Annotated in this window: 50 protein-coding genes (2 of these 50 only partly in view); 29 read left to right on the forward strand and 21 right to left on the reverse strand. The window is 64.2% G+C overall.

The window, feature by feature from the left end:
- Nucleotides 1-4: the final stretch of a DUF4089 domain-containing protein gene (locus S101446_RS15045; RefSeq protein WP_010507611.1), read on the forward strand. Its footprint begins 233 nt before the window's first position; only the last 4 of its 237 coding nucleotides appear in the window; its start codon lies beyond the left edge, outside the window; its stop codon occupies nucleotides 2-4.
- Entirely contained in the window at nucleotides 1-1374 is a 1374-nt protein-coding gene (locus S101446_RS15050) for an AtzE family amidohydrolase (protein WP_010507610.1), read from the forward strand. Before S101446_RS15045 ends, S101446_RS15050 begins: the two co-directional genes overlap by 4 nt.
- Nucleotides 1374-2966, forward strand: a complete 1593-nt coding sequence (locus S101446_RS15055) for a gamma-glutamyltransferase family protein (protein ID WP_087608699.1) — start codon at nucleotides 1374-1376, stop codon at nucleotides 2964-2966. Before S101446_RS15050 ends, S101446_RS15055 begins: the two co-directional genes overlap by 1 nt.
- Nucleotides 2960-4231, forward strand: coding sequence for an allantoate amidohydrolase (locus S101446_RS15060; protein ID WP_087608700.1), 1272 nt, complete (start codon nucleotides 2960-2962; stop codon nucleotides 4229-4231). The genes S101446_RS15055 and S101446_RS15060 overlap by 7 nt, the downstream gene beginning before the upstream one ends.
- Nucleotides 4228-5457 (forward strand): pyridoxal-phosphate-dependent aminotransferase family protein, encoded by a 1230-nt coding sequence (locus S101446_RS15065; protein WP_087608701.1) that lies wholly within the window; start codon nucleotides 4228-4230, stop codon nucleotides 5455-5457. Before S101446_RS15060 ends, S101446_RS15065 begins: the two co-directional genes overlap by 4 nt.
- An 18-nt stretch (nucleotides 5458-5475) precedes the next feature.
- Nucleotides 5476-6387, forward strand: a complete 912-nt coding sequence (puuE, locus tag S101446_RS15070) for an allantoinase PuuE (protein ID WP_087608702.1) — start codon at nucleotides 5476-5478, stop codon at nucleotides 6385-6387.
- Between the two features lie 8 nt (nucleotides 6388-6395).
- Complete coding sequence (uraD, locus tag S101446_RS15075) at nucleotides 6396-6911, forward strand: 2-oxo-4-hydroxy-4-carboxy-5-ureidoimidazoline decarboxylase (protein ID WP_087608703.1); 516 nt, start codon at nucleotides 6396-6398, stop codon at nucleotides 6909-6911.
- Complete coding sequence (gene uraH, locus S101446_RS15080; RefSeq protein WP_019090527.1) at nucleotides 6908-7264, forward strand: hydroxyisourate hydrolase; 357 nt, start codon at nucleotides 6908-6910, stop codon at nucleotides 7262-7264. Before uraD ends, uraH begins: the two co-directional genes overlap by 4 nt.
- 106 nt (nucleotides 7265-7370) lie before the next feature.
- Here the strand turns inward: uraH and S101446_RS15085 are convergent, their stop codons facing one another.
- From S101446_RS15085 to S101446_RS15105, 5 genes are all read right to left on the reverse strand, one after another.
- A complete protein-coding gene (locus S101446_RS15085; protein ID WP_010507600.1) occupies nucleotides 7371-8399 on the reverse strand; it encodes an isocitrate/isopropylmalate dehydrogenase family protein in 1029 nt (342 codons plus the stop codon).
- Nucleotides 8400-8571: 172 nt separating this feature from the next.
- Nucleotides 8572-10344, reverse strand: coding sequence for an aminopeptidase P family protein (locus tag S101446_RS15090; protein WP_208620524.1), 1773 nt, complete (start codon nucleotides 10342-10344; stop codon nucleotides 8572-8574).
- A 24-nt stretch (nucleotides 10345-10368) separates the two neighbouring features.
- The gene (locus S101446_RS15095) at nucleotides 10369-10887 is read right to left on the reverse strand and encodes a GNAT family N-acetyltransferase (RefSeq protein ID WP_087608705.1); all 519 of its coding nucleotides are present in this window, start codon (nucleotides 10885-10887) and stop codon (nucleotides 10369-10371) included.
- Nucleotides 10880-11782 carry a 50S ribosomal protein L11 methyltransferase gene (locus S101446_RS15100; protein ID WP_087608706.1) on the reverse strand — a complete coding sequence of 301 codons (903 nt, stop codon included), beginning with the start codon at nucleotides 11780-11782 and terminating at the stop codon, nucleotides 10880-10882. Before S101446_RS15100 ends, S101446_RS15095 begins: the two co-directional genes overlap by 8 nt.
- The gene (locus S101446_RS15105; protein ID WP_087608707.1) at nucleotides 11783-13996 is read right to left on the reverse strand and encodes an ATP-dependent helicase; all 2214 of its coding nucleotides are present in this window, start codon (nucleotides 13994-13996) and stop codon (nucleotides 11783-11785) included. It abuts the gene before it with no gap.
- Nucleotides 13997-14082: 86 nt separating this feature from the next.
- On the opposite strand from S101446_RS15105, the gene S101446_RS15110 reads away from it, so the two are divergent.
- A complete protein-coding gene (locus S101446_RS15110) occupies nucleotides 14083-14760 on the forward strand; it encodes a JAB domain-containing protein (RefSeq protein WP_238321900.1) in 678 nt (225 codons plus the stop codon).
- A 6-nt stretch (nucleotides 14761-14766) separates the two neighbouring features.
- On the opposite strand, the gene S101446_RS15115 is transcribed toward S101446_RS15110, so the two are convergent.
- Complete coding sequence (locus S101446_RS15115) at nucleotides 14767-15459, reverse strand: HAD hydrolase-like protein (protein ID WP_010507593.1); 693 nt, start codon at nucleotides 15457-15459, stop codon at nucleotides 14767-14769.
- 82 nt (nucleotides 15460-15541) lie between these two features.
- Between S101446_RS15115 and S101446_RS15120 the strand changes: the two genes are divergently transcribed.
- Nucleotides 15542-16213 (forward strand): JAB domain-containing protein, encoded by a 672-nt coding sequence (locus S101446_RS15120; RefSeq protein WP_087608708.1) that lies wholly within the window; start codon nucleotides 15542-15544, stop codon nucleotides 16211-16213.
- Here the strand turns inward: S101446_RS15120 and S101446_RS15125 are convergent, their stop codons facing one another.
- The 3 genes from S101446_RS15125 to S101446_RS15135 are packed head-to-tail and all read right to left on the reverse strand — an operon-like array spanning nucleotide 16214 to nucleotide 18093.
- A complete protein-coding gene (locus S101446_RS15125) occupies nucleotides 16214-17356 on the reverse strand; it encodes a 5-(carboxyamino)imidazole ribonucleotide synthase (RefSeq protein ID WP_087608709.1) in 1143 nt (380 codons plus the stop codon).
- Entirely contained in the window at nucleotides 17353-17868 is a 516-nt protein-coding gene (gene purE, locus S101446_RS15130; protein WP_019084793.1) for a 5-(carboxyamino)imidazole ribonucleotide mutase, read from the reverse strand. The genes S101446_RS15125 and purE overlap by 4 nt, the downstream gene beginning before the upstream one ends.
- 24 nt (nucleotides 17869-17892) lie before the next feature.
- The gene (locus tag S101446_RS15135; protein ID WP_010507587.1) at nucleotides 17893-18093 is read right to left on the reverse strand and encodes a YdcH family protein; all 201 of its coding nucleotides are present in this window, start codon (nucleotides 18091-18093) and stop codon (nucleotides 17893-17895) included.
- A 160-nt stretch (nucleotides 18094-18253) separates the two neighbouring features.
- On the opposite strand from S101446_RS15135, the gene S101446_RS15140 reads away from it, so the two are divergent.
- Nucleotides 18254-18424, forward strand: a complete 171-nt coding sequence (locus S101446_RS15140; protein ID WP_010507586.1) for a YdcH family protein — start codon at nucleotides 18254-18256, stop codon at nucleotides 18422-18424.
- 43 nt (nucleotides 18425-18467) lie between these two features.
- Here the strand turns inward: S101446_RS15140 and S101446_RS15145 are convergent, their stop codons facing one another.
- The 3 genes from S101446_RS15145 to rpmE form a co-directional block, all read right to left on the reverse strand.
- Entirely contained in the window at nucleotides 18468-19055 is a 588-nt protein-coding gene (locus tag S101446_RS15145) for a DUF1013 domain-containing protein (protein ID WP_026018432.1), read from the reverse strand.
- Nucleotides 19056-19304: 249 nt separating this feature from the next.
- Nucleotides 19305-19847, reverse strand: coding sequence for an Hsp20 family protein (locus S101446_RS15150; protein ID WP_087608710.1), 543 nt, complete (start codon nucleotides 19845-19847; stop codon nucleotides 19305-19307).
- A 186-nt stretch (nucleotides 19848-20033) separates the two neighbouring features.
- Nucleotides 20034-20264: a 50S ribosomal protein L31 gene (gene rpmE, locus S101446_RS15155; protein WP_010507580.1), complete on the reverse strand. Its 231-nt coding sequence runs from the start codon at nucleotides 20262-20264 to the stop codon at nucleotides 20034-20036.
- 249 nt (nucleotides 20265-20513) lie between these two features.
- Between rpmE and mscL the strand changes: the two genes are divergently transcribed.
- Together mscL and S101446_RS15165 are read left to right on the forward strand one after the other, a co-directional pair.
- Nucleotides 20514-21029 carry a large conductance mechanosensitive channel protein MscL gene (mscL, locus tag S101446_RS15160; protein ID WP_010507579.1) on the forward strand — a complete coding sequence of 172 codons (516 nt, stop codon included), beginning with the start codon at nucleotides 20514-20516 and terminating at the stop codon, nucleotides 21027-21029.
- Between the two features lie 145 nt (nucleotides 21030-21174).
- Entirely contained in the window at nucleotides 21175-21615 is a 441-nt protein-coding gene (locus tag S101446_RS15165; protein WP_231289826.1) for a hypothetical protein, read from the forward strand.
- 150 nt (nucleotides 21616-21765) lie between these two features.
- Here S101446_RS15165 and secF read toward each other — a convergent pair whose 3' ends face one another.
- Both secF and secD read right to left on the reverse strand, forming a co-directional pair.
- A complete protein-coding gene (secF, locus tag S101446_RS15170; protein ID WP_026018433.1) occupies nucleotides 21766-22716 on the reverse strand; it encodes a protein translocase subunit SecF in 951 nt (316 codons plus the stop codon).
- Nucleotides 22717-22729: 13 nt separating this feature from the next.
- On the reverse strand, nucleotides 22730-24280 hold the full coding sequence (gene secD, locus S101446_RS15175; protein ID WP_081499923.1) for a protein translocase subunit SecD: 1551 nt from the start codon (nucleotides 24278-24280) through the stop codon (nucleotides 22730-22732).
- Between the two features lie 274 nt (nucleotides 24281-24554).
- Here secD and S101446_RS15180 point away from each other — a divergent pair, with 274 nt between their 5' ends.
- On the forward strand, nucleotides 24555-25559 hold the full coding sequence (locus S101446_RS15180; protein ID WP_087608711.1) for a Gfo/Idh/MocA family protein: 1005 nt from the start codon (nucleotides 24555-24557) through the stop codon (nucleotides 25557-25559).
- On the opposite strand, the gene S101446_RS15185 is transcribed toward S101446_RS15180, so the two are convergent.
- The 3 genes from S101446_RS15185 to S101446_RS15195 all read right to left on the reverse strand — a co-directional run bounded on the left by S101446_RS15185 (nucleotide 25547) and on the right by S101446_RS15195 (nucleotide 29671).
- Entirely contained in the window at nucleotides 25547-27373 is a 1827-nt protein-coding gene (locus tag S101446_RS15185; protein WP_087608712.1) for an ABC-F family ATP-binding cassette domain-containing protein, read from the reverse strand. The genes S101446_RS15180 and S101446_RS15185 overlap by 13 nt on opposite strands.
- A gap of 49 nt (nucleotides 27374-27422) precedes the next feature.
- Nucleotides 27423-28802 (reverse strand): alpha,alpha-trehalose-phosphate synthase (UDP-forming), encoded by a 1380-nt coding sequence (locus tag S101446_RS15190; protein ID WP_048851781.1) that lies wholly within the window; start codon nucleotides 28800-28802, stop codon nucleotides 27423-27425.
- Nucleotides 28803-28930: 128 nt separating this feature from the next.
- Nucleotides 28931-29671, reverse strand: coding sequence for a response regulator (locus S101446_RS15195; RefSeq protein ID WP_087608713.1), 741 nt, complete (start codon nucleotides 29669-29671; stop codon nucleotides 28931-28933).
- 127 nt (nucleotides 29672-29798) lie between these two features.
- Here S101446_RS15195 and S101446_RS15200 point away from each other — a divergent pair, with 127 nt between their 5' ends.
- The 11 genes from S101446_RS15200 to thiL all read left to right on the forward strand — a co-directional run bounded on the left by S101446_RS15200 (nucleotide 29799) and on the right by thiL (nucleotide 41189).
- Nucleotides 29799-30287, forward strand: a complete 489-nt coding sequence (locus S101446_RS15200; protein WP_087608714.1) for a sigma-70 family RNA polymerase sigma factor — start codon at nucleotides 29799-29801, stop codon at nucleotides 30285-30287.
- A 106-nt stretch (nucleotides 30288-30393) separates the two neighbouring features.
- Nucleotides 30394-30957, forward strand: a complete 564-nt coding sequence (locus S101446_RS15205; protein ID WP_010507567.1) for a sigma-70 family RNA polymerase sigma factor — start codon at nucleotides 30394-30396, stop codon at nucleotides 30955-30957.
- Nucleotides 30958-31101: 144 nt separating this feature from the next.
- On the forward strand, nucleotides 31102-31284 hold the full coding sequence (locus tag S101446_RS18485) for a hypothetical protein (RefSeq protein WP_010514389.1): 183 nt from the start codon (nucleotides 31102-31104) through the stop codon (nucleotides 31282-31284).
- 3 nt (nucleotides 31285-31287) lie between these two features.
- On the forward strand, nucleotides 31288-33090 hold the full coding sequence (locus tag S101446_RS15215) for a sensor histidine kinase (RefSeq protein WP_026019759.1): 1803 nt from the start codon (nucleotides 31288-31290) through the stop codon (nucleotides 33088-33090).
- A gap of 98 nt (nucleotides 33091-33188) precedes the next feature.
- Nucleotides 33189-34901: a thiol reductant ABC exporter subunit CydD gene (cydD, locus tag S101446_RS15220; RefSeq protein ID WP_048851783.1), complete on the forward strand. Its 1713-nt coding sequence runs from the start codon at nucleotides 33189-33191 to the stop codon at nucleotides 34899-34901.
- Nucleotides 34898-36595 carry a thiol reductant ABC exporter subunit CydC gene (gene cydC, locus S101446_RS15225; protein ID WP_019084806.1) on the forward strand — a complete coding sequence of 566 codons (1698 nt, stop codon included), beginning with the start codon at nucleotides 34898-34900 and terminating at the stop codon, nucleotides 36593-36595. Before cydD ends, cydC begins: the two co-directional genes overlap by 4 nt.
- Before the next feature lie 134 nt (nucleotides 36596-36729).
- Nucleotides 36730-37104 carry an OmpA family protein gene (locus S101446_RS15230; protein ID WP_010511439.1) on the forward strand — a complete coding sequence of 125 codons (375 nt, stop codon included), beginning with the start codon at nucleotides 36730-36732 and terminating at the stop codon, nucleotides 37102-37104.
- A 23-nt stretch (nucleotides 37105-37127) separates the two neighbouring features.
- Nucleotides 37128-38963: a DNA helicase RecQ gene (recQ, locus tag S101446_RS15235; protein WP_048851785.1), complete on the forward strand. Its 1836-nt coding sequence runs from the start codon at nucleotides 37128-37130 to the stop codon at nucleotides 38961-38963.
- A gap of 60 nt (nucleotides 38964-39023) precedes the next feature.
- The gene (gene nrdR, locus S101446_RS15240) at nucleotides 39024-39530 is read left to right on the forward strand and encodes a transcriptional regulator NrdR (RefSeq protein ID WP_019084809.1); all 507 of its coding nucleotides are present in this window, start codon (nucleotides 39024-39026) and stop codon (nucleotides 39528-39530) included.
- Nucleotides 39531-39602: 72 nt separating this feature from the next.
- Nucleotides 39603-40181: a transcription antitermination factor NusB gene (gene nusB / locus S101446_RS15245; RefSeq protein ID WP_019091772.1), complete on the forward strand. Its 579-nt coding sequence runs from the start codon at nucleotides 39603-39605 to the stop codon at nucleotides 40179-40181.
- A 15-nt stretch (nucleotides 40182-40196) separates the two neighbouring features.
- Nucleotides 40197-41189, forward strand: coding sequence for a thiamine-phosphate kinase (gene thiL, locus S101446_RS15250; RefSeq protein WP_087608715.1), 993 nt, complete (start codon nucleotides 40197-40199; stop codon nucleotides 41187-41189).
- A 10-nt stretch (nucleotides 41190-41199) separates the two neighbouring features.
- Here the strand turns inward: thiL and S101446_RS15255 are convergent, their stop codons facing one another.
- The gene (locus S101446_RS15255) at nucleotides 41200-42360 is read right to left on the reverse strand and encodes a hypothetical protein (protein ID WP_053323163.1); all 1161 of its coding nucleotides are present in this window, start codon (nucleotides 42358-42360) and stop codon (nucleotides 41200-41202) included.
- A gap of 156 nt (nucleotides 42361-42516) precedes the next feature.
- Between S101446_RS15255 and S101446_RS15260 the strand changes: the two genes are divergently transcribed.
- Both S101446_RS15260 and glk read left to right on the forward strand, forming a co-directional pair.
- Complete coding sequence (locus tag S101446_RS15260; protein WP_010511433.1) at nucleotides 42517-43314, forward strand: SDR family NAD(P)-dependent oxidoreductase; 798 nt, start codon at nucleotides 42517-42519, stop codon at nucleotides 43312-43314.
- A gap of 256 nt (nucleotides 43315-43570) precedes the next feature.
- Nucleotides 43571-44539 (forward strand): glucokinase, encoded by a 969-nt coding sequence (gene glk, locus S101446_RS15265; RefSeq protein WP_019084814.1) that lies wholly within the window; start codon nucleotides 43571-43573, stop codon nucleotides 44537-44539.
- 76 nt (nucleotides 44540-44615) lie between these two features.
- On the opposite strand, the gene S101446_RS15270 is transcribed toward glk, so the two are convergent.
- Nucleotides 44616-45083, reverse strand: coding sequence for a hypothetical protein (locus S101446_RS15270; RefSeq protein ID WP_232272385.1), 468 nt, complete (start codon nucleotides 45081-45083; stop codon nucleotides 44616-44618).
- A gap of 349 nt (nucleotides 45084-45432) precedes the next feature.
- On the opposite strand from S101446_RS15270, the gene S101446_RS15280 reads away from it, so the two are divergent.
- Nucleotides 45433-47133 carry a thiamine pyrophosphate-binding protein gene (locus tag S101446_RS15280; RefSeq protein WP_087608717.1) on the forward strand — a complete coding sequence of 567 codons (1701 nt, stop codon included), beginning with the start codon at nucleotides 45433-45435 and terminating at the stop codon, nucleotides 47131-47133.
- 162 nt (nucleotides 47134-47295) lie between these two features.
- Here S101446_RS15280 and S101446_RS15285 read toward each other — a convergent pair whose 3' ends face one another.
- Nucleotides 47296-47793, reverse strand: coding sequence for a hypothetical protein (locus tag S101446_RS15285; RefSeq protein ID WP_026018439.1), 498 nt, complete (start codon nucleotides 47791-47793; stop codon nucleotides 47296-47298).
- A gap of 174 nt (nucleotides 47794-47967) precedes the next feature.
- Between S101446_RS15285 and S101446_RS15290 the strand changes: the two genes are divergently transcribed.
- The gene (locus S101446_RS15290; RefSeq protein ID WP_087608718.1) at nucleotides 47968-48795 is read left to right on the forward strand and encodes a hydroxyethylthiazole kinase; all 828 of its coding nucleotides are present in this window, start codon (nucleotides 47968-47970) and stop codon (nucleotides 48793-48795) included.
- Here the strand turns inward: S101446_RS15290 and hpxZ are convergent, their stop codons facing one another.
- Nucleotides 48796-48800, reverse strand: partial view of an oxalurate catabolism protein HpxZ gene (hpxZ, locus tag S101446_RS15295; protein WP_019084820.1) — the end only. It continues 385 nt past the right edge of the window; 5 of the gene's 390 nt are visible here — the last part of the coding sequence; its start codon lies beyond the right edge, outside the window — the gene reads right to left on this strand; its stop codon occupies nucleotides 48796-48798.

Below are 48800 nucleotides of genomic sequence, written 5' to 3' on the forward strand. Positions count from 1 at the left end.
ATGACCGTTCATGGGCACAAGGCGGGGGCAGCCCTTGCCATTGCGGCGGATGTGCGCGCGGGCCGTCGCAGCGCCGTATCGGTCGTGACGGACGTGATTGCGGATATCGAAGCCCGTGACACCCGCTTCAACAGTGTCACCCGCATCCTTGGTCCGGCCGCCGTGGCGCAGGCGGAGGAAGTGGACAAAACCATTGCCGCGGGCCGCGATCCCGGCCCGCTGGCGGGCGTGCCCTTCGGGGTGAAGGACCTGTTTGACGTCCGGGGCGAAGTCACCACGGCAGGGTCCATCGTGCTGCGCGACAACCTGCCCGCCACGCGTGACGCGGTTGTCGTCGAACGCCTGCGGGCCGCGGGCGCCGTGCCGGTCGCGACCCTGAACATGGATGAATTCGCCTACGGTTTTTCCACTGAAAACGCCCATACCGGCACGACCCGCAACCCGCATGATACCGCGCGTCTGGCCGGTGGGTCATCAGGCGGGTCGGCGGCGTCGGTGGCGGCTGGCCTGCTGCCATTCACGCTGGGGTCGGACACCAACGGGTCCATCCGCATCCCGTCCTCGCTGTGCGGGGTATGGGGGCTGAAGCCGACCTATGGGCAGATGCCGCTGGGCGGTGTCTATCCGTTCGTGGCCAGTCTGGATGTGGTTGGTCCCATGGCGGACACGGTGGAAGACCTGCGGGCCGTCTACACCATCATGGCCGGTGGCGCGCCGGTGGGCGAACCCGATGTGGGTGATGTGCGCGTGGCCCGCCTTGGTGGCTGGTTTGCAAATAATATCAGCACGGAACTGACGACAGGTATTGACGCCGTCATGGCGCATCTGGGCCGGGACCAGGTGATCGAACTGCCGGAAGTCGCGCGTGCGCGGGCATCCGCCTTCCTGATCAGTGCGGCGGAGGGGGGCAACCTGCACCTTGCGCGCCTGCGGCGGCGGTCCATGCAGTATGATCCCGCGACACGCGGGCGGCTTATGGCCGGGGCCATGCTGCCAGCCGCAACATTCGTGCAGGCGCAGCGTTTCCGTCGCTGGTTCCGTGAACATGTGCACGCCGCCCTTGCCCATGCGGATGTGCTGGTCGCCCCCACCACGGTGGGCGTTGCACCGCGTATCGACCAGCCTTCCATCGTGGTGGACGGCCGGACGGTTTCCGCCCGCGCCAATCTTGGCATCTTCACGCAGCCGATCAGCCTTGCGGGCCTGCCGGTGCTGGCGGCCCCGCTGTCGGTGGACGGCTTGCCGCTGGGCATCCAGCTTATTGGCGCGCCGGGCGGGGAGGCGAAGCTGTTTGCCGTGGCAGCCGAACTGCAGCGCGCGGGACTTGCCGCCTGTCGCCCGCTTGATGCGGGATACGCACGGAAGGACAGTTGATGCTGAACACGCCGCGTTCATGCCGGGGGATGGTCACATCCCCCCACCATCTGGCCAGTCAGGCCGGTCTTGACGTGCTCAAGGCCGGTGGCACCGCGCTGGAGGCCGCAGTCGCGACGGCAGCCGCGCTGGCCGTGGTCTATCCGCACATGACCGGTATCGGTGGTGATGCGTTCTGGCTGACCATGTGGCCTGATGGACGGGTGGAAACCATCGATGCCTGTGGGGCGGCGGCGCAGAAGGCCGATGCCGGTTTCTACCATGCGGCGGGGCTGGATACGATTCCGTGGCGCGGCCCGCTGGCGGCCAATACCGTGGCGGGTACCATCTCGGGATGGGATCTTGCGCTGTCATGGAGCCACGCAATGGCACCCGCCCTGCCGCTGGGCCGCGTATTGCGTGACGCGATGTTCTATGCCGAGCAGGGCGCGCCCGTTACCGACAGCGCAGCCGGAATCACGGCTGAAAAAGCCGATGAACTGAAAGATGTCCCCGGTTTCGCGGAACTGTTCATGCCCGGCGGCAGGCTGCCGCAGCCCGGCGATATCCTGCACAATCCGCGTCTTGCCAACACATTGCGGCAACTGGCGGATGAAGGCCTGTCGAGCTTTTATCGCGGCAATGTCGCGCGTGAACTGGCTGCCGACCTGCATGACCTTGGCAGCCCGCTGACCCTTGCGGACCTGCAGGCGCACAGGGCCACCCATCAGCCAGCCCTGCATGCCCGCATCAACGGGGCGGACCTGTATAACATGGCCCCCCCGACGCAGGGCGTAGCGTCCCTGCTGATCCTTGCGCTGTTCGACCGGCTGAAGGCGGCGAAGGCGGATGATTTCGATTACCTGCACGGGCTGGTCGAGGCGACAAAACAGGCCTTCCGTTATCGCGACACCCATGTGGGCGATCCCGCCTACATGACGGTTCAGGCGCAGGACATTCTTGATGACCGCAAGGCGCTGGATCGCATGGCTGCCAGCATCGATCCCAACCGGGCGGCCCCATGGCCGTGGCCGTCACAGGCGGGCGATACGGTCTGGCTGGGCGTGGTTGATTCCGACGGTCTGGCCGTCAGCATGATCCAGAGCCTGTATTTCGAATACGGATCGGGCATCGTGCTGCCGCGCACCGGCGTGGTCTGGCAGAACCGTGGCACCAGCTTCGGCCTTGACCCGCAGGGGTGGAATGGCCTGCGCCCCGGTCGCAAGCCGTTCCACACGCTCAACCCCGCCGGTGCCCGTTTCGATGACGGGCGCACCATGGTCTATGGCACCATGGGGGGCGAGGGGCAGCCACAGACACAGGCCGCCATCTTCACCCGTTACGCGCGCTACAGCATGGAACTGCAGGAAGCGGTGACCGCGCCGCGCTGGCTGCTGGGGCGGACATGGGGTGAAAGCAGTGTCAGCCTGAAATACGAAGACCGCTTTGATCCCGAAGTGATCGCCCGGATGCAGGCTGCGGGTCACCAGATGGAACGCGTCGCGCCGTTTTCTTCCAAGATGGGTCATGCAGGTGCGCTGGTGCGTCATGCTTCCGGCCTGCTGGAAGGGGCGACTGACCCCCGCAGCGACGGGTGCGTCGCGGCATGGTAACGCAGGCAGGCAGCATGGATCACCCATCTGGCGCGCGTGCGGTCGCGCGCTGCACCGAACTGGGACGCGCACCGTATTCGGAAATGGAAGGCGGGCTGTTCCGCCCCTATCTCGGCCCGTCCTACCGCGCCGCCTGTGACCGGCTGGCGCAATGGATGCATGATGCGGGCATGACCACGCGCATGGACGCGGCGGGCAACCTGATTGGCCGGTACGAAGGGCTTGCGCCTGACGCCCCGGTGGTGCTGCTGGGATCGCATATCGACAGCGTGCGTGATGGCGGGTTCTTTGACGGGATGCTGGGGGTAGTCCTTGGCATTGAAACCATGGCCCATTTCGCCCGATCGGGAAAACGCTTTCCCTTCGCACTGGAAGTCGTGGGGTTTGGTGATGAGGAAGGATCGCGCTTTCCGTCCGGCATGCTGACCTCCCATGCCGTGGCGGGCGTGCTGGAAACACCGGATCCCGCCATGCGTGACTGGGCCGAGACCGCGACGCTGGCCAGCGCGCTGGAAGGTTTCGGACTGGATGTGGGACGCATGCATACCGCGTCGCGCAAGGGCGATCCGATCGTGGCCTATGTCGAGGCGCATATCGAACAGGGGCCGGCGCTGGAAGCCGAAGGCCGCGCCCTTGGCGTGGTCAGCGCCATTGCGGCCCAGCACCGTTACCGCGTGACACTGCGTGGCATGGCGGGCCATGCGGGCACCGTGGCCATGAAGCTGCGGCGCGATGCGCTGGCGGGGGCTGCGGAAATCATCCTTGCCGCCGAACGCGTGGGCCGCGCGGGCACGGACGGACTGGTGGCGACCGTCGGGTCGCTGGATGTCATACCGGGTGCAGCCAATGTCGTGCCGGGCGATGTGGTGTTCACCATTGATGTCCGTGCGGGGACAAATGCCACGCGCGACCGTGCGGCGCGTGAAATCCTGGACATGGCCCGTGATGTCGCGGCCCGGCGCGGGCTGGAAATGGATGTGGCGCTGCAGCAGGATCTTGACGCCACGCCCTGTGATCCGGTGCTGACGGACCTTATGGAACAGGCGGTGCGCGACGTGACCCATGCCCCGGCCCCCGTGCTGGTCAGCGGGGCGGGACATGACGCCATGATCATGGCGCATCTGGCCCCGGTTTCCATGCTGTTCATCCGGTGCGCGGGCGGGATCAGCCACAATCCGGCGGAATCCGTAACAGATGCCGATACGGATGCCGCCCTGCGCGCGATGATTACCTTTATCGGACTTTTTGAAAGACACTTCGGATGACCCAGACCTTTTTCGGCCAGATCAATCCTCCCGCCCGGCTGCTGATGGGGCCGGGACCGGTCAATGCACACCCGCGCGTGCTGCGGGCCATGGCGGCCGACATGCTGGGGCAGTTCGACCCGGAAATGACCGAATACATGAACCAGACGATGGACCTGTACCGTCAGGTGTTCATGACCAACAACCGCTGGACCTTTCTGGTTGATGGCACGGCGCGCGCGGGGATCGAGGCATCGCTGGTCTCGCTGGTTGAACCGGGGATGAAGCTGCTGATCGTGCGCGCGGGCCGGTTCGGGCTGCTTTTGTCCGAAATCGCGCAGCGCATTGGCGCCGAAATCGTGACGCTGGACATTCCGTGGGGTGAGGTTGCCACGCTGGAGCAGATCGAGGACGCGATCGTCACCCACCGCCCGCATGTGCTGGCGTGCATCCATGGCGATACCTCCACGACCATTGCCCAGCCGCTGGACGGGGTGGGCGCGCTGTGCCGCAAGTATGACGTGCTGTCCTATGTTGACACCACCGCGACGCTGGGCGGGATGGAGGTCGCGACCGACCGCTGGGGCGTGGACGTGGTCAGTGGCGGGCTGCAGAAATGCATGGGCGGGCCGCCGGGTTCGGCCCCCATCACCATTTCCGACCGCGCGGCGGAACACATCTTCGCCCGCCGCCATGTCGAGGCCGGAATCCGTGGCAGCGACACGCGCGATGGCACGCGGGCGCGCATTCCGTCCAATTATTTCGATCTGGCCATGGTTATGGATTACTGGTCCGAAAAGCGCCTGAACCACCATACCGAGGCGACAACCATGCTGTATGGCGCACGCGAAGCCGCCCGCGTGGTGCTGGAGGAAGGATTGCAGGCCCGCTTCGCCCGCCATGCCCGTGCATCGCGCGCGGTCTGTGCCGGGCTGCGCGCCATCGGGCTGGAACTGTTTGGTGGCGACGAATACCGCATGACCAACGTGACCGGCGTGTACATTCCCAAGGGCGTGGATGGCGAAAAGGTGCGCGCCCGCATGCGCGAGGATTTCGAGATCGAGATCGGTTCCGCCTTCGGTCCGCTGCAGGGCAGGATCTGGCGCATCGGGGCGATGGGCTACAACGCCGAAAAGCACAAGGTGCTGCTGACCATCGGCGCGCTGGAAACCGTCCTGCGCCACGAAGGCCACGGCTTTGCCGCGGGCCGTGGCGTTGATGCCGCCCTTGCGGCCTATGACGCATAAGAACGGGGATACGGCGTAATGTCTGGAACAGGTGTCTATCCCCGTGATCTGGTCGGCTATGGCGGTAACCCGCCGGATGCGAAATGGCCGGGCGGAGCACGGATCGCGGTGCAGTTCGTCATCAATTACGAGGAGGGGGCCGAGAATTCGGTCCTGCATGGTGATCGCGGGTCGGAAGCCTTCCTGTCGGAAATGATCGGGGCGCAGTCGATTACCGGCGCGCGCGCGATCGCGATGGAAAGCCTGTATGAATACGGGTCGCGCGCCGGGTTCTGGCGGCTGCATCGCATTTTTACCCAGCGTAAGCAGCCGCTTACGGTATTTGGCGTGGCGGCCGCCATGGCACGCAACCCCGCAGCCGTCGCGGCGATGAAGGAAGCAGGCTGGGAAATCGCATCCCACGGGCTGCGCTGGATTGATTACCAGCACGTGCCCGAAGCGGTGGAGCGCGCGCATATCCAGGAATGCATCGCGCTGCATACGAAGCTGACCGGATCACGGCCGCTGGGGTGGTATCAGGGGCGCACCAGTCCCAATACCGCCCGGCTGATCGCGGAAGAAGGCGGCTTTGTCTATGACGCGGATTCCTATGCCGATGACCTGCCGTATTATGATCGCAGCCATGGTCGTGCGCAGTTGATCGTACCCTATACGCTGGATGTCAACGACATGCGTTTCGTGGCGATCAATGGCTTTACCGAAGGTGAGCAGTTCTTCACCTACCTGCGCGATACCTTTGACGAACTGTATGAGGAAGGGGCGGACAGGCCGCGCATGATGTCGGTGGGCCTGCACTGCCGTGTGGCGGGCCGTCCGGGGCGTGCGCGGGCCGTGGCGCGTTTCCTTGATTACATTGCCACGCGGGAAAAGGTCTGGGTCGTGACCCGGCTGGATATCGCCCGGCACTGGCTGGAAACGCACCCGGCATGAAAAACGTGATGGACCGCGTCAATGGCGCTTCCGCTGTCAGGTTTGTGGAACTGTTCGGGCCGATATACGAACATTCCCCATGGATTGCCCAGCGCGCCCGCGCCCATGGCCCCTTTGCGGACATGGACGCCATGCTGGCGGCCATGCGCCATGAACTGGACCGGGCGACGCAGGCGGAAAAGATGGCGCTGATCCGCGCCCATCCCGAACTGGCGCAGCGCATGGGCGTGGACCCGACGCTGACCTCTGCTTCCGCGTCCGAACAGGCGTCCGCCGGGCTGGACCGCCTGACGCCGGAGGAGTTCACGACCTTCCGCACCCTGAATGACGCCTATGCCGCCAAATTCGGCATCCCGTTCATCATCTGTGTGCGTCGGTCGGACAAGGAAGGTATCCTGAACGGGATGCGCACACGGCTGGACAACACGCCCGAAGCGGAACAGCAGGCCGCCCTGCGTGAAATCAACAAGATTGCCGCGTTGCGTCTGGCGGATGTGCTGACGCGGCTGGAGCAGGAACCATGAGCACCCTTTCCACCCACGTCCTCGACCTTGTTTCAGGCAAGCCCGCCGCTGGCATGGCGATCAGCCTGTGGGCGGGGCAGGACTGCCTGTTCCGCGGCGTGACCAATGCGGATGGCCGTTGCCCGGACTTGGGCCAGCAGACCGGGGACATGCAGGCCGGTGCCTACCGGCTGGAATTCAGTGTGGCGGACTATTTCCGCAACCGGGATGTCGCGTTGTCGGACCCGCCATTCCTTGATGTCGTGCCCATCGCTTTTGGCATGGCGCAGGTGGCAAAGGGGGAGAAGGGGGGACATTACCACGTGCCGCTTCTGGTCTCGCCCTACGGGTTTTCGACCTATCGCGGTAGCTGAGCGGGTCAGGGGAACTATTTGAAAACAAAAAGGGCCGTGGCGCATGTAACGCCACGGCCCTTTTCCGTATCCCGCGACAGGCTGGCTGCAGCAGGGAAAAACCGTATCAGACCAGCGCCTGCTTCAGGGCGGCGGTCAGTTCGGTCGTGGTGGCCTTGCCACCCAGGTCGCCCGTGCGCACGGCGCCCGAGGTGATGACCTTTTCGATGGCCTTGTCGATGCGGGTGGCCAGATCCTGACGGCCCACATGCGCCAGCATCATGTTGGCAGCCAGCAGCAGCGAGGTCGGGTTGGCCTTGTTCTGGCCCGCGATATCCGGTGCCGAACCATGGACGGCTTCGAACACGGCGGCCTTTTCGCCAATGTTCGCACCCGGCGCCAGGCCAAGCCCGCCAACCAGACCGGCGGTCAGGTCGGACAGGATGTCACCAAACAGGTTGGTGGTGACGATGCAGTCATACTGCCACGGATCGGTCACAAGCTGCATGGCGCAGGCGTCGACAATCCGCTCGTTCACTTCCACGCGGCCTTCATATTCCTTGGCGACCTTGCGGCCTTCTTCAAGGAACAGGCCCGTCAGCAGCTTCAGGATGTTGGCCTTGTGTACCAGGGTGACACGCTTGCGGTTGTTCTTGACCGCGTATTCAAAGGCATAGCGGACGATGCGGTTGCATTCCCTGCGCGTGGTGTAACCCGCGCTGGTGGCGATGGCGTGCGGGTCATCACCGTATGGAATGTAGTTTTCCATCGCCGCGTAATACCCTTCGAGGTTTTCGCGGAAGATGACGAGGTTGATGTTCTCGAAACGGCCACCGGGCACGATCGTCTTGGTCGGACGGACATTCGCGAACAGGCCGAACTCCTGACGCAGTGTCACGTTGATGGACTTGAAGCCACCACCGACGGGGGTCGTCAGCGGGCCTTTCAGCGCAAGGCCGGTGCGGCGGATGCTTTCGATCGTTTCCTTGGGCAGCGGGCTGCCGGTGGCGTCAAGTGCCGCGACACCGCCAAGTGCCTTTTCCCATTTGAAAGGGGCGCCAACCGCATCAAGGATCTCGGTCACGGACTGGACGATTTCAGGCCCGATTCCGTCACCCGGAATCAGGGTGGCGGGAATTGTTTTTTCTGTAGACATTCTCGAACGTCTCCCTTTGTGCTTGCTACTGAAAAGCGTTTCAGCATGCGCACCGGCTTGGCGGACCCGGTTCGTTGCCGGGTGCCCCGTCGGAACTGGTTAAAAGTCCTAGGCCCCCCAGCCCCGTGTGACAATCGGGCCACCGGACGATGACCGTGGTTTTGCAGTCACATTATCCGGCGTTCAGCGGTGCGCATGCAACGCCAAGCCATGTGCGTTCCTGACTTCCCAGATGTGGGGCGACCCTTTCAAAAACCCGTGCATGATAGGCATCCAGCCAGGCAATTTCATTTTCCTGCAGGTTGGCCACGTCAATCAGCCGCCGGTCGAACGGGGCCAGGGTCAGGACCTCGAATTCCAGAAAATCACGCCCCGCCTCCGCCGTGGGGGATGGCTGGACCAGATGCAGGTTTTCCAGACGGATGCCGAATGCGCCAGGGCGGTAATAGCCCGGTTCATTCGACAGGATCATGCCCGCATGCAGTTTTACAGGGCGAAAAACAGGGGAAATGGTCGCCGGCCCCTCATGCACCGACAGGTAGCTGCCAATGCCGTGGCCGGTGCCATGGTCATAGTCCAGTCCCCCTTCCCACAGCGCATGGCGGGCAAGGGCATCGAGCGCGTGGCCGGTTACGCCACGCGGGAAATGCGCACGGGCCAGCGCGATATGCCCGCGCAGCACGCGGGTGAAGGCGTCGCGCACATCCGCCCCCGGCGCGTCCGGTCCGGTCCAGACCGTGCGGGTGATGTCGGTGGTGCCAAAGGGGTACTGTCCGCCACTGTCGATCAGATAGACCTCGTTCGGCTGTAGCCTGCGGTCGGTCCCGGGCGTTACGCGGTAATGGATGATCGCACCGTTGGGGCCGGAACCGGAAATGGCGGGGAAGCTTTCCTCCCGGTAATCGGGGCTGGCGGCGCGGAAGCGGTCAAGCTGCTCCGCCGCTGCCAGTTCCGCCGTGTCTGTTGCGTTTTCATCCAGCCAGTGCAGGAAACGGCAGATGGCGATCCCGTCCAGCAGGTGGGCGCGGCGGCTGCCTTCCTGTTCCGTCCGGTTCTTGATCGCCTTGGGCAACTGGCAGGGATCGCCCCTGCGGATGACCGTGGCCCCCGCGTCCTCCAGCGTCTGGATGAACCATACGGCGTTGCTGGCCGGGTCCACCTGCACGCGCGCGCCGGACAGGGCGCGCAGGTTTTTCTCCAGCGCGGCGGGCGGCGCGATCGTGACATCGTCCCCCAGCCATTGCCGCGTCGTGTCGGCAACCTTGGCCGGGTCGATCAGCAACGTGACGCGCCCGGTCTCATGCACGATGGCGAAGGACAGGCTGAGCGGCGTGTACGGCACGTCGCGGCCACGGATGTTCAGCAGCCATGCGATTGATGCCGGGTCGCTCAGCACCAGCGCAGCATCGCCTGCATCGCGCAAGCCCTCCGCAATGGCCGCGCGCTTGTCCTGACTGGACTGTCCGGCCCATTCCTCGGGCTGCGGGACACACGGCGTGCAGGGGGCGACGGGACGATCGGCCCAGATCCGGTCAACCGGGTTGGCGGGCAGGGCGACAAGTTCCAGCCCCGCGTCACTGAACGGACGCAGCGCGCTTTCGCTGATCAGGCGCGGGTCGTAACCGATCCGGCAGGTGGCCCCATGCCGCGCCAGCCATGTGGCGGGGGGGACATCACGGATATGCAGCCGCTCCCATGCCTTCCCGTCCACCTGCTGGTCCATCTGGGTGATGTAGCGGCCATCGGAAAAGACGGCGGCGATGTCAGGCAGCACCGCCGCCAGCCCTGCGCTGCCGGTAAACCCGGTCAGCCACGCCAGGCGTTCGGCGCAGGGGGCGACGTATTCCCCCAGGTGTTCATCCCCACGGGGCAGGATAAATCCGTCAACGCCCATCTGTTTCAGCACGGCGCGCAGCGCGTCGGGGCGGGTCGGGGCGGTAGGCATGGGCATATCCTTCGGCGTAGGGGATCAGGAAACGGACATGATGCGGTACAGGAACAGAAGGTCCATCCACCGCCCGTATTTCGTGCCGCATTCAGGCAGCAGGCCACCATGCTGGAAGCCGAAGCGTTCATGCAGCTTGCGCGACGCGATGTTGGTGGAGGTAATGCCCGCGATCATGACATGCACCTCCTCCGTCTTCGCCCGGTCACACAGGGCCTGCAGCAGGGCGCTGCCAATGCCACGGCGCTTGTAGGCCGGGGCGATGTACAGCGAATGCTCGACCGTGTGCCTGTAGCCGGAAAAGGGCCGGAACGTCTTCCAGCTGCTGTAGCCCGCCACGTGGCCATCGGGGGTTTCGGCCACCAGCACGGGAAATCCGCTGGCCTGGCTGGAATGCAGCCACTCCAGCCGGGCGGCGATGGTGGTTTCGTGGGTTTCCCACATGGATGTGCTGTTGCGGATGGCATGATTGACGATTTCGACAATGGCGGGAATGTCCGCATCCGTCGCGTCACGGATCAGCAGGGACGCGGTATCAGCCATTGGGCTTGCGCAGGATAAGCGTGCCCCAGTCCCCTTCACGCAGGTGGCGTTCCAGCACCAGCCCGTGGCGGCGGTGTGCTGCCAGCACCATGCGTACCTGTGTATTCAGCAGCCCCGCGAGGATGGCCGTGCCACCGGGCAGCAGGTTGCGCGCCAGGTCGGCCGCCATGCTGCATAGCGGACGGGCGAGGATGTTGGCGAATACAAGGTCATAGGGCGCATGGTGGCGGATGGCAGGCGTGGACCAGCCATTGCCCAGGTGACAGTCCACCAGGTTGGACAGCCCGTTCATGGCCGCGTTGCGCCGCGTCACGCGCACTGACCACGGGTCGATATCGGTCGCCAGCACGCGTTTGTGCAGCAGGGATGCGGCCGCCATGGCCAGGATGCCCGACCCGCAGCCAAGGTCGAGGATGCGCCGGGGTTTGCGATAGGCGACCATTTCCAGCGCGCGCAGGCAGCCACGGGTCGAACCATGTTCCCCCGACCCGAAGGCGACGCCCGCATCCAGCGTGATGGTGATGCGCTGGGGGCGGGTGGTGCGTTCAAGGTGCGTGCCCCGGATGGCGAAGCGCCTGCCCGCAAGCTGTTCGGGAAAGGATTCATAGGTGCGGGCCAGCCAGCCTTCGGATTCCGTGTGGCTGCGTTCCAGTTCCGCATCCACGCCACTGGTCAGGCCAGCCAGGATCAGGGCGGCGCGCAGTTCGTCCTCCCCGCTGCCGGTATCCTTGACGCCTTCCACGCGCCACAGGGTCTGGCTGTCATCGACTTCGAAAATGCCGATGGTGGCGCAGACGGTGGACAGGGCGGATTCATAGGCTTCGACCGCATCAGGCGGGACCGTGACCGATATGGTTTCCAGTTCTGTGGCGTGACGCCGGGGGGAAAGGCTCATCTATACCTGCTCAACAAATGTATCGATCACCCGCTTGGGGCCTGCTTTTTCAAACGCGACTTCCAGCCGGTTTCCCTCGATCGAGGTAATCGTGCCGTAGCCGAATTTCTGGTGGAACACACGCACCCCCACCTTCATGCCCGACGTGGCGGTGGTGGACGGGGTTACGTCATGCACGCGCCGGGACGCCACCAGCGGGAAGGGCGTGCTGCCGAACACGGCGGGGCGGCCGAGGAAGCTGCGCCTGCTGTTGGCCGTATCGCCGCGCGTCTCGATATGTTCGGCGGGCAGTTCCTCGACAAAGCGGCTGGGAATGGCGGACTGCCAGTTGCCGTATATGCGGCGGTTGGCGGCGTGGCTGATCATGGCCAGCCTGCGCGCCCGCGTAATGCCGACATAGGCCAGGCGGCGTTCTTCCTCCAGCCCTTTCAGGCCGCCTTCATCCAGCGTGCGCTGGGAGGGGAACACGCCTTCCTCCCATCCCGGCAGGAACACGGTGTCGAATTCCAGCCCCTTGGCGCCATGGAGCGTCATGATGCTCATGCTGTCCGCGCCCGATTTATCCTCGGTATCCATGACGAGGGCGACATGTTCCAGGAAACCGCCAAGGTTTTCGTAATCCGCCAGCGAGCGTACCAGTTCCTTCAGGTTTTCCAGCCGTCCCGGCGCATCGGGGGATTTGTCGGCCTTCCACATGTCGATATACCCGCTGTCCTCCAGCAGGTGATCGATGGCGACGACATGTCCCTCGCGCCCCAGCATGTCGCGCGTGGCGCCCAGCGTGCGCATGAGGGCGGCAAGCTGTTCCTTCGCCCGGCCCTTGATGTCGCCCGCGCCCAGCATTTCCAGCACGGCCGCGGTCAGCGGGATCTGGCGTTCGCGGGCATGCATGTGCATTTTCTGCAGCCCCGTGGTGCCCACGCCCCGGCGGGGCACGTTGATGATGCGTTCAAACGCAAGGTCGTCCGATGGCTGGTTGACCACGCGCATGTAGGCGATGGCATCGCGGATTTCGGCACGTTCGTAAAAACGCAGGCCGCCCACCACGCGGTAGGGCAGGCCGAGGGTAATCAGCCGTTCTTCAAACGCGCGGGTCTGGAAACCGGCGCGGACCAGGATGGCGATTTCCGCCATCGGGTGGCCATCGGCGCGCAGGCGTTCGATCTCGGTGCCGACCATGCGGGCTTCATCATCCGAATCCTGCACGGAAATCACGCGCACCTTCTCGCCTTCCGCATCCTCGCGGCCGGGATGCAGGGTCTTGCCCAGACGTTCCTCGTTATGCGCGATCAGGCCCGACGCCGCCCCAAGGATCTGCCGGGTGGAACGGTAATTGCGTTCCAGCCGCACGACCTTCGCGCCGGGGAAATCACGTTCGAAGCGCAGGATGTTTTCTACTTCCGCCCCGCGCCAGGAATAGATCGACTGGTCATCATCGCCGACGCAGCAGATGTTGGACGGCTGGTTGTCCCGATGGGCCAGCAGCCGCAGCCACAGGTACTGGATGGTGTTGGTGTCCTGATATTCGTCCACCAGGATGTAGCGGAAGAAACGGTGATACTGCGCCAGCACATCGGGATGTTTGCGCAGGATTTCCGTCATGTGCAGCATGAGGTCGCCAAAGTCGCAGGCGTTGAGCTGCTTCAGGCGCTGCTGGTAATCGGTATAGATCTCGGCGCAGCGCCCATTGGCGAAATCCGTGTCCTCGGCCGCCGTGATGGCGTCTGGCACCAGGCCGCGATCCTTCCACCGCTGGATTACGCCCATGATCGCCTGTGGCGGCCAGCGCTTGGTATCGATGCGGTAGGGTTCAAGCACCTGCTTGAGCAGGCGCAGCTGGTCATCGGTGTCAAGGATGGTGAAGCTGCTGGTCAGCCCGACATATTCCGCATGGCGGCGCAGCATGCGCGCGCACAGCGCATGGAACGTGCCTAGCCACAGCCCTTCCGCCGGTTCGCCCAGCAGGGCGCTGACACGTTCGCGCATTTCACGCGCGGCCTTGTTGGTAAAGGTCACGGCCAGGATCTGGTTGGGCCGTGCGCGGCCCGACAGCAGGATATGCGCGAACCGCGTGGTCAGCACCCGCGTCTTTCCGGTGCCGGCGCCGGCAAGGACCAGCAGTGGGCCATCCGTCGTCTCGATCGCGGCCCGCTGTTCGGGGTTGAGGCGGTTCAGGTAATCCGGCGCGGGGCCGGTGGGGATAAGGCTGTCCATGACATTATCTTCTATAGCAATCCCGTCGCCGGGTAACCAATGCTATCAATCATGGCGAGGGGAAATGCGGTGGGGGAAGCGATGGCATGAATACGCTCAGGGGAACGGGGCCGGGTGGCCACCGGGCACGCATGCGCAGGCGTATCCGCACGGCAGGCGCGCATTCGCTGGCTGATTACGAATTGCTGGAGGTCCTGCTGTTCGCAGCCGTGCCCCGGCGCGATACCAAGCCGCAGGCCAAGGCGCTTCTGGCCCATTTCGGCGATCTTGAGGCCGTGCTGGACGCCGGTCCCGCCGCCCTGCGCGCGGCGGGGCTTGGGCCGCGCGGGGTGGCGGTGCTTGGGTGCCCCGTACAGGTGGCGCGGCGTCTGGCGCATCCCGACCTGCGGGGCCAGGTGGTTTTCGCGGACATGGCGGCGGTGCTGGCATACTGCGACCGGCTGCCCGCGCGCGATCCTGACGCGTGGCGGCTGTTCTATCTTGATTCCGCGCGGCATGTGCTGGCCGATGAAGCTGTCGCCACCGCCCCGCCTGCCGATATGTGCCGGACCGTGCTGGCGCGCGCGCTGGAACTGCATGCCGTCTCCCTGGTTGCGGTCAGGGATATCGGCCAGCGCACGCCGCCAGCGGACGGGCAGGATGCCAACCTGCGTTTTGGCCGCATGCTGGAAACCCACGCCCGCCTGCTGGGCCTGATCGTGCATGACTGCGTGGTGCGCGGCTGCGGGACGGATGCAAGCCTGCGGGCGATGATCGCGCGATAGGGCGTATCAGCCGTGCGGGTGGGCTTCGGCCGCGGCAAACTGCTGGCGGATCGCGTCCAGCAGTTCGGACGGCTGGCTGACCAGCGCATCGGCACCGGCCTGCGTCAGTTCCTCCCGCGTGCCGTATCCCCACAATACGCCCAGCGCGCGGACGTGGTTGGCATGCGCGCCGCTTATGTCAAAACGCCGGTCGCCGATCATCAGCGCGTCCTCGCGCCGGATGTCGTGTTCACGCAGCACGGCGGCGATCAGTTCGGGTTTTTCCGCGCCGCTGTCATCGGCGCGCGCGCCCGACAGGCCATCGAAATACTGCACGAGATTGCGCAGGTGCAGGATCTTGCGCGCAAGATGGCGTGGCTTGGATGTCGCAACGAACAGCCGCACCCCTTCAGCGGACAGGGTCTCGATCACGTTGCGCATGTGGTCGAAAACCGGGCTTTTGTGCATGCCTTCCGATTCGTAGTGCTTGCGGTAAAGCGCCATCGCTTCCTGCACCCGGTCATCGCCATAATGCGCGAGGATATGGGCGATCAGTTCCTCCAGCGGGGGGCCGACCACCCATGTCAGGTCGATCGACATGTCGGGTTCATGACCAAGGTCGCGCAGTACGGCGTAAATGGATTCCACAATGCCATCGCGGGAACGGACGATGGTTCCGTCCAGGTCAAAAAGTACGGTATGGTTTTCATGAAACGGCATGCAGGTTCATAACCTCCTTGTTCTGAGCGCATAATGCACCATCGGGACGGCTTTTGTCCTGCAATTGTTGGGAAAACACCGTTTGCACGATCACACATCGCCCGAACCGGCCGCACTTCCCCTTGGGGGCGGTATCAGCCGGGCGGATGACCATGCCTTCCTGCAGCGCCTGATCCGCACGCTTGATTCCTCCCATCCCGCACCGGACCGTCTGGCCGCCAGCTTCCTGGCCCGTTTTGGTTCAGCGGGGATGGCGCTGTCGGCGCATGTGGGGGCGCTGGATGAAGTGGCGGGACGTGAAACCGTCCTGCCGCCCCTGCTGGCGGTCGTGACGGAGGCGGCGCTGCGCCTGTACCGTGCCCGCGTGCGGCGCACGGACATTCTGGCGGGACAGGCGGGGCTGGAAGCCTACCTGCAGGCCTGCATGGGTCATGAAGTGATCGAACAGTTCCGCGTGCTGTTCCTTGATGAAGACTTCCACCTGCTGGCCGATGAACTGATGGGCACCGGCACGGTCAACCATTCCCCGGTCTACCCGCGCGAAATCATGCGCCGCGCGCTGAAACTGGGGGCCAGGCGGCTGGTGCTGGCGCATAACCACCCCGCGGGCCAGCCGGAGCCTTCATCCGCCGATATCGAAATGACCCTGCGCATCGCCCAGATCGGCAAGCTCATGCAGGTCACGGTGCATGACCACATCATCGTGGGCAATGGCCGGACCCACAGTTTCCGCGCGGCGGGACTTCTGATCTAGTTACGCAGCGCCCTTGCGGTCCGCCAGCGGGCCGAGGGCGGCTTCCACCCCGAATTCACCGGGTAGCGCACCCTTGGGAAACAGCACGTTGACATGTCCCATCTTGCGCCCCGGGCGGGCTTCCGCCTTGCCGTAATGATGCGCCAGCAGACCCGGGGCAACCATGATTTCAGGCCACAGGGCCATGTCAGCGGGGCCGATCAGGTTTTTCATGACCGCGTCGCTGTGGCGGCCGGCGGGGGGCAGTGGCAGGCCGGTCACGGCGCGCACATGCATCTCGAACTGGTCCACGGGGCAGGCATTCATGGTCCAGTGGCCCGAATTATGGGGGCGGGGCGCGATTTCGTTCACGCGCAGGCTGCCATCGCGGTCCACGAACATCTCGACCCCCAGCAGGCCGGTCAGGTCCAGCGCCGTGGCAATGCGGCGGGCAAGGTCGCGCGCCTGCGCCGCAAGGTCGGGTGCGATTCGGGCCGGGGCCAGGCTTATGTCCAGAATGCCGTTGCGATGGCGGTTTTCGGTTACGTCGAAGGTCACGGTATCGCCGCGTGCGTTACGCGCGACCATCACGCTGACCTCACAGGCGAAGCGCACCATGCCCTCGGCCACCAGCGGGTGGGGACGCAGGCTGTCGAATGCCGCATCCAGTTCCGATGCATCGTGGATGCGGGCCTGACCCTTGCCATCATAACCAAGGCGCGTGGTCTTGAGGATGAAGGGATAGCCCAGTGCTTCCGCCGCCCGGTCCAGATCGGCGCGGTCGTGCACGCCTCGCCATGGCGCCACCGGAATGTCGTTTTCCGCCATGAAGGTCTTTTCGGCGATACGGTCCTGGCTTATGCGCAGGATGCGACCGGCAGGGTGCACCGGGCGGATGCTGGACAGCAGGTCCAGACCGTCGGCGCTGATATTCTCGAATTCAAAGGTGATGACATCCACCGCATCGGCAAAGCGGCGCAGGGCGTCATGATCATCATACCGGCCAAGGGTAATGGCATGCGCAACCTGTGCGGCCGGACCGTTGGCTTCCGTCGTCAGGATATGGGCACGGTAGCCAAGGCGGGCGGCGGCAATGGCGGACATGCGGCCAAGCTGTCCGCCGCCGACAATACCCAGGACCGAACCGGGGGCAAGCGGCGTCATCGCACGGGTTCCTGCGCCACGGCCGCCGTCTGTTTCGCCCGCCATGCGGCCAGCCGCCCACCAAGGTCAGGGTCGGACAGCGCAAGGATGGAGGCCGCCAGCAGCGCCGCATTGGTCGCCCCGGCCTTGCCAATGGCCAGCGTGCCCACGGGAATGCCGCCGGGCATCTGCACGATCGAAAGCAGGCTGTCCATGCCCTTCAGCGCATGCGATTCGACCGGCACCCCCAGCACAGGCAGCGCCGTCCACGCGGCACACATGCCCGGCAGGTGCGCGGCCCCCCCGGCGCCTGCGATGATCACCGACAGGCCACGTCCCTGCGCCGATTTTGCGTATTCCGCCAGGCGGTCGGGCGTGCGGTGGGCGGAGACGATGCGCACCTCATGCGCGATATCCAGCGCTTCCAGCACGGCGGTGGCGTGACGCATGGTTTCCCAGTCGGACTGGCTGCCCATGATCAGCCCGACGCGCGGGGATTTCGTGCCGGGGGACGGAAGGGGGGAAAGGCTCACGATTGCAATACTCTCGTCAGGGAATCAGGCGATACTGTCGGGGATCATGCGGCTTTCCAGCCATGTGATCTCATCCTTCAGCAGCAGCTTGCGCTTTTTCAGCCGTTGCAACTGCAACTGGTCCGTTACCTGCTGGGCCATGCGGCTTATGACCGTATCAAGGTCACGATGTTCGCTGCGCAGTTCGTGCAGCTTGCGAAGCAGGGTATCCCGATCTGTCAGCATGGCGGCTCATCTGTTAAGTGGGCATGTCGTATCCTAAGCATATCCGCCGCAAAAGGCGAAATGCCGGACATGATCCCCAGGGGCTGCAATTTTAGCATGGAAATTGCAGCATCGTCTGGTCTAGCCTGATCGGGTTGCAGTAAAGACGCTGGAGGGTTCCATGTCGTACGAAGCACGTATCAACAGCCTCAAAACCCGTCATGCGCGGCTTGACGCCCGCATTTTCGATGAAGACCGCAGGCCCATGCCCGATGAGGGCGCCCTGCGGCGGCTCAAGCTTGAGAAACTTCGTGTGAAGGAAGAGATCGAGCGCCTGGCCCGGCTGGGCTGACAACATTCCCGCCGCCCGGGCGGTCCGGGCGGCGGGGCGTTGGTCAGATGCCGTGTTCGTTGTCGTCATCCAGTTCCAGCGGCGGCGGCACGGCCTGGCCTTCGCGCGCCAGGCGTTCATTGGCGGCAGCAACCATGGCGTTCAGGTCCGTCTGGCTGCACAGGCCCAGCGTGACCGGGTCGCGCGGCTTGATGTTGGCGCTGTTCCAGTGCTGCTTGGTGCGCACCTTTTCGATGGTGTCCTTGGTGGTGCCCAGCAGCTTGCTGGTCTGCTGTTCCGACAGTTGCGGGAAATTGCGCAGGATGAAGGCAATCGCGTCCGGACGGTCGTTACGCTTGGCCACCGGGGTATAGCGTGCGCCCTTGGACCGGCGGTTGATCGGGTTGGCGGGCGGCAGTCCCTTGAGGCGTTCCTCGGGGTCTTTTTCGCAACGTGTAATTTCCGCCTGGGTCAACTGGTGGTGGGCGATCGGGTCGTAGCCCCGGATTCCCTGTGCCACTTCGCCGTCCGCGATGGCCTGGACTTCAAGGGGATGCATTCCACAATACGCGGCAATCTGGGTAAAGGTCAGCGCCGTCTTTTCAATAAGCCACACGGCGGTCGCCTTGGGCATTAAGGGCAGGGCAGTCATTCTCAGGTCCTACAGCGTGTGGCGCCACACGCAGGCACCTGAAAGGGTGTTTGAAACGGCCCCTGAAAAGGCGGAAGCCGTGCGTACCTGCTGGCGCGCCAGAAACAGAAAACACTCGTGGAAGTGATATGACGGTTGCAGGCGGCAAAGGTCAAGACTTCAATCCACCCGTCCCGGATGTTTCCCATCAATAAAAACAGGGGCAGGCTCGTGGCCTGCCCCTGCGGCAAACAGACTGTGATCGCCCACTTATGCGGCACGGCTTGCGGGCTGTGGGGCAGGGGCGGCGGCGCCTGCCGCGATCGTCCCGGCCATGGCATCGGTGGCGGGATGGGGTGCCTCGGCCCGTGGGGCGGTATCGCCCGCCATGGTCTGGCCTGATGAAATGGGGATGCGGCGTGGCTTCAGCGCCTCGGGCACGATATGGCGTACCGCGATGCGCAGCAGGCCGTTGGTCAGGTCCGCCTTTTCCACCACGACATGGTCAGCCAGCACGAAACGGCGTTCGAAGGCGCGCGTGGCGATGCCGCGATAGAGCATTTCCCTGTCCTGCGTGCCGTCGCTGACACGACCTGACACGATCAGGGTATTGTCCTGTACCGTCAGTTCGATGTCATCGGGACCAAAGCCAGCGACCGCCATCGTCAGTGTATATTGCGCGTCGGACAGTTTTTCGATGTTGTAAGGGGGATAGGACGAACCGACCGGGTTCTGTGCCGCCGTGTCGACAAGTTGGGCCAGACGGTCAAATCCTATGGCGCTGCGAAATAGCGGCGCGAAATCGTAAGCCATGTGAAACCTCCATGAAGCAAGGTCTGGTGTCATGCGGTCCCTCGGTTGAGCTGACCGCGATTTTGGGTGATGCGCATGGACCCGCTATGGGCATCCCGCGCATTCCAGACATGGGAATGCCCGGCCCCCTGTTCAAGGGACCGGGCATTGCCACGGACTTCAGACCTGATCGGGAGGAAGGGGGGATCAGCCCTTCTTGCGCTGGCCCAGTGCGCCGAACTTCTTGTTGAACTTGGCGACTTGGCCCCCGGTGTCCATCATGCGCTGCACGCCGGTCCATGCCGGGTGGGACTTCGGATCGATGTCCAGGCGCAGCGTATCGCCAGCCTTGCCGTAGCACGAACGGGTCGTGTACTCGGTGCCATCGGTCATGATGACATTGATTTCATGGTAGTCGGGGTGGATGCCGGATTTCATTTCAAACACTTTCGCGCTGGGCCCACCGATGCCGACCGGGGGCGTTGTATCGGCAGGCGTATAGACGACAAGTGCCGCCAAGATCAACACCCGATGGCAAGAAAAGGCCGTCCTCCCGTCTTCGCGCCGTGGTGTTACCCGGTTGCATCATGCCGGGGAATGGAAGGGTCACATGATAATATATGGTCGTCATGATGTCGGGATGTTGCTAGAGCTAGGGCGTATTCCATTAAACAAGGATTGGCATTCATGGCGAAACTGCCGGATCACGTGCCCGAACTGCACGTCAAGGATCTTCATGTACCCGGTTGGCTGGGAGAATTCCGCGCGTTCCTCATGCGCGGCAATGTGGTTGACCTTGCGGTCGGTGTGATCGTGGGTGCTGCGTTCACGGCCATCGTGAACAGCCTGGTGAAGGACGTGTTCACGCCGGTACTGGGCCTGCTGATCGGCGGTATCGACTTTACCAACCTGTTCATCACCCTGCGTGGCCCGCACATGGCGACGCTGGCCGATGCGCAGAAGGCTGGCGCGGTCACGATCAATATCGGCCTGTTCCTGAATGCGGTGATCCAGTTCATCATCATCGGTTTCGTGATTTTCTGGGTGGTGAAGGCCATCAACCGCCTGACGGTGAAGAAAGAAGCCGAAAAGCCCGCGACGCCGCCCGCGCCGCCGCGCAACGAAGTGCTGCTGCAGGACATCCTTGATGTGCTGAAGACGGAAGCAGCCCAGAAATCGGCTGCGACCGCGCCCAAGGCCTGATCCCACATATCAGGCTGCCGGAACGCAGGACGGGCACCCCGATGGGTGCCCGTTTTTTTTGGCGCATCCCTGACCGCACTTGTGCCGGGGAACGGGACTGCCCAATATCCCCCGGTATGGTGAAGGTGGCTGGCTTATGATTGATATGACACGATATATGCGCGGGCGGCTGCTGGCCCTGTCGGCAGTGGCGCTGCTGGCGGGCTGTCATTCGTCAGGCAGGGCGGACATGTCCCGCCTGTCGGCCCCGGCACAGGATTACCTGCTGATCACGTCCTATTTCATGGCCGAAGGGGGCATGGTCAGTCGCCTGCAGGACGGCGGCCTGTCGGGGCAGCAGGTGTATGACATGGCGACCTCGCTCAAATACGGCAAGAGCATGATCCTCGCCGCCCTGACCAAGCCATCGCGCAAGGCGCGCCGTAATGGGCAACAGGCAGTGGAACTGATGGTGGCCTGCACCAACCAGCCCGATCCGTCCACGCTTGGTGGCAGGACGCCGCGCAGTTGCCTGCCGAATGGTCCAGCCAGTCCTGATGCAAAAGGGCAGGTGCCGCCGCAACCGGCCACACCTGCCCACAAGTAAAAGTATGAATATATAAAAGTTTTTGGGTGCCGCCTTTTTTCAGGAAGGCGGTGTCGTGTGAAGCTTTTTGAAAAAAGCCTCACCAGGAACGTCTTTATGCTGCGGGCAGATCCCGCGCATATCCGTTGCGCAGGTGGCCAGCGCCGGGTTTCAGTTGCGCACGGGTGGCCGTGCGTCACGACGCAGGCGCTTTTCCCCCAGCAGCAGCAGCAGTGGTGCGGCAATGAAGATGGACGATGACGTGCCCACCACGATCCCGAACAGCATCACCCACGCAAACCCCGACAGGCTGGCCCCACCGAACAGCGCCAGCGGGAGTGCGGCAAGAAACACCGTCGATGACGTGCCCAGCGTACGGCTGAGTGTTTCGTTGATCGACAGGTCAATCAGTTCCGCCAGCGGCATGGTGCGGTATTTGCGCAGGTTTTCACGCACGCGGTCATAGACCACCACCTTGTCATTGGTGGAATAGCCAAGGATGGTCAGGATGGCCGCCACCATCACCAGATCGAATTCGAAATGCGTGATGACCAGGAAACCGATGGCCTTGGTCAGGTCCAGCACCAGCGTCACCACCGCGCTGACCGCGAACTCCCATTCAAAACGGAACCAGATATAGGCCAGGATCATCAGCAGGCTGATGCCGAGCGCCAGCATGCCGTTGCGGAACAGTTCCTTCGATACCGACGCACCCACCGCATCGGCCCGCAGCACCTGTGCGCCGGGCAGGGTGCCGATGGCATGACGCACGGAATCGACCATGGCCTGCGTGCGGGCCTCATGGTCGGGTTCGCTTTCGGGTGGCGTATCAAGGCGGATCAGCACGTCATCCGGGCCGCCAAAGGACTGTACACCCGCAGCCGTCACGTGCTGGGCGGCAAGGGCGGCGCGGATGGCGTTGAAATCCGCCGGTCCCTGCGTGCGGGCTTCCACCACGATACCACCACGGAAATCCAGCCCCAGCGTCAGGCCGGGATGGAAGAACAGGATCAGCGAGGCAATGGACAGCACGGCCGATGTCGCAAGCCCGATGAAGCGGCCGCGCATGAAGTTGATTTTCGTGCCACGCGGCACGAACCGGAGAAGGGGACGATCAAACATCATTCGGCGCGCCTCAGACCGGCAGGGTGCTGGGACGTGTGCGGGCATACCAGCGCACCATCAGCATCCTGGATAGGAGAAGGGTGGTGAAAAGGGTGGTCACGATGCCGATCGTAATCGTCAGCGCGAAGCCGCGTACCGGCCCGGTCCCGAAAACAAACAGCATGACATGCGCCAGCAGCGCCGTGGCGTTACTGTCCACGATCGTGCCGGTCGCGCGTTCGAAACCCGCCTGCATGGCCTGCAGCGCGCTGCGGCCACGGGCCACTTCCTCGCGGATGCGTTCGTTGATCAGGATGTTCGCATCCACCGCCATGCCCAGGGTCAGCAGCATGCCCGCCATGCCCGGCAGGGTCAGCGTCGCCTCGAACAGCGACAGGATGGCGGTCATCAGCACCAGGTTGGCCAGCAGCGCAATGTTCGCGTACCAGCCGAACCGGCCATAGAACAGCGCCATGAACGCGATCACCAGCACGAAACCGGCAGCAAGGCTGTAGCCGCCCGCGCGGATCGAATCAGCACCCAGCGACGGGCCGATGGAACGCTGCTCGATCACGTTCAGCGGTGCGGGCAGCGCGCCCGCGCGCAGCAGCAGCGCCATGTCGGTGGCCTGCTGTGCGCTGAACCCGCCGGTGATCTGCCCGCTGCCGCCGGTAATGGCGGTGCGGATGACCGGGGCCTCGATCACCTTGTTATCCAGCACGATGGCGAAGCGCTTGCCCACATTGGTCCGCGTCACGTCGCCAAATTCCTGCGCCCCGGTCGAATCGAAGGTGAAGTTCACCGCCCATTCGCCGCTCTGCTGGTCGATCGAGGCGCTGGCGTTGGTCAGGTCCGCGCCATCCACATCAACATGGGAAAAGACCGGCAGCTTGGTCTGCCCGTCGGTCATGGGCAGCATTTCCACGCCCGGTGGCGGCACGGCGGACCCGATGGCGGAATCGGCAACCAGATGGAACGTCATCTTGGCCGTGGTGCCCAACAGGTTCTTGACCCGTTCGGGGTCACTGATGCCGGGCAGTTCGACAATGATCCGGTCATCGCCCTGACGGGTGATTTCGGGGTCGATGGCGCCGGTCGCGTCGATACGGCGGCGCACGATCTCGATTGACTGGGTCACGGCGTCATAGGCGCGCTGGCGCGCGGCCTCGGCCGACAGGGTGATGGCGATCTGGCCACCTTCGGCCTGTTCCACCCTGAATTCGCCCGGCACGTTCATCGGCATGGCGCGCAGCGCCTTCAGGTCGGGCTGCGCTTCTTCCGGCGTGCGGGGCGTGAATGTCACGCCATGCGCGGTGGTGGTCAGGTTGCGGTAACCCAGCGAATTCTTCAGCAGGGTCTGGCGTGTTTCATCCTGCAGCCCGCGCAGCCTGTCGGCTGTCACGCTGTTCATATCAACCTGCAGCAGCAGGTATGACCCGCCCCGCAGGTCAAGGCCCAGATGGATCTGCCGCCATGGCAGGGACGCCACGGGCTGGCGGATGACATTGGGCAGGCACAGCGCCAGCCCGATCAGACATACGCCAATGACCGAAGCCATTCTGAGCCGACTGTAATACATCATGACTTGATGGAGAGCTCCCTACGCCCGGCTGGCCGGTTCCCTGTCCGGCATGGTCAGTGTATCGCGTGTGCGAAAAATCAGTGGCGGGAACATGCCGGTCCCTGCCCGATGATGCAACCGCTGATACGCCGGCAGGGCCGCCGCCGTTGCCGTTTTGCCGCAATTTTCCCGCCCCGTCATGCCGCCCGTGCGGCCAGCGGGGGTGTGCGCCTGCGTGGCGGCCTGCTAATCCGGGGAACAGGTACGGACACGAAACAGGCAGGAAGGGCAGGACATGACGCAGGCGGGAATGCGGTTGTTACGTGTCGGGATCGTGGGGGCGGGCCACTTCGGCCGCTTCCATGCGCTCAAGGTGCAGGCCGCCGCGCGGGAAATCCTGACCGGCATCCATGACCTCGATGCCGCGCGCGCGCGCAAGGTCGCGGCGGAAGCCGGGGGCGTGCCCGTCCTGTCATATCCCGACCTGCTGGCCTGTTCGGATGCGATTATTGTCGCAGCACCCGCGGAACACCATTTCGACCTGGCCCGGCGCGCACTGGCGGCGGGGAAGCATGTGCTGGTGGAAAAGCCCATGGCGGCCACACTGGCGCAGGCCGATGAACTGGCGCATCTGGCGCAGGTGCACGGGGTCGTGCTGCAGGTCGGGCACCTGCTGCGCTATTCCGCCGAACATCAGGCCATTACCGACCGTATTTCCCGTCCCCTCTATATCGAGGCCACGCGCCTTGCGCCCTACAAGCCGCGCGGGACGGATGTCTCGGTGATCCTTGACCTCATGATCCATGACCTTGATCTGGTGCTGTCCATCGTGGACAGCCCGATCGAAAGCGTCGATGCGCTGGGGGCGGCGGTCAGTTCACCGTTCGAGGACATCGCCAACGCCCGCGTGCGGTTTGAAAATGGCTGTGTCGCCACCATCGCGGCCAGCCGAATTTCCCTCAAGACCGAGCGGCGGATGCGCGTCTTTTCACAGGAAGGCTACCTGTCGGCTGATTTCATGAAGCGTGAACTGACCATGATCGGGCGCACGCGCGGCCTGCCGCTGCCCGGATCGGGCGGTTTCCGGCGCGAATCCGTAACGTGGCGCGACCATGATACGCTGGCGGCGGAACATGCCGCCTTTGCCGCTTCGTGCCTTGATGGCGCGAAAGTGCTGGTGGACGCCGTGGCGGGCCGCCGGGCGCTGGCGGCGGCGCTGGCGGTGACACAGGGGATCGCCGCCACCCGCGCGCGGATGGAGGCGTCCGGCCTGATCATCCCCCCCGTTCAGGAAGACTGAAGCGTCTCGCGCAGCATTTCGAGTTCCAGCCACCGTTCTTCCGCCGCCGTCAGGTCGGCTTCCGCCTTTTCCAGCGCCGTGGTGGCGGCCGTAAAGGTGGCGGGGTCGCGCGCATACAGGCCCCCGTCGGACAGGATGGCGCGCAGACGCTCGATTTCCGTCTCCAGCGCCGCCATCTGCCTGGGTAGCTGTTCCAGTGCGTGCTTGTCCTTGTACGACATCTTGCGCGCGGGCTGCCGGGGGGAGGAGGACGGGGTCACATCGGTTCTGGCCGGTGTGGTTTCCGCACGGTCCTGCCGGGGGCGGGCGGCCAGTGTGGCGTCCTGCCGCTGGGCCAGCATGTCGCTGTAGCCACCAGCATATTCCACCCACTTTCCGCCGCCTTCCGCCATCAGGATGGAGGAGGCGACCCGGTCGAGGAAGTCACGGTCATGGCTGACCAGCAGCACCGTGCCGGAATAGCTGGCCAGCATGTCCTGCAGCAGGTCGAGCGTTTCAAGGTCAAGGTCGTTGGTCGGCTCGTCCAGCACCAGCAGGTTGGACGGCCGCGCCAGCGCGCAGGCCAGCATGAGCCGCCCGCGCTCCCCCCCCGACAGCACGCCCACCGGGGTGCGCGCCTGTTCGGGGCGGAACAGGAAGTCCTTCATGTAGCCGATGACATGGCGTTTCTCATTGCCAACCTGCACCATGTCCCCGCCGCCGCCCGTCAGCGTATCCGCCAGCGTGGTGTCGGGATCAAGCGAGCGGCGCTGCTGGTCCAGTGTGACGACATTGAGCGCGCTGCCGATATTGATGGTGCCGGAATCCGGCCTGTCCAGTCCTGTCAGCAGGCGCAGCAGGGTGCTCTTGCCCGCGCCATTGGCCCCCACGATCCCCAGCCGGTCCCCGCGCAGGACACGCAGGTCCAGATGGCTGACCACCGGATGGGCGGGGTCATAGGCGCGTGACATATCTTCCGCCACCGCAACCAGCTTGCCCGACAGGTCGCTTTCGCGGGCTTCCATCTTCAGGCCGCCGGGCTGCCTTATGGCGGTGCGACGGGTATTGCGCAGTTCGGCCAGTTCAGCCACGCGGCGGACATTGCGCTTGCGCCGCGCGGTCACGCCGTAACGCATCCAGTCTTCCTCACGCGCGATCTGGCGGTCCAGCTTGTGGCTGTCGCGCTCTTCCTGCTCCAGCACTTCCTCGCGCCATGTCTCGAACCGGGCGAAGCCCTGATCCAGCCTGCGGGTGACGCCCCGGTCCAGCCACACGACCGAACGCGACAGCGTTTCCAGCAGCCTGCGGTCATGGCTTATGATGACCATGGCCGACGACAGCGACAGCAGTTCACGCTCCAGCCATTCAATGGTCGGCATGTCCAGGTGGTTGGTGGGTTCGTCCAGCAAAAGCAGGTCGGGTTCGGGCGCAAGGGCGCGGGCCAGCGCGCAGCGCCGCGCTTCCCCGCCCGACAGGGTGGCCGGGTCTTCCGTGCCGTTCAGTCCCAGTTCGGTCAGCAGCAGTTCGGCGCGGTATTCCGGGTCGCCCGGCCCCATGCCCGCGCGGACGTAATCCAGCGTGGTGCCAAAGCCCGACAGGTCGGGTTCCTGCGGCAGGTAGCGCACGGTGGTGCCGGGCTGGACAAAAACGGTGCCGTCATCGGCCTGTATCTCACCCGCCGCGATGCGCAGCAGGGTGGACTTGCCACAGCCATTGCGCCCGACAAGGCAGACGCGCTCGCCTGGGCCAACGCCGAAGCCCGCGCCATTGAGCAGCGGCGCGCCGCCAAGGGTCAGGGTGATATCCTGAAGGAGAAGAAGGGGAGGTGAGGCCATGCCCACTTATGTATTCTCAACCACCCCGTGCGCAAGGCTGGTGTGGGGCTTAACGCCGCTTCGCGTTTTCAAGGATGTTCAGGAACGACAGCCCCCAGCCAAGGGCCGTGCGGTTGGCGATGCTGTTCCAGCATGCCTGCCAGCGTTCGCGCCGTTCCTCGGGCGACATGGCCAGTGCGCGTTCCAGCGCATCGGCCATGCCGTCATGGTCCAGCGGGTTGACCAGCAGGGCGGCCTCAAGCTGCTTTGCCGCCCCGGCAAGGCGCGAGAGGATCAGCACGCCGGGATTTTCAGGATCCTGGGCTGCGATGAATTCCTTGGCCACAAGATTCATGCCATCGCGCAGCGGGGTGATGTAGCCGATATCCGCCAGCCGCATGTACCCGGCCACGGTGGGGCGCGGGCTGCCGCGTGTCAGGAAGCGCAGCGGGGTCCAGTCGGCCTGTCCCTTATGTGCGTTCAGCTTGCCGATCTGGTGTTCCAGCTTGTTGCGCAGCGCCTGGTAGGACGGCACGTCCGTCCGGCTTTCGGCCGCGATCTGCAGGAACGTCACCTGCCGTTCCCGCTTGGGGTAGGTTTCCAGCAGGCGTTCGTAGCCAGCCAGCCGGTGGTCCAGCCCCTTGGTCGGGTCCATGCGGTCCACGCCAAAGATCAGCTTGCGTCCCGCCAGCGAACCCGACAGGCGGCGCAGGTCCGCCGACCCGGCGGCGGTAACGGCGGTCTGGGCAAAGGTCTGGGGGTCGATTTCCACGGGGAAGGTGCCGACATGCACGCGGCGTCCCTCGAATGTCAGGGTGCTGTCATCTTCCGCAATGGCCCCGGCCTTGCGGGTGGCGGCAAAGATGAAATTGGCCGTGTCGTCCGCTGTCTGGAACCCCAGCAGGTCCGCCTTCATCAGGTCGCGCAGGAACGTGCCGCCATCGGGGGCCGTGGCCAGCATGTCGGGTGCGGGAAAGGGGGTATGGAGGAAAAAGCCGATGGGCTGGCGCACGCCATGGCGGCGCAGCAGGGCAGGCAGTGGCAGCAGATGATAGTCATGGATCCAGATGACATCTTCCGCACGCAGCAGTGGCAGCAGGTTTTCACAGAACCGTTCGTTCACCGACCAGTACGTGGCCAGTTCCCGCCGCTCGAAATGGATATGCTCGGGCAGCGAATGCATGAGCGGCCATAGCGTGGAATTGGAAAAGCCGGTGTAGTAATTGCGGTGTTCGGCCGGCGTCAGGCCGATGGTGGCGTATTCCACCCCTTCCGCCTGCTGGATTTCGGGCGGCAGGTGCGCGGCATCGGGATGGCAGGTGCCGTTCCAGCCGAACCACATGCCCCCCTTGCGCGCCAGCAGGTCCTTCAGCACAACCGCGAGGCCGCCGGGGCGCAGCCCCTCCTTGGGAACGGGAACGCGATTGGATACGATGACCAGCCGTTTCATTACTGCCCTCTCTGATAAGCTGTCGCATGGCGGATCAGCCCCATCCGGCTGCGCAGCCGGGACACGCACCATACACGCCGGGTCATGCAGGGGGGATGGCGCAGGCGCGGGACTGGCATGCGGCAGTGTCAGTTCAGGGATACGCCACCCGAAACCGCCTGATAGGTGGAGACCGCCAGCGTAAGCGGTTCAAAGGGCTTGGTAATGACGAATGCCGGTTCGATCGTGTCGCCCGTCAGCAGGCGTTCGGGATAGGCGGTCACGAAAATGATGGGAATGTCCTGGTGCTGCAGGATGCTCGAGACCGCCTTCATCCCGTCGCCGCCGTCACCGAGGTTGATATCGGCCAGGATCAGGCCGGGGCGGGTCTCACGCGCCAGCTTTATGGCCTCCGCCTCGCTGCTGGCGACACCTGCGATGGTATGGCCGCACTGGCGCACCAGTTCCTCGATATCCATCGCGATGATCGGTTCGTCCTCGATGATCAGCACGCTGGTCTGCGCGCATGAACGCAGGCGGGCGTGCGCGTCCTCCAGTATGGTGGCGGCCTGTTCGGGGGGCAGTGACAGGACGAGGGCGGCGTCATTGACCGACAGTTCCTCAAGCGAGGTCAGCAGCAGCAGCTTGCGCCCCAGCGGCGGCATGCCGCCCGCGGTGTCCCCGGTGCCCCCATGTTCGGCGTGGTGGCGGGATATCCACTGGTAAAGGCGCAGCCTTGGAGGCAGGGATGGTTCATCCACCGCCATGAGTTCGCGCAGGCTTTCGGCGACCAGCAGGTCGCCACTCGACTGGCTGCCACATAACGCCCGGGCGTAACGCCGGGCATAGGGCAGGGCGCGAAGCAGGTCTTGACGCCGTGATAGCGGCATGAGGCATTCATCTCCCCAGATAAACTGTTACACTCCGGATCATGACAGCGTTAGGCTGTGCTGCAAGAGTTGAAGAGTAAACAAACTGGAATCCAGAATACCACTCGATCCGTCGGCGGTCACGCACTTGCGTGGGGAGATCCTGTCCCTTCTGCCGCAATTACGTGGTTTTGCCCGTTTTCTGACCGGGCAGCCCGCGCAGGCGGACGACCTTGTCCAGGAAACCGTGCTGCGCGCGCTGGCGGCCCTGGACCAGTTTGCGCCGGGCACCAGCATGAAGGCGTGGCTGTACACGATCGCGCGCAACCTTTTTTACGAGCAGCGCCGCCATGGCCAGCGCGAACGTGATGTCATGTCCGACTATGCCCATCGCCCCGACCAGCCCGAAAGCGGCACGGGGGAAGGGGAGGCGGATGTGCTGCGTGACCTCGATGGCGCGATCTGGCAACTGTCCCCCCGCCTGCGTGAGGCGCTGGTGCTGGTTGGCGTGCAGGAAATGACCTATGCGGAGGCGGCGCATGTCTGCGGGGTCACGGTCGGCACCATCAAGGCCCGCGTCTCCCGCGCGCGTGCGCAGATCATGGAGTACATGAACGCCCGCCCCGATGATGGCTGAGGGAACCATCGGTCACCTGCTCGCGTTTTCGTTATGTGGGTGGATGTAACCTTTTGCCCTTCCCGTTCATTGCACCTGCATGAACGACAATACAGGGGAGAAGAACATGACCAACAGCTTTCATGACGAGATGATTGCAATCCTGCCCCGTCTGCGCGTTCAGGCCCTGTCACTGACACGCAACCGTGCGGCGGCGGATGATCTGGTGCAGGATGCCGTGTGCAATGCGCTGGCCGCCCAGCACAGCTTCACGCCGGGTACCAATTTTTCCGCGTGGATGCACCGTATCCTGCGCAACCGTTTCATCTCGGACCTGCGCAAGAAACGCGAAACCGGGAATATCGAGGACGTGCCCGCGTCCGCCATGGCTGGCAGCGGCGCGCATGATGAACGCCTGATGGTCAAGGAACTGGCCGAAGCCATGAACCGCCTGCCCACCGATCAGCGCGAGGCGCTGGTGCTGGTGGTGATGCAGGGCATGAGCTATGATGAACTGGCCGCGGCAACCGGCTGCGCCGTCGGTACCGCCAAGAGCCGTGTCTTCCGCGCCCGTCGCCAGCTGGCCACATGGCTCTATGGTGAAGAACGCGATATTTCCACGGTCGAACTGCGCGGTGCGGTGCAGCGCCTGCGCACGCGGGTGCAGGCACGTCCCGCGGCAGCGGTCTGATGAGTGGATTCCCACTTTGAATTGCGGCACGAATATGGCACTGACAGTAATGTCTTCATCAGTATCTTGGAATCTGCAGGGTAAGATGCAGCCCTGACATAGACAGGGATTGTGTGAAGTGGGAATTTACTTCGGGATAATGCGATGGCTCTGAAGGACAAGTGTCCTCCCAGGCAACCAGGAAAGAAGTCCATAAACAGATCGGATGATGCGTTCGAGCTATGGCTGAAGCGTGGATTGCATCAGTTGTTTGATGATGTGACGAAAGAGCCCGTTCCCGAGGAACTCCTGCGTCTGATTGAGGAAGACCGGAAACGGACAAAATAACGCATGTCCGTATTCCCATCTTCCGGCCACGGCAGGCAGGTCCGTCATCGGAGCCTGTTCAGTCGTGTGGGCCGCGTATTCGATGCCGTGCGTGGCCGGATGATGGCGATCATTCTGCTGGCCGCCATGCCCATTGCCCTGATCGGGGCCGTGCAGGCATGGCATAGTTACCGTTCCACGCTTGAAGCGCCCGGCGACCGTACCGACCTGACGGTATCGCGCATCGATCTTGAACTGCGCCACGAATCCGAACATCTCAGTTCCCTGCTGCAGGCCGTCTCACGCATGCGGCTGGATGATGCGGGCCTGCGCCATATGCTCGAACTGGTCCAGTCGCTGACCGGCCGGCATTACAGCCAGATCGCGCTGGCGGATGACCGGGGCAACATCCTGACCGCTGTCGGGCAGCAGGGCGGGTCGGCCCCGCTGACCATGGACGCCATGCCCCGTTTCCAGGGTGATGTCGGGATCGTGGCCCTGAACGATCCGGTGACCCATGTGCCCGGTTATTTCCGCATTACGGTGTCCACCACCATTTATGACGATGCCGGCAGGCCCGCCCGCCCGGGCTACCTGACGGCTATCATGCCGCTGTCATGGCGCAGCGCCATACTGCAGGCCAGTGACCCGCGCCTGGACCTGGTGCAGCAGAACGGCCCGGTGGAAATATGGCTGGTGGACAGCCACGCCCGGGCATCTGCCCCCCTGTGTTCGGATTGCAACTGGTCCCCCCATCCGCCCGAACGCATCATGCAGTGGGCGCGCGGCACGCTGGCAATGGGGGAGGAGCATGCCCATATCACCCTGCCCGATGGGTCGTTTTCGATCGGCCGGGTGCAGGATGGCGTGCATGTCCTCAGCATGACGCGGCGCAACGCGGGCGAACGGCATGCGGTGGTGATGTTCGCCATATCGCTGGTCAGCAGCGGACTGCTGCTGCTGATGGGGCTGCTGGGCGCATCCAAGAGCGCCGACGTGCTGGTGATCACGCCGTTGCGCCAGCTGACCACGTCGGTCAACCAGTGGCAGCTGGGGGGGATGTATGACGTGCGCTCCAACTGGGCCATGCCGTTAGAGGTCAGGCAGCTTGCCCATGCCTTCAGCAAGGCCACCCGCAAGCTGGCGCGGCATGAAAGGCGGCTGGAACGCGCGCAGGCCCGGCAGGAACTGCTGCTCAAGGAAATGCACCATCGCGTCAAGAACAACCTGCAGATCGTGGCGTCGCTGCTGAACCTGCAGGCAGGGCGCATCCGCCTGCCCGCCGCGCGTGAGGAATTCGCGCAGGCGCGTGACCGTGTGCGCGCGCTGGCCACCCTTCACCGCTATCTTTATGCCGATGGTGAACTGTACAGCCTGAACATGCAGAGCTTCGTGCGTGAACTGTGTGGCCAGATCATGCATGCCATCGGTGAATCCGATGAAAGCCGCATCACGCTGGATATCCGTGTCGATGACCTGCTGATGGTGCCTGACCAGGCGGTGCCCCTTGCCCTGATTGTGACGGAAGCGGTCAGCAACACGATCAAATACGCTTTTCCCGATCGGCAGCATGGCACGCTGGAAGTTGGCCTGCGCGCGCTATCCGGTGACCGGGCGTGCCTGTGGATCGCCGATAACGGCGTGGGCATGGCGGCGGTGCGGAACCAGCCCGGGACGGAAGAAGGGCGCAGCGGGATCGGCATGCAGCTGATCCGTGGCTTTGCCCGGCAGCTGGGCGGCGAACTGCAGATGTTTGAGGAAAACGGGACACGTTATGTCCTTGTTTTTCCACTAAAGCAGCCCGAACAGGATGAAACGGCAGGCTGAATCCATGCAAAAATGCATGGCAGAGTTATGGTGTAGACGGTTTTCAGCCGTGGATGATGGCTGTCCCTGTGTCGTGTCCTTCGGTATAGGGAGCGGTCATGAACGATGACAAGACAGTGATGAAGGCGTGGACGAAGGCACAGTCGCGTCTTGGGCGCCGGCAGGCCATGCCGGTTGTGTTGCTGGGACTGGCCCTGGCTGCGACCGCGGTGGGGCAGGTCTGGTGCATTGCCAGCGTGCTGGCCAGCGTGCTGGTGCCCGGCGGGGAACCGGCGGTGATGTGGCCGCTGGCGGGGCTGGTGGTGCTGGCCATCGTGCGCGCCGTCCTGCAGATGGGGTCGGACATCCTTGCCGCCCGTGCGGGCATGAAGGCGCGGGCACGACTGCGTGGCGGGGTGCTGGACGCCATCCTGCGTGGCGGGCCGGGGCTGCTGCGCCGCCACCATACGGGGGAACTGACGGCGCTGGCCGTTGACCGGATCGAGGCGCTGGACGGTTTCTTCGCCCGCTGGCTGCCCGCCTCCGTGCTGTGGATCGCGGCCCCGCTTGTCATCGGTGTCCTTGCCGCATGCATCCAGCCCGGCTCTGCGCTGATCATGGCGATATGCGGCCTTGCCGTGCCGTTCGGGCAGGCGCTGTTCGGGATCGGGGCGGCGGTTGCCTCGCGCAATCAGTTCCTGGCCATGACCCGCCTGCAGGCCCGCTTCCTTGACCGCGTGCGCGGGATCGCCACCATTGTCCTGTCGGGCCGGACGGAGGATGAAACCCGCCGCCTTGCCGCAGCCGCGGAAGAACTGCGGGTGCGTACCATGAAGGTGCTGCGGGTTGCGTTCCTGTCCTCGGCTTCCATCGACTGCGCCATGGTCGTGGCCCTTGTGCTGGTGGCGCTGCGCAATGGCGCGCAGCTCATGGCGCTGCATGACCAGGGCGTGCCCGCTGCGATCATGGCGGCCCATGTTGCGCGCGGGCTGTTTGTCGTGCTGCTGGTGCCGGAATTCTTCGCCCCCTTCCGCAGCCTTGCGCTGGCGTACCAAGACCGCGCCCATGCATCGGGCGCGGCGGCGGCCATGCGGATCCTGCCGGACGCCACGGCGGTGCGGGCGGCGGGGCAGGCGGTCTGTCAAACGGGGCAGGGCGTCAGTGTCGCGTTCGAACATGTGGGCTTCACATGGGATCCCGCGCGTGGCGCGACACTCGATGATGTCTCGTTCACCGCACCTGCCGGGCAGACGGTGGTGCTGTGGGGCCCGTCGGGGTCGGGCAAGTCCACCATCATCGAAATGCTGCTGGGCTTCATCCAGCCCGAAAGCGGACGCATTGCCATCAATGGTACCGATATGGCCACCATCGTGCCCGAGGCACTGGTGGCCATGACATCATGGATCGGACAGAAGCCGGTCCTGTTCGCGGGCACGCTACGCGAAAACATCCTGTTCGCCCGCCCCGACGCGACGGACGGGCAGTTGCAGGCCGCCATCCGGGCGGCGGCGGCGGATGTGTTCATTGCCAGCCTGCCGCACGGGCTTGAGACCCTGATTGGTGAGGGCGGGTTCGGCCTGTCGGGCGGACAGGCGCAGCGCGTGGCGATTGCGCGCGCCTTCCTCAAGGATGCGCCGCTGCTTCTGCTGGATGAACCGACATCCCATCTCGACCCGCAGACCGAAGCCGACGTGTTCAGCAGTCTGCGTGCGCTTGCGGCCAATCGCACGGTTATCCTCGCCAGCCATTCCGCGGCGGCGGAAGGGTTCGGGGGGCGGAAGGTGGTCCTTGATCATGGCCGGATTGTCACCAGTGGGGAGAATGCATCGTGAAATCCTCGGAAAACCGGGAATTCGCACGGCAGGCACGGCGTGAAGGCGTGATGGGGCCGGTGCTGCAGATCCTGCATATATGGCAGCGTCGCGCCCCGCTGCTGACGGCGGGGGCGCTGTTGTCCCTGCTGGCGGTGCTGATTGGCCTTGTGCTGATGCGCGAGGCGGGCATGCGGGTGGCCGCCATGACGCTGGGCGTGATCGTGGTGACGACCGGGGCGCTGCGCATCTTTGGCGGTGCCCGGGTCATCCTGCGCTATACCGAACGTCTGGTCACGCATGACGCCATGTTCCGCGCACTGGCGGACGTGCGGGTCTGGTTCTTTCGCAATCTGGCGCGTGGCGCGGCGGCGGGTCTTGGCTTCCGTCGCGCGGGTGACCTGCTGTCGCGGCTGGTATCCGATGTCGAGACGCTGGACGGGCTGTACCTGCGCATCATCATTCCGCTGCTTGGCGCATGCCTGGTGCTGCCGTTCCTGTTCATCGCCATCAACATGGTCAGCACCGTGCTCGCGGTTGTCGTGGCGGGGCTGTTTGCCTGCGGTGCCTTTGTCCTGCCCCTGATCGCCGCCATTATGGGGCGGCGCGAGGGTGGTCTGGTCAACCATGCCAGCGCGCAGCTGCGTATCGGCGTGCTGGACATGGTCGGGGGCCTGCGTGAAATCGCGACCTTCGGGGCGGAGGGGCGCATGCTGGCACATGTCCGTGACCGTGATGACGCCCTGTATCGCGCGCAGATGAAACAGGCCCGGATGCTGGCCATGGCCGGCGCCGCGTCCTATCTGTGCGGGCAGGCGGCGGTGGTGGCGGTGCTGGCCGCGGCCCTTGGCCTGGGGCTGCCACGCATTGCCCCGCTGCCAGCGGCGGCGGTGCTGTTCCTGACGGTCGCGGCTTTTGAAACCGTGGGCGGCCTGACCCGCGCGGGCGCGCTGGCGGGCAGCATTACCCGGGCTGCGGCCCGTGTCGTGGCCGTAAGTGAAATGCCCGAACATGCCCCCCCCGAAGGCACCGAACCCGCGCCAGCGGGCACCGACATCAGCTTCCAGCATGTGTCCTTCCGCTGGAGCGCCGACCGTGCCCCGGTGCTTGATGACCTGAACCTGAACATCCCGGCAGGCCAGCGCATTGCGGTGCTGGGGCCGTCGGGTGCGGGCAAGTCCACCCTGGCGGCGCTGCTGCTCAAGGCGGTGGCGCCGCAGGCCGGGTGCATCACGCTGGGTGGACGCGATATCGCCACCATCCGTGATGATGACCTGCGGGGACGGATCGCATGGCTGTCGCAGGCCACGCACCTGTTTGCCGATACGATTCGCGCCAATCTGCTGCTTGGCCGCCCCGATGCAAGTGAAGCCGACCTGTGGACCGCGCTGGAACAGGCCCGGGTCGCGGATGTCGTGCGTGAACTGCCCGACGGGCTGGATAGCTGGCTGGGCGAAGGCGGGGCCAGCCTGTCAGGCGGGCAGGGCAGGCGGCTGGCGCTGGCGCGTGTGCTGCTGTCACGCGCGCCCATCCTGATACTGGATGAACCGGCCACGGGGCTGGATGCACGCACCGAGCAGGAGTTCCTCCAGACCCTGAATGAGGTGACGCATGGCCGCACCGTCATCCTGATCGCGCATCGCCTGACAGGTGTCGAAAATCTGGATAAGGTATGGCATGTTTCTGGCGGGAAAGTGGTCAGTGCCCATTCATGATGGGGTGGCCATGCCGGTTGAAAGGATTGACGCGGCTAGTCCCACAGGGCACGAAGTAGCGGAAAACCGGATCGGGCATACCAGAAGGCTGATAGCGATCCGTCTTGAATCCCTGAATCAGGAGTAAATCCATCATGCGTCGCCTGTCCCTTCTTCTTGGTCTCGGTCTGCTGACAGGATGTGCTGGTGGCCATCCGGGTAAATATGTCGTGTTCTTTACCCAGAACTCCACCCAGCTTGATACGCCGGCCCAGACGGTGATCACGCAGGCGGCCCAGCGCGCGGCCTCGACCCATGGCAAGGTACGTGTCGAAGGCTACGCTGCTGCCAGCCATGACCTGTCGGCTGATGAACTGCTGGCGATCGACCGCGCCAAGATCGTGGCCCGCCAGCTGGCGGTTGATGGCGTGGATGCCAGCCGTATCAGCCAGCAGCCGCGCGGCCCGGTGAACAACGAAGACGGCGCCCTGGCGTCCCGCCGTGTCGAAATCGAGGTTGGTGGACGCTGAATAACGGCTTCCCCTTTGATGATATGACGGCTGGTGACGGCACATCACGCAACCCGCGTGATGTGCTGGCCGAGGTCTTCGGCTTTCCTGATTTCCGCGGGCTGCAGCAGCAGGCCGTGGATGAGGTCATGGCGGGCCGGGACTGCCTGGTGCTCATGCCGACCGGTGGCGGCAAGAGCGTATGCTATCAGGTGCCCGCCCTTGCGCGGCCCGGCACCGGCCTTGTCATTTCCCCCCTGATCGCACTGATGGACGATCAGGTCGCGGCCCTGCGCCAGCTGGGGGTGAACGCGGGTGCGCTGCATTCCGAACAGGAAGCCGATGACGCGGCCCGCGTCCGTTCGGACCTTATGGCCGGGCGGCTGGATATCCTTTACGTCTCGCCCGAACGGCTGCTTTCCCCCGGTATGCTGGAACGGCTGGGGCGGCTGACGCTGTCGATCATCGCGATTGACGAAGCACACTGCATTTCCGCATGGGGACATGAATTCCGGCCCGAATACCGCGAACTCGCGGCCCTGCCGCAGCATTTCCCCAATGTCCCCCGCATTGCCCTGACGGCTACGGCGGATGCGCGCACGCGCACCGACATCCTTGACGCGCTGGCCATGCCGGACGCCACGGTGCTGAAGGCCAGTTTCCACCGGCCCAACCTTGATATTGCAGTAAAGCCCAAGACATCGGAACTGCGCCAGCTGACCGGCATACTGGATCGCCATCGCGGGGCGGCGTCCATCGTCTATTGTGGCAGCCGCAGCAAGACCGAACGGATTGCCCGTTCGCTTGCGGGCAAGGGATATGTGGCGCTGCCGTTCCATGCCGGCCTGTCGCCAGTGGAAAAGCGCGCCGCCCTCATGCGGTTCCGTTCGGGCGAGCCGGTGGTGATCGTCGCCACCATTGCCTTTGGCATGGGCATTGACCGGCCGGATGTGCGTGCCGTGGTGCATCTGGACATGCCGTCCTCACCCGAAGGGTATTACCAGCAGATCGGTCGCGCGGGCCGCGATGGCGAACAGGCCGAGACCGTCCTGCTATACGGCGGTGACGACATGGCCCGTGCCCGGTACTGGCTGGAGCAGTCCAACGCCCCCGAGGCCCAGAAACGGATCATGAGCGCCCGGCTGGAAGCGATGATCGCGCTGACCGAAACCACGGGCTGCCGCACGCAGGCGCTGCTGTCATGTTTTGGCGAGGAACTGCCCGCCGCCTGCGGCCATTGTGACAACTGCCGCAATCCCGTCGCGACGTTTGACGGCACCGTGGCGGCGCAGAAGGTCCTGTCGGCCATCTATCGCACCGGGCAGCGTTTTGGTGCGGTGCATGTGGCGGGCGTGCTGCGCGGCAAGGCGTCGGACATGGCGTCCCGGCACGGGCATGAAAAGCTGAGCGTCTTCGGAATTGGCAGGGACCGCCCCGAACCTTTCTGGCGTGGCGTGATCCGCCAGTTGATCGCACGGGGCGCGATAAAGGTGACGGGGGAATATAATGCCCTTGCCCTTGAGGAAGGGCGCGCCCGTCCCATATTGCGTGGCGAGGAGCAGATCATGCTGCGCGAGGACGCGACCGAGGACCTCAAGGCGGCAGGACGCGTGTCAGGTGGCGGGCAGCGTCCCCAGATGGCCGATCTGACGCCGGAAGCCGCTGCACGCTACGAGGCGCTGCGGCAGTGGCGGCTGGGTGAGGCACGGGAACAGGAAATCCCGCCCTATGTCATTTTTCATGATGCCGTGCTGCATGATATTGCCCTTGAACGTCCGGCCACATTGGATGAACTGGGCATGATCCGTGGGGTGGGTGGATCCAAGCTGGCCCGCTATGGCGCGGCGGTGCTGGACGTGCTGGCCGATGTCGGCGCCTAGCCTGTCACGCCGCGCGCGTGGCGTGTTCTGTTGTATCGCGTAGTCAGGAAACGGTTTTGCATGCGTTGCCCTTTTTGTGGAAATGATGACACGCAGGTGAAGGACAGCCGCCCGCATGAAGATGGCGCGGCCATCCGGCGCAGGCGCATATGCGGGTCGTGCGGGCAACGTTTCACCACCATCGAACGCGTGCAGTTGCGCGATCTTGTGGTGGTCAAGGCCGACGGTCGCCGCGTGCCCTTCGAGCGTGACAAGATGGCGCGTTCGGTCCGTATCGCATTGCGCAAGCGCCCGGTCGAGGCGGACAGGATCGAACGGATCGTCAATGGGCTGGTCCGGCACCTGGAAGCCACGGGGGAGACGGATATCCCTTCACGCGATATCGGCCGGCTGATTATGGAAACGCTGCGTGAAATTGATTCCGTGGCCTATATCCGTTTCGCCAGCGTGCACTGGGATTTTCGTGAAACCAAGGATTTCGCTGATATTCTGGAAACGATTTCAGCCTCCGTTTCAGGCGATGCGGGCGAAGACCTGCCCCCGTCCGGCCCCGGGGACAAAGATTGAACTGGACCCCGCCACGCAAAGAGGCGATGAAACGCAGAATTCGCAGCAATGCCACAGCAGGAGTAACGCGCCATGACACAGACAGACGGTGACCGGCAGCACAAGGTCCGTTCCCGCACCGCATCGCGTGTCGCGGCGGTGCAGGCCCTGTTCCAGATCGAACAGGGAAACGAAAGCCCGGAACGCGTCATAAACCAGTTCATGCGCCACCGGCTGGGCACGTCCGCATCCGATCAGTGCGATTATGCCGAAGGGCATGTGCCCGATGCCGATGCACGGCTGTTCGGCATCGTGGTGCGTGGCGCCATGGCCCGGCAGGACCGCATTGACGCGCTGCTGCACGACATCCTGCCCGCGTCCTGGCCGCTGGCCCGGCTGGATCCGGTGCTGCGGGCGATCATGCACGCCGCGGGCGGTGAAATGACGGGAGCGGATCCCATTCCCGCCCGTGTCATCATCAATGAATACATGGATATCGCCCATGGTTTCCTGGCGGGGGATGAACCGCGCATGCTCAACGGCGTGCTTGATGCCCTGTCGCGGCGGATCAGTGAACCAGCGGCACCCGTGACGGATGCGGCCGATGAAACGGTTGCGGTAGCAGATGATGCCCCCGTGGCTGATGCCACCCCCGACAGCAAACCCGCCTGAACCCGGAAGAAAGGCATGACGGCCATGGGACAGGACACGCTGTCGGATAATGGCCTGCCAGCGGAATTCGGCTTCATCGCCCGTATTTTCCGGCCGCTTGCGGGGGACGGGGCGCTTGACCTGCGCGATGATGCGGCGGTGTTCATGCCGCCCGCCGGGCGTGAACTGGTCATCGCCGCTGACGCGATGGTCGAAGGCGTGCATTTCCTGCCCGATGACCCATCCGGTACCGTTGGCCGCAAGCTGCTGCGCTGCAACCTGTCGGATCTTGCCGCCATGGATGCGACCCCGCTGGGCTATCTCATGACGGTATCCATGCCGCCCGAGCGGGATGAGGCGTGGTTTGCAGGCTTTGCATCGGGCCTTGTTCATGACCAGCGCCAGTTCGGCATTACGCTGCTGGGGGGAGACACGACTTCCACGTCCGGGCCGCTCGTGCTGTCCCTGACCGTGCTGGGGCATGTCGCGCCGGGGCGGGCATTGCGGCGTGGCACCGCATGCGTGGGCGACGGCATATGGGTCACGGGCACGATTGGTGATGGCGCGATGGGCCTGCTGGCCCGGCGCGGGCAGGTCGCCGATCCTGATGGCTTCCTGGCGGACCGTTACCAGTTGCCCCGTCCCCGGCTGGGGCTGGAACTGGGGAATGTCGCATCCGCCGGGATGGATGTATCCGACGGGCTGGTGCAGGATCTGGGGCACATGGCGCGTGAAAGCGGGGTGGGGATCGTGATCCACGCGGATCAGGTGCCATTGTCCCCTGCCGTGCGCGCCCTTGGCCCGCAGTGGCTGCCGACCTGCCTCAGTGGCGGGGATGACTACGAACTGCTGCTTGCCGTACCATCCATGCATGAGGCGCAACTGTTGCGCCACGCCGCGCGTGCGGGGATGGCTGTCACGCGTATCGGGCAGGTTGTCGCGGGCAATGGCGTGCAGGTCATGGACGCGGCAGGCCACGCGATGGTGTTTGCCCGCCGTGGCTGGAGCCACGTGGCGGAAGGGGGCTGAGGGCTGTCCCTCAGTCTTCCAGCGACAGGTCGTAAACCCGGTAGCGTTTGCACGGTTCGGGCGTGATGCGTTCGATCAGGCGGCGCATGGGCAGGTTGTTTTCCAGAACCCAGCCCAGTTCGATCGTGCGGTAGGGCAGGCTGCGGCCGCGTTTCATGAGTTCGGTAATGGCCAGGGCGGGCATGATCGCCCCCAGCGCCGTGCCGTCCAGCGCGGAACTGACACCCAACAGGATGACGCGGGCGGAATGGAATTCGTGCCGCAGCAGCCGCTTGCCCAGTTTCAGCCACCCCAGCGGCGACGGATCGCCATTGAGGTCGGCGGAAATGTCGAACACATTGGGCACCACCAGCGCCACGCAGACCGGCTTGCCCGCCTGTTCGATCAGTACGAAATGTTCCGGCCGCAGGATGGGCTTCATTTCGACGATCATGGACTGCATGTCCTCGCGCGCCAGCGGGATCGATCCCCAGTTGTTGCGCCATGCATCGTTGTACAGCGTGCGCAGGATCTCCCCATCCTCATCGATCCGGTCCATGCGCAGGCCACGGGTGGTCACATTGCCCAGCCGCCCTTCACCCAGCCGCAGGCTGGCGGGGACCAGGTGGGCTTCCTCCGCATCGGGGCCGGTCCGCATCTGGTAGGCGACAAGATCGCGTACCTTGGTGGCGCCACAGGCATCCATCATGCCCGGCAGCCATTGCGGGTGCCATGGCATGGCCACCATGGGCATGGCGTGGTGGCCTTCCAGCATCATCCCGAACTCACCATTGCTGTCCAGCGTCTGCGGACCACGCATGCGCTTCATGCCATACTGGCGCAGCCATGTGCCCGCCGCGTCCAGCAGGGCCGACACCACCTCCAGATCGTCAATGGCGTCCAGCGCCCCGAAGAAACCGACCGGTTCCCCGTAATGTTCCATGGAAACCGGATCGATCTGCGCGGATATGCGCCCCACCGCCCGGTTGCCCCGCATGGCGAGGAAATACTGCGCGCGTCCCAGACGGAAAAAGGAATTCTTGCGCGGGGTCAGCAGGTCACGCTGGGTCAGGTCCAGGGGGGGAACATAACCCGGCAGCCCGGCGTACAGGCGGCGGGGCAGCTGGATAAAGGTGGTCATCTGACGAAAGCCGGAAACGGGAATGATAGTAAGACGATCGGTTTCGTTCATGACCGGTTCGTTGCATCCTGAACATGACCCGCATCGACCTTCATTCCGTCATGGAACGGGGCAGGCTATGCAGGCAGGGGTTGAAAGAAATGATTCGGTGGTCCGTCCTGTTGTTGTGCTGATGGCACAGAAGGGCCCTCAAAAGGAAGATAGACAATGACGGTTAGGTCCGGTTCACGCATGGATGAAGGTGCATATGTGCTGATTACGGGGGCATCCAGCGGGATCGGGGCGGAACTGGCGTGGCTGTACGCCGCCCGTGGGCGACCGCTTGTCCTGTGGGGACGCAACGCCGAACGGCTGGAAAATGTGGCCGTACGGGCCCGCAGCCTTGGCGTCAGGGTGCAGACGCGCATCCTTGACCTGTCTGATGGCGCGGCTGCGATTGAAGCCCTGCGTCAGGATGATGACAGCCATCCGATCGATATCGCCATCCTTGCCGCCGGGCTTGGGGATATGCGGCGCGGGAGTGACGTGGTGGAACGGGCGGAGGATGTACTGCATCTGGGGCTGGTCAACTATGCCACGCCATCGGCCATGGCGGCGGCGGCGGCCGAACGCATGGCCACGCGCGGGCGGGGGCATATCGTGCTGATCAGTTCGGTCGCAGCCTTCCACGCCCTGCCATTCGCCGCAGCCTATTCCGGGTCCAAGGCCGGGCTGAAACGCTTTGCCGAGGCACAGCAGATGGCGCTTGCCCCGCTGGGGATCGGGGTGACGCTGGTCTCGCCGGGGTTTGTGGATACCCCCATGAGCCGCCGCGTGGTGGGGGCGAAGCCCTTTCTGCAGACCGCGCCCGCCGCCGCGCGCAAGATCGCCCGCGCCGTGGACCGCAACCGGCCCCACCTGGTCTTCCCCTTCGTGTTTTCCGTGCTGCGGCTGGTGGATACGCTGATGCCGTGGCCGTTCAAGCGGCGGATCCTTTCGGCCATCAAGGCAGACCAGATGGACTGATTTCATGCCGGGGGCGGGTTTATATAATATGTTTTAATGCTGACCGGAACGATTGTGGCCATTTCGTGACATTTATCAATGAAATTACACGATAGCTGGTCTTGTTTTCTGGACAGATGTGTTAACCGATCGGTCTGCGGCGCCTGAATTGCCTGTTCTGTTGCATAAAATGCATGAGAAATGGCACAATCGCAGACTGTTTTTATTGTAATAGCGGGGCAAGGAGCTGCCGTATGGCCACGGAGCGCGACCGGACATGAAAGAGATCGTAGCAGTTGATATTGGTGGCACGCATGCGCGCTTCGCCATTGCCCAGGTTGACCAGGGGCGGGTTGTCACGCTGGGGGAAGCCACAACCCTGAAATGTGCCGATCACGCCAGCCTGCAACTGGCATGGGAAGCCTTTGCCCGCGTGGTTGACCGTCCCCTGCCCAGGGCGGCGGGGATCGCGGTGGCCTGCCCGATCAAGGGGGATATCCTCAAGCTGACCAATAACCCGTGGGTCATCCAGCCCGCGTGGCTGCCGGTCAAGCTGGGGGTGGATGAACTTATCCTGGTCAATGATTTCGGCGCCGTGGCCCACGCAGTGGCGCAGGTGGGTGAAGACAGCCTGCAGCATATCTGCGGTCCCGATCAGCCATTGCCCGAACAGGGCGTCATTACCGTAGTGGGGCCGGGCACGGGTCTGGGATCCGCCTATATCGTGCGGCGCAAGAACGGCTATTTCGTGTGCGAGACCGAGGGCGGGCATATAGACTTCTCCCCTCTGGACCAGCTTGAGGACCGGATCCTGACCGTGCTGCGCCGTCGTTACCGGCGCGTGTCGGTGGAACGCGTGGTGTCCGGGCCGGGGCTGCTCAACCTGTATGAGGCGATTGCCGAAATGGGGGAACTGTCGGTCAAGGCGCGTGATGACAAGGCGCTGTGGACCATGGCGCTGGAGGGATCCGATCCGGTGGCCGCTGCGGCGCTGGAGCGTTTCTGCCTCAGCCTTGGCACGGTCGCGGGCGACCTTGCGCTGGCGCAGGGTGGCAGCGCCGTTGTGATTGCCGGCGGCCTTGGCCTGCGTCTGGCCCAGCACCTGCCCCGTTCCGGCTTTGCCGAACGGTTCGTGGCCAAGGGCCGGTTTGAAGGCATGATGGCGGAAATGCCCGTCAAGCTGATTACTTATCCACAACCCGGCCTGCTGGGCGCGGCGGCGGCCTTTGCCGAAGCCTATCGCTGACTGGACCTGAAGCGGCGCCCCGGCTTTTCCGGGGCGCTTTTTTTATCTGCAGGCCACCCGTTGCCGGTGCAGTGGATCAGCCACGCCACAGGTGGCCGGGCATGGCGTCATAATGCCGGGTCAGGAAATCCAGCAGAAGCGCCAGCACGCTGCCCATATGCCGGGGGTCGTACTGGACATGGCTGGCTATTTCATCCAGCGGCTGGTTGTTGATCATGGTGGCGATCAGGATCCGCTCGTAGCGGTTGCCGATGATGTCGTGAATATACCTGTAACGGTTGATTGACCCCATGCGTCGGTTCAGCGGCCGTACGGACAGGCCAAGTGATGTCCGGTCCAGATGCGGGTCTTCCTGTCCCATCACGCCAATCCGGTAATCCGTGGCCCAGAACCGGGCCGCCGCCACATGGTGCGCCGTGAGGATGCCACTGTGCTGCAGGGCGTCGATCAGGGCAGGCACGGGCGTCACCCATTCACTGGTCCCGTCATGAACGGTTGTGGGGGCGGACAGGGTGGCAGGACCGTCAGCGGGCAAAGGGCTCACTTTCATGGCTGGGTGTTATTGCATCATCTTCACGTCCGGTACGTGGGTCAATTGAAAGTGTAGGATTATCGCCAGCCGGGCGTAAAAAAATATCGTCCTGCGGGGCCATGTGTCCACCGGATAAAAAAACGGCATCACCCGGATTGCGGGCGATGCCGTAAGGTTCCGTGGACAAGTTGGGAAATCGACGGTTGGGAATCTGTCGGGCGACCCACGGGTGTCATGGTTAATAATGATAATAATTATCATTATCAAGATAAAAATGGCATCTGCCCTGATCGTCCCATGGTGGACCCGATCCCGGAAACGTGGTGCGATGGCCAGACCGTCAATGCACGCAGAGGACAGTATGGCCATTACACCGCATGAGGTCGCAGCACGGCGGGCAGGGGGACGGCGGGGTGCCGACATCCTGCTGGAAATTCTGGAAAGTGAGGGGGTTCGCTATATTTTCGGCAACCCCGGCACAACGGAGCTGCCCCTGATCGATGCGCTCCAGCGCCGTCCGGACCTGAAATACGTTCTCGCCCTGCAGGAAGCGAGCGTGGTGGCCATGGCGGATGGTTATGCGCAGGCGGCCGGGCGTCCCGGCTTCCTCAACCTGCATACGGCAGGGGGGCTGGGGCATGGCATGGGCAACCTGCTGAACGCCAGCGTATCGCAGACGCCACTGGTGGTGACGGCGGGGCAGCAGGACTCGCGGCATACGATTTCCGACCCGCTGCTGTTTGGTGATCTGGTCAGTATCGCAACGCCTGCGGTCAAATGGGCACAGGAAGTCCTGCATGCGGACCAGTTGCCGGTACTGGTGCGACGTGCCTTCAACGATTCGATGGCGGCCCCGTCCGGGCCGGTTTTCCTGTCCCTGCCCATGGATGTGATGGAGGAACCCAGCGATGTCGATGTCGGTTCCCCATCCGTCATCAACCGCGACTCCATAGCCGGTGGCCTGCCGGAACTGGCGCGTGCGCTGGCTGGCATCACGCCGGGCCGGCTTGCAATCATTGCGGGCGATGAGGTGCATGGCGCGGATGCGGCAGCGCAGGTGGCCGAAGTGGCCGGAATCCTTGGTGCGCCGGTTTATGGCGCGTCATGGCCATCGCGTATCCCGTTTGCAACGTCCTGCCCGTTATGGGCGGGCAACATGCCCACGCGTGCAACCGACATTGCCCGCAGGCTGGCGGATTATGATGCGATCTTCGCGCTGGGCGGCAAATCGCTGATTACCATCCTGTATTCCGAAGGCTCGCCCGTGCCGCCGGGATGCGCGGTCTATCAGGTTTCCGCCGATGTGCGTGACCTTGGCCGCACGTTCCAGACACCGCTTTCGCTGGTGGGCAATATCCGCGCGTCGCTTGATGTGCTTATCCCGCTGCTGCAGCAGGCGACACAGCCCCGCCGGGCCGAATTCGATGCCGCCCGCGCGCGTGTCACCGCCGCCCGGACCAGCAGGCGCGCGGAGGCGGAAACGCTGGTAGCCCGACATCGGGATGATCCGGTCATCGCCCCCTGCGTTGCCGCCCATGAAGCCGTGCGTGCCATTGGCCCGCGGGTCGCGATTGTGGATGAAGCGATTGCAACATCCTCCTACACACGCATGTTTCTCGATAGTGACTGGGCCGCGCAGTACTCCTTCCTGCGGGGTGGCGCATTGGGCTGGGGCATGCCCGCGGCAGTCGGGGCATCGCTGGGGCTGGGGCGTGAGCCTGTCGTCTGCCTGGTGGGGGACGGGGCGGCCCTGTATTCGCCACAGGCCCTGTGGACGGCCGCGCATGAACGGCTGCCGGTGACCTTCGTGGTCATGAATAACCGTGAATATAACGTGCTGAAGGGCTTCATGCGCGGGCAGACGCATTATGTTTCCGCGCGGGAGGGAAACTTCCTGGCGATGGATCTGTGCGAACCGCCGATCGATTATCAGGCCATGGCGACATCCTATGGCCTGGAATCGCGCCTGATTACCCGTGCGGGCGACATTGCCCCGGCCATAGAGGCCGCGATGGCGTCCGGTCGTCCCAATCTGGTCGAGATCATGATCAGCACAATTTAGGGGGAAACCGGCCCTGCTTTTGTCAGGGTCGTGAAAAAATAACGCATTGATAAATGATAACAGAGTTTTCTGGTGCCGCCTTTTTGGAACATGGCGGCACCCGGAAACTTTTCGGAAAAAGGCCTGCCGGAAACATCAAACGCAGGCTTTTCAGGCTGCCTTTTAATGGATGGGAAAGGAACAGGTGGTCGGAAGGGTATCAACCCGTTCCCGGCCCGGATCCACACGCAGTGTCAGTCGCATCACGGCGGCGGCAAGGTGCGCGCCGCTGGTGCGCATGGTCGTCTTGATGTCCACGCCATGATTGTTGTCCAGCACCGCGACATTGCGGCCGCGGGCCATGGTTGCTTCCGCCCGCACGGACCAGTAGGTGCCATTGATGTCCGATAGTCGGGCCAGGTTGTACACCGTCCCTTCGCCCTTCAGCTTGCTGTAGCCGATTCCCACGGCCCCACCGCCGGTAATCTTGACCGGATAGGAATGGTTACCGAAGAACAGGCGTCCCTTGCCCCATGAATACCCGCCCGCAAGGGCGGCATCGTGCAGGGTGAAACAGAGTTTGGCGGTCGGTTGTCCCAGCACATCCGCAGCCCGTGCGGAATGGGTAGCCAGTAGTCCTGCGGCAAGAATGACAGGGGCATAAAGGAAAGCTGGTCGCACGGTATGTTCCTGCTACGATATGGCGGCTGGTAAATCATATATGGAATGTCAGGCGGTCCCCGGCATGGTTGACCGGATGCGTTCTTTGTTTTTCAGTCGATTACAACCAAAAGGCAACCCCTGTCGGTGTCAGGTGACCCGTTGTCCGGATATGCGCGAAAGGAGTGACCCCTGATGGACGCCGTAACCCTGTCGATGGATTATGACCATCCGGGCTGCCGCCCTGTCCTGCGCCGGATCCGGGTGCAGTCCCCGTTTATCTATGGGCTGACCAATTATGTTGCGGCCACCCTCAGCGCCAATGTGCTGCTGGCGGTGGGGGCGGCGCCCGCCATCGGGGCGGCGCCGGGCTGGCCGTCCGGTTTCGGCGGACAGGCCGGGGCAATGTGGGTCAATGCGGCGGGGCTGATCAACTGTACGGCACACGACATGCTGACGGCCGTGGATGCCGCGAATGCCGCCCATGTGCCATGGGTGCTGGATCCGGTAGCCATGGGCGCGGGCGTGGGGGAATACGACACCATCATTCGCACCCTGGCAGCCAGGGGCCCTGCCGTGGTGCGGGGGAATGCCAGTGAGATCATGGCGCTTGCCGGTGGTGCCGCGACGGCACGGGGCGTGGAAACCACGGCTTCGATCGCGCAGGCAGTGCCAATGGGGCAGGAACTTGCCTGCAGCAAGAAGATGATCGTGGCCATCAGCGGACCGGAAGATCATATCCTGGGTCCCGATGGCCAACATATCATCGTGCCCGGCGGTCACCGGTTGTTGACGTGCGTGACAGGGGCGGGATGCGCATTGGGTGGACTGGTTGCAGCAGTCCTGGCAACCCTTTCCATGGAATCGGACAGGCTGGTGGCGGTGGCAGCCGTTCACGCGTTGTATGCGCGGGCGGCGGAAATCGCGGCCCGGGATGCGTCTGGCCCGGCATCCTTCGCTACCGGTTTTGTCGATGCCCTGTCGCGATTACAGAATGCCGATACGTTGGGCACCGACGCCTGATCAGG

This window comes from Komagataeibacter europaeus (genome assembly GCF_002173515.1).
In the GTDB taxonomy this organism is placed as follows: domain Bacteria; phylum Pseudomonadota; class Alphaproteobacteria; order Acetobacterales; family Acetobacteraceae; genus Komagataeibacter; species Komagataeibacter europaeus.

Excerpts from the sequence above, each read along its gene's own strand:
- S101446_RS18485 (WP_010514389.1), top strand. The coding sequence starts at position 31,102 with ATGGCTCTGAAGGACAAGTGTCCTCCCAGGCAACCAGGAAAGAAGTCC.
- S101446_RS15060 (WP_087608700.1), top strand. The coding sequence starts at position 2,960 with ATGGTAACGCAGGCAGGCAGCATGGATCACCCATCTGGCGCGCGTGCG.
- S101446_RS15065 (WP_087608701.1), top strand. The coding sequence starts at position 4,228 with ATGACCCAGACCTTTTTCGGCCAGATCAATCCTCCCGCCCGGCTGCTG.
- cydD (WP_048851783.1), top strand. The coding sequence starts at position 33,189 with ATGAACGATGACAAGACAGTGATGAAGGCGTGGACGAAGGCACAGTCG.
- recQ (WP_048851785.1), top strand. The coding sequence starts at position 37,128 with ATGACGGCTGGTGACGGCACATCACGCAACCCGCGTGATGTGCTGGCC.
- uraD (WP_087608703.1), top strand. The coding sequence starts at position 6,396 with ATGGACCGCGTCAATGGCGCTTCCGCTGTCAGGTTTGTGGAACTGTTC.
- S101446_RS15280 (WP_087608717.1), top strand. The coding sequence starts at position 45,433 with ATGGCCATTACACCGCATGAGGTCGCAGCACGGCGGGCAGGGGGACGG.
- thiL (WP_087608715.1), top strand. The coding sequence starts at position 40,197 with ATGACGGCCATGGGACAGGACACGCTGTCGGATAATGGCCTGCCAGCG.
- uraH (WP_019090527.1), top strand. The coding sequence starts at position 6,908 with ATGAGCACCCTTTCCACCCACGTCCTCGACCTTGTTTCAGGCAAGCCC.
- S101446_RS15145 (WP_026018432.1), bottom strand. The coding sequence starts at position 19,055 with ATGACTGCCCTGCCCTTAATGCCCAAGGCGACCGCCGTGTGGCTTATT.
- S101446_RS15050 (WP_010507610.1), top strand. The coding sequence starts at position 1 with ATGACCGTTCATGGGCACAAGGCGGGGGCAGCCCTTGCCATTGCGGCG.
- S101446_RS15090 (WP_208620524.1), bottom strand. The coding sequence starts at position 10,344 with ATGCCTACCGCCCCGACCCGCCCCGACGCGCTGCGCGCCGTGCTGAAA.
- S101446_RS15195 (WP_087608713.1), bottom strand. The coding sequence starts at position 29,671 with ATGCCGCTATCACGGCGTCAAGACCTGCTTCGCGCCCTGCCCTATGCC.
- S101446_RS15255 (WP_053323163.1), bottom strand. The coding sequence starts at position 42,360 with ATGAACGAAACCGATCGTCTTACTATCATTCCCGTTTCCGGCTTTCGT.
- puuE (WP_087608702.1), top strand. The coding sequence starts at position 5,476 with ATGTCTGGAACAGGTGTCTATCCCCGTGATCTGGTCGGCTATGGCGGT.
- rpmE (WP_010507580.1), bottom strand. The coding sequence starts at position 20,264 with ATGAAATCCGGCATCCACCCCGACTACCATGAAATCAATGTCATCATG.
- S101446_RS15125 (WP_087608709.1), bottom strand. The coding sequence starts at position 17,356 with ATGACGCCGCTTGCCCCCGGTTCGGTCCTGGGTATTGTCGGCGGCGGA.
- S101446_RS15290 (WP_087608718.1), top strand. The coding sequence starts at position 47,968 with ATGGACGCCGTAACCCTGTCGATGGATTATGACCATCCGGGCTGCCGC.
- S101446_RS15100 (WP_087608706.1), bottom strand. The coding sequence starts at position 11,782 with ATGAGCCTTTCCCCCCGGCGTCACGCCACAGAACTGGAAACCATATCG.
- nrdR (WP_019084809.1), top strand. The coding sequence starts at position 39,024 with ATGCGTTGCCCTTTTTGTGGAAATGATGACACGCAGGTGAAGGACAGC.
- S101446_RS15115 (WP_010507593.1), bottom strand. The coding sequence starts at position 15,459 with ATGCCGTTTCATGAAAACCATACCGTACTTTTTGACCTGGACGGAACC.
- S101446_RS15215 (WP_026019759.1), top strand. The coding sequence starts at position 31,288 with ATGTCCGTATTCCCATCTTCCGGCCACGGCAGGCAGGTCCGTCATCGG.
- S101446_RS15140 (WP_010507586.1), top strand. The coding sequence starts at position 18,254 with ATGTCGTACGAAGCACGTATCAACAGCCTCAAAACCCGTCATGCGCGG.
- secD (WP_081499923.1), bottom strand. The coding sequence starts at position 24,280 with ATGATGTATTACAGTCGGCTCAGAATGGCTTCGGTCATTGGCGTATGT.
- S101446_RS15150 (WP_087608710.1), bottom strand. The coding sequence starts at position 19,847 with ATGGCTTACGATTTCGCGCCGCTATTTCGCAGCGCCATAGGATTTGAC.
- S101446_RS15105 (WP_087608707.1), bottom strand. The coding sequence starts at position 13,996 with ATGGACAGCCTTATCCCCACCGGCCCCGCGCCGGATTACCTGAACCGC.
- S101446_RS15055 (WP_087608699.1), top strand. The coding sequence starts at position 1,374 with ATGCTGAACACGCCGCGTTCATGCCGGGGGATGGTCACATCCCCCCAC.
- S101446_RS15165 (WP_231289826.1), top strand. The coding sequence starts at position 21,175 with ATGACACGATATATGCGCGGGCGGCTGCTGGCCCTGTCGGCAGTGGCG.
- secF (WP_026018433.1), bottom strand. The coding sequence starts at position 22,716 with ATGTTTGATCGTCCCCTTCTCCGGTTCGTGCCGCGTGGCACGAAAATC.
- S101446_RS15095 (WP_087608705.1), bottom strand. The coding sequence starts at position 10,887 with ATGGCTGATACCGCGTCCCTGCTGATCCGTGACGCGACGGATGCGGAC.
- S101446_RS15135 (WP_010507587.1), bottom strand. The coding sequence starts at position 18,093 with ATGCTGACAGATCGGGATACCCTGCTTCGCAAGCTGCACGAACTGCGC.
- nusB (WP_019091772.1), top strand. The coding sequence starts at position 39,603 with ATGACACAGACAGACGGTGACCGGCAGCACAAGGTCCGTTCCCGCACC.
- S101446_RS15180 (WP_087608711.1), top strand. The coding sequence starts at position 24,555 with ATGACGCAGGCGGGAATGCGGTTGTTACGTGTCGGGATCGTGGGGGCG.
- S101446_RS15260 (WP_010511433.1), top strand. The coding sequence starts at position 42,517 with ATGACGGTTAGGTCCGGTTCACGCATGGATGAAGGTGCATATGTGCTG.
- glk (WP_019084814.1), top strand. The coding sequence starts at position 43,571 with ATGAAAGAGATCGTAGCAGTTGATATTGGTGGCACGCATGCGCGCTTC.
- S101446_RS15185 (WP_087608712.1), bottom strand. The coding sequence starts at position 27,373 with ATGGCCTCACCTCCCCTTCTTCTCCTTCAGGATATCACCCTGACCCTT.
- S101446_RS15110 (WP_238321900.1), top strand. The coding sequence starts at position 14,083 with ATGAATACGCTCAGGGGAACGGGGCCGGGTGGCCACCGGGCACGCATG.
- S101446_RS15190 (WP_048851781.1), bottom strand. The coding sequence starts at position 28,802 with ATGAAACGGCTGGTCATCGTATCCAATCGCGTTCCCGTTCCCAAGGAG.
- S101446_RS15230 (WP_010511439.1), top strand. The coding sequence starts at position 36,730 with ATGCGTCGCCTGTCCCTTCTTCTTGGTCTCGGTCTGCTGACAGGATGT.
- S101446_RS15205 (WP_010507567.1), top strand. The coding sequence starts at position 30,394 with ATGACCAACAGCTTTCATGACGAGATGATTGCAATCCTGCCCCGTCTG.
- mscL (WP_010507579.1), top strand. The coding sequence starts at position 20,514 with ATGGCGAAACTGCCGGATCACGTGCCCGAACTGCACGTCAAGGATCTT.
- S101446_RS15085 (WP_010507600.1), bottom strand. The coding sequence starts at position 8,399 with ATGTCTACAGAAAAAACAATTCCCGCCACCCTGATTCCGGGTGACGGA.